Annotated in this window: 28 protein-coding genes and 1 other annotated feature; of the genes, 14 read left to right on the top strand and 14 right to left on the bottom strand. The window is 32.4% G+C overall.

Annotated elements, in window-relative coordinates:
- Positions 1–369: 369 nt before the first annotated feature.
- The 5 genes from glgP to fdhF form a co-directional block, all read right to left on the bottom strand.
- Positions 370–1992: an alpha-glucan family phosphorylase gene (gene glgP / locus BUB63_RS05525; RefSeq protein WP_027308754.1), complete on the bottom strand. Its 1623-nt coding sequence runs from the start codon at positions 1990–1992 to the stop codon at positions 370–372.
- A 130-nt stretch (positions 1993–2122) separates the two neighbouring features.
- Positions 2123–2887, bottom strand: coding sequence for a formate dehydrogenase accessory sulfurtransferase FdhD (gene fdhD / locus BUB63_RS05530; protein ID WP_027308755.1), 765 nt, complete (start codon positions 2885–2887; stop codon positions 2123–2125).
- Positions 2868–3482, bottom strand: coding sequence for a molybdenum cofactor guanylyltransferase (gene mobA / locus BUB63_RS05535; RefSeq protein WP_073248360.1), 615 nt, complete (start codon positions 3480–3482; stop codon positions 2868–2870). Before mobA ends, fdhD begins: the two co-directional genes overlap by 20 nt.
- 75 nt (positions 3483–3557) lie before the next feature.
- Positions 3558–4412 (bottom strand): formate/nitrite transporter family protein, encoded by an 855-nt coding sequence (locus BUB63_RS05540; RefSeq protein ID WP_073248328.1) that lies wholly within the window; start codon positions 4410–4412, stop codon positions 3558–3560.
- Positions 4413–4465: 53 nt separating this feature from the next.
- Positions 4466–7132: a formate dehydrogenase subunit alpha gene (gene fdhF / locus BUB63_RS05545; protein WP_073248330.1), complete on the bottom strand. Its 2667-nt coding sequence runs from the start codon at positions 7130–7132 to the stop codon at positions 4466–4468.
- 363 nt (positions 7133–7495) lie between these two features.
- Between fdhF and pulA the strand changes: the two genes are divergently transcribed.
- Both pulA and BUB63_RS05555 read left to right on the top strand, forming a co-directional pair.
- Entirely contained in the window at positions 7496–9622 is a 2127-nt protein-coding gene (pulA, locus tag BUB63_RS05550) for a type I pullulanase (RefSeq protein WP_084106545.1), read from the top strand.
- A gap of 151 nt (positions 9623–9773) precedes the next feature.
- Positions 9774–10283 carry a ferritin gene (locus BUB63_RS05555; protein ID WP_027308760.1) on the top strand — a complete coding sequence of 170 codons (510 nt, stop codon included), beginning with the start codon at positions 9774–9776 and terminating at the stop codon, positions 10281–10283.
- Between the two features lie 332 nt (positions 10284–10615).
- Here the strand turns inward: BUB63_RS05555 and BUB63_RS05560 are convergent, their stop codons facing one another.
- Positions 10616–11338 carry a gamma-glutamyl-gamma-aminobutyrate hydrolase family protein gene (locus BUB63_RS05560; protein ID WP_027308761.1) on the bottom strand — a complete coding sequence of 241 codons (723 nt, stop codon included), beginning with the start codon at positions 11336–11338 and terminating at the stop codon, positions 10616–10618.
- A gap of 110 nt (positions 11339–11448) precedes the next feature.
- Between BUB63_RS05560 and BUB63_RS05565 the strand changes: the two genes are divergently transcribed.
- Positions 11449–12600, top strand: coding sequence for an aminotransferase class V-fold PLP-dependent enzyme (locus tag BUB63_RS05565; protein WP_073248332.1), 1152 nt, complete (start codon positions 11449–11451; stop codon positions 12598–12600).
- 401 nt (positions 12601–13001) lie between these two features.
- Here the strand turns inward: BUB63_RS05565 and BUB63_RS05570 are convergent, their stop codons facing one another.
- The 3 genes from BUB63_RS05570 to iadA form a co-directional block, all read right to left on the bottom strand.
- Positions 13002–13553, bottom strand: a complete 552-nt coding sequence (locus BUB63_RS05570) for a hypothetical protein (RefSeq protein ID WP_027308763.1) — start codon at positions 13551–13553, stop codon at positions 13002–13004.
- Positions 13554–14375, bottom strand: a complete 822-nt coding sequence (locus BUB63_RS05575; protein WP_073248334.1) for a hypothetical protein — start codon at positions 14373–14375, stop codon at positions 13554–13556.
- 445 nt (positions 14376–14820) lie between these two features.
- Complete coding sequence (iadA, locus tag BUB63_RS05580; protein WP_027308765.1) at positions 14821–15993, bottom strand: beta-aspartyl-peptidase; 1173 nt, start codon at positions 15991–15993, stop codon at positions 14821–14823.
- Positions 15994–16246: 253 nt separating this feature from the next.
- Here iadA and plsY point away from each other — a divergent pair, with 253 nt between their 5' ends.
- The 3 genes from plsY (at position 16247) to BUB63_RS05595 (ending at position 20969) form a co-directional block, all read left to right on the top strand.
- The gene (gene plsY, locus BUB63_RS05585; RefSeq protein WP_027308766.1) at positions 16247–16834 is read left to right on the top strand and encodes a glycerol-3-phosphate 1-O-acyltransferase PlsY; all 588 of its coding nucleotides are present in this window, start codon (positions 16247–16249) and stop codon (positions 16832–16834) included.
- A 52-nt stretch (positions 16835–16886) separates the two neighbouring features.
- Positions 16887–17090 (top strand) — a binding site (T-box leader).
- Between the two features lie 75 nt (positions 17091–17165).
- Entirely contained in the window at positions 17166–18863 is a 1698-nt protein-coding gene (argS, locus tag BUB63_RS05590) for an arginine--tRNA ligase (RefSeq protein WP_073248336.1), read from the top strand.
- A gap of 153 nt (positions 18864–19016) precedes the next feature.
- A complete protein-coding gene (locus BUB63_RS05595; RefSeq protein WP_073248338.1) occupies positions 19017–20969 on the top strand; it encodes a sigma-54 interaction domain-containing protein in 1953 nt (650 codons plus the stop codon).
- Between the two features lie 59 nt (positions 20970–21028).
- Here BUB63_RS05595 and yjbM read toward each other — a convergent pair whose 3' ends face one another.
- Positions 21029–21847 carry a GTP diphosphokinase gene (gene yjbM / locus BUB63_RS05600; RefSeq protein ID WP_027308769.1) on the bottom strand — a complete coding sequence of 273 codons (819 nt, stop codon included), beginning with the start codon at positions 21845–21847 and terminating at the stop codon, positions 21029–21031.
- 366 nt (positions 21848–22213) lie between these two features.
- On the opposite strand from yjbM, the gene BUB63_RS05605 reads away from it, so the two are divergent.
- Both BUB63_RS05605 and perR read left to right on the top strand, forming a co-directional pair.
- Positions 22214–23623 carry a zinc-binding metallopeptidase family protein gene (locus tag BUB63_RS05605; protein WP_073248339.1) on the top strand — a complete coding sequence of 470 codons (1410 nt, stop codon included), beginning with the start codon at positions 22214–22216 and terminating at the stop codon, positions 23621–23623.
- 60 nt (positions 23624–23683) lie between these two features.
- Positions 23684–24100 carry a transcriptional regulator PerR gene (perR, locus tag BUB63_RS05610; protein ID WP_073248340.1) on the top strand — a complete coding sequence of 139 codons (417 nt, stop codon included), beginning with the start codon at positions 23684–23686 and terminating at the stop codon, positions 24098–24100.
- A 10-nt stretch (positions 24101–24110) separates the two neighbouring features.
- Here the strand turns inward: perR and BUB63_RS05615 are convergent, their stop codons facing one another.
- Positions 24111–25370, bottom strand: coding sequence for an ABC transporter substrate-binding protein (locus BUB63_RS05615; RefSeq protein WP_073248341.1), 1260 nt, complete (start codon positions 25368–25370; stop codon positions 24111–24113).
- A 161-nt stretch (positions 25371–25531) separates the two neighbouring features.
- On the opposite strand from BUB63_RS05615, the gene BUB63_RS05620 reads away from it, so the two are divergent.
- The gene (locus tag BUB63_RS05620; RefSeq protein ID WP_073248342.1) at positions 25532–26431 is read left to right on the top strand and encodes an FG-GAP repeat domain-containing protein; all 900 of its coding nucleotides are present in this window, start codon (positions 25532–25534) and stop codon (positions 26429–26431) included.
- A 42-nt stretch (positions 26432–26473) separates the two neighbouring features.
- Positions 26474–27136 (top strand): hypothetical protein, encoded by a 663-nt coding sequence (locus BUB63_RS05625; protein ID WP_073248344.1) that lies wholly within the window; start codon positions 26474–26476, stop codon positions 27134–27136.
- A 463-nt stretch (positions 27137–27599) separates the two neighbouring features.
- Here the strand turns inward: BUB63_RS05625 and BUB63_RS05630 are convergent, their stop codons facing one another.
- The 3 genes from BUB63_RS05630 to pepF all read right to left on the bottom strand — a co-directional run bounded on the left by BUB63_RS05630 (position 27600) and on the right by pepF (position 33587).
- Positions 27600–28763, bottom strand: coding sequence for an ROK family transcriptional regulator (locus tag BUB63_RS05630; RefSeq protein WP_073248346.1), 1164 nt, complete (start codon positions 28761–28763; stop codon positions 27600–27602).
- 148 nt (positions 28764–28911) lie between these two features.
- On the bottom strand, positions 28912–31218 hold the full coding sequence (locus tag BUB63_RS05635) for a peptidoglycan-binding protein (RefSeq protein ID WP_159431457.1): 2307 nt from the start codon (positions 31216–31218) through the stop codon (positions 28912–28914).
- 575 nt (positions 31219–31793) lie between these two features.
- The gene (pepF, locus tag BUB63_RS05640) at positions 31794–33587 is read right to left on the bottom strand and encodes an oligoendopeptidase F (protein ID WP_073248350.1); all 1794 of its coding nucleotides are present in this window, start codon (positions 33585–33587) and stop codon (positions 31794–31796) included.
- A gap of 138 nt (positions 33588–33725) precedes the next feature.
- On the opposite strand from pepF, the gene BUB63_RS05645 reads away from it, so the two are divergent.
- The 4 genes from BUB63_RS05645 to pdaA are packed head-to-tail and all read left to right on the top strand — an operon-like array spanning position 33726 to position 41778.
- Positions 33726–38546, top strand: a complete 4821-nt coding sequence (locus tag BUB63_RS05645; RefSeq protein ID WP_073248352.1) for a nicotinate-nicotinamide nucleotide adenylyltransferase — start codon at positions 33726–33728, stop codon at positions 38544–38546.
- Between the two features lie 10 nt (positions 38547–38556).
- Positions 38557–39753 carry a Rossmann-fold NAD(P)-binding domain-containing protein gene (locus tag BUB63_RS05650; protein ID WP_073248354.1) on the top strand — a complete coding sequence of 399 codons (1197 nt, stop codon included), beginning with the start codon at positions 38557–38559 and terminating at the stop codon, positions 39751–39753.
- A complete protein-coding gene (locus BUB63_RS05655) occupies positions 39746–40789 on the top strand; it encodes a flavodoxin family protein (RefSeq protein WP_073248356.1) in 1044 nt (347 codons plus the stop codon). Before BUB63_RS05650 ends, BUB63_RS05655 begins: the two co-directional genes overlap by 8 nt.
- 26 nt (positions 40790–40815) lie before the next feature.
- Complete coding sequence (gene pdaA / locus BUB63_RS05660; RefSeq protein WP_073248358.1) at positions 40816–41778, top strand: delta-lactam-biosynthetic de-N-acetylase; 963 nt, start codon at positions 40816–40818, stop codon at positions 41776–41778.
- The last annotated feature ends 72 nt before the right edge of the window (positions 41779–41850 follow it).

The raw sequence follows: 41850 nt of genomic DNA on the forward strand, positions 1-41850 counted from the left end.
AAATATTTTAACAGTTCTTCTAATACATCATCATAGTACAATTTTTGTACATAAATATATTCCATTTTTTGTGCAAAAATATATTGACATTTACAGCTAAAGTATGAAAAAGCCCCATGAAAGGATTTCAATAGGCTCTTTCATGAGCATTAGCAATTCTTAGCTTTTCGACTTTGAAAAAGTCCGTAATTCGGCACAGGACGTGCCGAGCCGAGCGGTCATCAGGACGATGGCATCGCGAGGGTAGGACTTTTTCAAACAAAGAAAAGCTTAGAATTGCTTTGCGAAATGAACGAATGCCAAAGAAATCCTTTATGGGGCTAATCATTATATAACTTTTTCAACAAAAAGAAATAAGGCCTATTGGCCTTATTTCTTTATATACATTAAATCATAGTATTCCTTAACCATTCTTGCAGCTGAGAACTTTTCTTGAGTTGACTTAATGCTTTCTCTCATCATTTCTGCCCACTTAGCCTTGTTTTCATAGTAAGTTGGAACAACTTCATTTAGAAGAACATTGTATAGGCACTTAGCATCATGTGCATCTAATTCTTCAAGTGTTTCGAAGTCGTCAACTCCCTTACCATCACCAAATTGCCATCCGTTTACTCCATGGTTGCAAGCTTCTGGCCACCATCCATCTAATATACTGCAGTTTAGAACACCGTTCATAGCAGCCTTCATACCTGATGTACCTGATGCTTCTTGTGGTCTTCTTGGGTTATTTAGCCATATGTCGCATCCTCTTGTTAGCATTGCACCTATTTCCATATCATAGTTTTCTAAGAATACAACGCTGTTTGGATACTTCTTAGCATACTTAACTATATCAGCTATAATACCCTTTCCTGTGTAGTCGTTTGGATGTGCCTTACCAGCAAATATTATTTGTATCTTTCCACTTTCTAAATATGGAGCAATTAATGTTTCATCAGTGAATATAAGGTTGCTTCTCTTATATGGAGCAGCTCTTCTTGAGAAACCAATTAATAACTTATCTGCATCAAGCTTAACACCTGTTCTCTTTTCAACAAATGCAATAAGTTCCTTTTTAATTTCTTGGTGAACCTTAAGTAGATCTTCACCTTCTTCATATGCCCTTCTTATTCTTGCATCTTGCCATGTACCATTGTGTACTCCGTTTGTGATACCAAGTATCTCTGGTCTTCCTTCAACAAATGACCACATTTCATTTGCTGTTTCCTTATGAAGTTGAGCAACACCATTTGCTATTCTTGCCATTCTAAGTGCTGCAACTGTCATATTGAATGGGTCTCCACCAAGCTTCTTCATTTGCCAATAATCTAAATGTAGATAAGCTCCCATATATTCAAGTAATCTATGTGGATGAACTTCGTTTCCTGCTGGAACAGGAGTATGAGTTGTAAATACTATTTCTTCTCTTGTTGCTTCTAATGCTTCATTGAAGCTCATTCCTTCTTCCATCTTTTCTCTTATAAGCTCAAGTCCTGCAAATACTGGGTGGTTGTCGTTGAAGTGATATACATCAACGTCTATTCCAAGCTCTCTTAATGCTCTAACTCCACCTACACCAAGTATTATTTCTTGAGCAACTCTTTCTTCTGCAAACCATCCATATAGTTGTGCAGTAAGTAGTCTATCTGAGTTTTCATCTAAATCTGCATCAAGTAGGTATAATGGAATGTTTCCAAACTTTTCACACTTCCAAACCTTTAGCCATACCTTTCTATCTCTTATTTCAACTGGCACTTTAACTCCTGTATCTTCTAAGAAGTCGTATTCATAAACACGATAAGTGTCAACAGTCTTTCCGTCTTCTCCTATGTATTGATCAACATAACCTTGCTTCCACTTAATACCTATAGCAACCATAGGAACTTCTAAGTCCTTTGCTGCCTTTATAATATCTCCTGCTAATATCCCAAGTCCGCCTGAGTAAATCTTAAAGTTTGTATCAAGACCGTATTCCATACAGAAATATGCTGCAGTTGGTAACTTCTTGCTCATTTCTTATCCTCCTTAAACGTTTAATTAATCTTACATTGGTTATTATACAACATACTTTTAAAAAATGCAATCGATTGCATACAAAAAAATTTTAAAATACAAGAAATTTATACAAGATACATAAAATTCATTACACAATTCTTTCAAATCCAGTATAAACATTTAATCTATTTCCCCTTGCAAAACCTATAAGTGTTATATTACACATCTTAGCCAAATCAACTGCCAAAGATGTTGGTGCAGAATGTGAAACAATTAATGGAAGGTTTATTCTTGATGCCTTAATTACCATATCCGATGATATCCTTCCAGATGTGATTATATATTTATCATAAAACTCAATTCCCTTTTCAAGTCCATAGCCTATAACTTTATCAACAGCATTATGACGACCTATATCGTCCATTCTAACAATTATATTATTCCCACATAAAGCGGCACTATGTACTCCACCTGTCTCTAAAAACAAGCTGCTCTCTTTATTAAATTTATTAACATTACTTAATATATCCCCTGATAAAAACTTTTTATTGCTCTCTACTTTTTTTAAATTTTCACTATGCATTAAACTTATATGAACACTTCCCCTTCCACATCCTGAAGTTAATGCACTCTCTTTTCTTTTTATTTCTCTATTTTTATCTGCAAGATTTATATAAACACCTTCATTTAATACACTTATACTTTCTATTTCATCAAACTTCTCAATGACTCCATCAGTCTTTATAAATCCTACAGAAAGCTCCTTAAGATTTTGAGGTAGACACATAAGTGTAACATAATAATAGTTATTTATATATAAATTTATAGGCTTTTCAACAATTATGCCATCTTCCTTTTCAATTTTTTCTCCGTCTTTAAAAATACATATTTTTTTATAGCTTATAACATCCATCAAAAATTCCCCCGCTTTTTAGTTTTTCTAAATCCTCCCTGTAGTTTAAGTTGGTAAACATATCCTCATTAGATATATATTTTTCAACCTCTTCATCGGTTGTATATAAAACACTACAATCCTTTACTACATCCATTATCTTAAACCTTCCTCTATCTATTGCCTCCCTTAATCTTTCCTTAATATCAATAGAGTAAAAGGAGTATAAAGGTTCAAAGTATCCACCCTTTTGAGTTATTAAACATTCAACCTCCCTTGTATTTATAACCTCAATCAAATATTTTATATAATCTAAGTTAACATAGGGCATATCACATCCAATAACAAAAACATACTGTGACTTAGAGTTTAAAAGAGCTGTATAAATTGCACCAATTGGGCCACAATCCATTATAACATCCTCAACAACTCTAAATTTTGTATTAAATTTATTTTTATCATTTGTTACTAAAACAATATCATCAAATACTGTATTTAGCCTTTCTGCAATATGTTCTATTAATAACTTATCATTAATTACTATTTTACTTTTATCAAAACCCATTCTTGAACTTTTGCCACCACAGAGAATAGCTGCTGTAGAAACCTTTTTCAAAAAACCACCCCTTAACCAAAGTGCCATGAAAAACACCTATTTTTTCATGGCACTCATTAAAAATTTAAATTATCATTACATTTTTAATCCTTTACTTACTTCAACTTTTGCTGGTATTCTCTTTAATGCTAAATAATACATAAGACCAATACATACTGCCCCGCCAACAATGTTACCTAAAGTTGCAGGAATTAAATTTTGTATCATTGAACCAATTGATATATGGGATAATTTTTCAGCTGTAAAATGCCCTGCTTCTGCATAGGCTGGGTTAGTCTTTGCAAATAGGCCTATTGAAAAATAATACATATTGGCAACACAGTGTTCATATCCTGCAACAACAAAGGCCATAATAGGAAACCACACAGCAAATATCTTATGTATAATATCCTTTGCACCATAAGACATCCATACTGCTATGCACACTAATATATTACATAGTATACCACTTGTAAAGGCTCTATAAAAGGGTAAACTTCCCTTATAGGCTGCAACCTTTAATGCATAGGCCCCAAGTTTTCCTCCGTTTACATCAAGTCCACCTGAAGCAAATATCAAATATGCTATTATTATTGAACCTATTAGATTGGCAAAATAAACAAAAAACCAATTCTTAAACATCTTTTTAAGCTCTACTTTACCATCAACAACACCAATTAACATCATTGTGTTGCTTGTAAAAAGTTCTCCTCCCCCAAGTAGTATCATCATAAGTCCAACTGGGAAAACCGTACCTGCTACCAGCTTTGCTACACCAAAGTTTTCTATTGAATGGCTGGCAACAGCAGAAGAATAACCACCAAGTGCAATAAAAGCACCACCAATAATTCCTAAAATAATCATTTGCAAAGTCTTAAGCTTTGATTTTTTTACACCAGCAGCAATTGTTTCATCAACAATTTCATTTGGTACTAACATTCTTTTTTCCATACAGCATCTCCTTTCTATTGATAAAATTATAACAAGGGAGAGAACCTCCCTTATTATAACCTATTTATTCTTACAGTGCAAACCTTTAATTCCGGTTCCTTTGTAACTTCATCCAATGCTGTATTAGTTAAAGTATTTGCTTCCTTAAAGTGGAATGGCATAAATACTACATCCTCTTCTATTCTCTCTGTAACCTTTGCTCTAACCTTTACACTTCCTCTTCTTGATGTTACCTCAACCATCTCTCCATCTTTAATTCCAAGCTTTGAGGCGTTCATTGGGTTTATTTCCACAAATGGCTCACCAACTATATTCATTAAACCTTCATTCTTGCCTGTCATTGTCATAGTATGATAATGATATAGAACTCTACCAGTTGTAAGTATCAAAGGATATTCAGAATCTGGTGTTTCTGCCGCCGCTTTATAATGGGCTGGTTTAAACAATCCCTTACCCCTTGCAAATTTTTCTACGTGAAGTATTGGTGTTCCACTATGATTCTTATCTAAAACAGGCCACTGTAGTCCCTTTTCCTCAATTCTTTCATAGTCTATACCTCTATATTGTGGAGTAAGCTTTGAAATCTCCTCCATTACATCCTTAGATGAATTTAGGCTGCATTCATACCCTAATCTTATCATCAATTCCTTAATAATTCTCCAGTCCTCTCTTGCTTCTCCTACGCTATTTATTGCCCTTCTAACCCTTTGCACTCTTCTTTCTGAATTTGTAAATGTTCCATCCTTTTCAGCAAAGCTTGCAGCAGGTAGAACAACATCAGCAAGTTTTGCAGTATCTGTTAAAAATATATCCTGAACAACAAGGAATTCTAAGGAATTTAATGCTTCCTCTACGTGCTTTATATCTGGGTCTGAAACCATTGGATTTTCTCCCATAATATAAAGAGCCTTTACTTTTCCATCGTGTGCAGCTTTGAATACTTCAGGAACAGTCAATCCAACCTTATCTGAAAGTTTAACTCCCCAAGCCCCTTCGAATTTTTCAAGGTTTTCCTTTACAAATACTTTTTGGTAACCAGGGAAGACATCTGGTAGACATCCCATATCACAAGCTCCCTGAACATTATTTTGTCCACGAAGAGGATTTACTCCACAGCCTTCCTTACCAATCTTACCACAAAGCATTGCAAGGTTTGCAACTGAATAAACGTGTTCTACTCCTGATGAATGTTGAGTTATTCCCATTGAATATACTATACTTGATTTTTCGCTCATTGCATAAAGTCGTGCTGCTTCTTTTATAAGCTCTGCCTTCACTCCTGTTATCTCTTCTACCTTCTCTGGAGTATATTGCTTTACTATCTCTACAAGTTCTTCAAAATTTTCACATCTTTCTTCAATAAACTTCTTATCTTCAAGGCCTTCTTCAATTATTACATTCATCATAGCATTAAGCAATGCAACATTAGTTCCAGGTTTTAACTGCATAAACACATCTGCACCCTTTGTTAATTCTATTTCTCTTGGGTCTGCTACAATTATCTTTGCTCCATTTAATTTTGCTCTTTTTATATAGGTTGCTGTAACAGGATGTGTTTCAGTAGTATTTGAACCTATTATAAATATACAGTCTGCCTTCTCAAGTTCTCCTATACTGTTTGTCATAGCACCGCTTCCAAAGGTTGTCGCAAGACCTGTAACCGTTGTAGCGTGGCAAAGTCTTGCACAGTGGTCTACATTATTCGTTCCAATCACAGCCCTCATAAACTTTTGAAACATATAGTTATCTTCATTTGTACATCTTGCAGAAGCAAATCCTGCAATACTATCTGAACCATACTCATCCTTAATCTTTTTAAGCCTTGATGCAACATAATCTAATGCCTCATCCCACTCAACTTCAACAAATTCTCCATTTTTCTTTATAAGTGGCTTCTTCAATCTATCCCTATGGTTTATGAAATTGTATGCAAATCTTCCCTTTACACACATAAGCCCTTTATTAGGCTCTGAAAAACAAGGTTCTACTCCCACAACCTTGTCATCCTTTACAAGTAGATACATCTGACATCCAACACCACAGTAGGAACAGGTTGTTCTAACCTTTTTAACCTCCCAAGCTCTATACTTGTCCCTCTTTTTAACAGTTAGAGCTCCAACTGGACATACTGCAACGCAGTTACCACAGGATACACAGTCAGACTCATATAATTTTCTATCAAATGGAACTGCTATATGAGTATAAAATCCACGTTTTGCAAAACCTATGGCACCAGTACATTGAAGTTCATTACATACCCTAACACACTTTCCACAAAGTATACATTTATTTTGATCACAAATATAAAATTCATTGCTATCATCCAATTCATATTTTATTTTTTCTCCACCATACTTGTCCTCTTTTATGTCATATCTATAGCAGTAATCCTGTAATTTGCAGTCTCCAGCCTTTTCACAGGTTAAACAATCTAATGGATGGTTTGAAATTAAAAGTTCCAACACAGTTTTTCTTGCCTCAATAACACTCTTTGACTCAGTATGTACTACCATCCCCTCCTGAACAGGAGTTGAACAGGATGCCAAAAGGCTTTTTGCTCCTTCAACCTCAACAACACATATTCTGCAAGCACCGTGGGGCTTTAATCTTTCATCGTGACATAGAGTTGGAATATCTTTCCCAAGCAATCTTGCAGCTTCAAGTATGGTCGTTCCTTCTTCAACTGAAATTTTAACTCCATCAATGGTTAGGTTTATCATATAATCCCCCCTAAATACTTGTTAAATAGTTAACACACCATAAATATTTTACCTCTAATTTTAATTTTTCGCAATATTTTTTATTGTATTTATATTTTATATTAATTTAATTTAACAAATATTTGTTGATATTAGTATAAAAAATAGGGGGGGGAGACATTGACACTGCAATATAGAACTATTTCTAACAAAAAAGCTTAGAATTGCTAAAGCCGCAGAATGGATGCCCAAGAAGTCCTTTATGGGGTTAATCAATATATAACTTTTTAAACAGCCAAAAAGTTATTAACTTTGTATATTCCTTTTTTTATAAAAAAAATATAAAATAGTAAAAGACACTATATTTTGAAGGGAGAAATAAATATGTTATTTTCATACCTAAAGAGCTTTAGCCAAATAGTAGTACACGGAATCAAAGAAAATAAAATAAGAATAAACAAGAATACCAGAATAAAAATATTTCAAAAGGACATAAACCACGAAATACAAAGAATTAACCTTTGTGGAGACGACATATGTATAAACATAAAAGGTCATATTGATATTAAAAAGCAATGCCATATTTTAATAGAAGGATATTTGCTTAACGTAAATTACTCTCCTCTATTTAAAACAGATGAATTTAATCTTATTTATGCCTATGATGGTCCGCTGGGATATATTTATAATAAAGAATTTACAGAGTTTTATGTTTGGTCACCTGTGGCAGAAAAAATAAACCTTCTACTTTATAAAAATTTTGACCCAACTATAGATGAAGAACCCGAAGTATATGAAATGAAAAAATTAGATAAGGGGGTTTATTACACAAAAGTCAACGGTGATTTGGATGGAATTTTTTATAATTATGAAGCCTTTGTATTTGGGAAAAGAAACGTTGTAGTTGACCCATATGCCTATGCAGTTGGAGTAAATGGACTAAGAGGTGCAGTAGTTGATTTAAAATCAACAAATCCTGAAGGGTTTGAGGAAGATAGGTATATTAAATTAAATGGAAACGTTGACGCAATAGTTTATGAGCTCAGTATAAGGGATTTTACAATTGATTCTACAAGTAGTATAAATCTTAAAGGAAAGTTTTTAGGCCTAACAGAAGAAAATACAGCCTTTGAGGGAGTACAAACAGCCCTTTCCCATATAAAGGATTTTGGTATAACCCACGTACAAATAATGCCTATGTATGATTTTAGCTATAAAAGTGTTGATGAAAAATACCCTCTTGATAAATATAATTGGGGGTATGATCCTCAAAACTACAACTGTCCAGAAGGTTCCTATTCAATAAACCCATTTTCACCAAAGAGTAGGATAATAGAACTAAAAAAATTAATTCAAAAACTACATAGCATTGGAATTGGAATTAATATGGACGTTGTATATAACCATATGTATGAAGCACAGCAGACACATTTTGAAGGATTAGTACCAGGTTATTATTTCAGAAAAAATCTTGATGGAAGCTTTATAAATGGAAGCGGTTGTGGAAATGACACAGCATCTGAAAATTATATGATGCGAAGATTTATAGTAGACTCTGTAAAATATTGGACTAAAGAATATCATATAGATGGATATAGATTTGACTTAATGGGGCTTCACGATGTAGAAACGATGAACCGTGTAAGAGATGAAGTATTAAAAATAAATCCATATGCAATGATATATGGAGAGGGCTGGAATATACCAACAGGAATAGAAGAAGAAAAAAGAGCTATACAGAAAAACTCAAGTAAACTTTTAGGAATAGGATTCTTCAATGATACAATAAGAAATTCCGTTCGTGGTAGTGTATTTGAATATAAGGAAAAGGGGTTTGTAAGCGGAGCCTCAGATCTTGAAGATACAATAAAGGAATGTGTAAAGGGACTTCCTAATCTTTATGTAACACCTTGCCAAAACATAAACTACATATCCTGCCACGACAACCATACTTTATGGGATAAACTTAATATATCTAATGCAAAGGATAGTTTTGAAGATTTAAAAAGTATGCATAAATTGGCCTACTCCATTGTTTTAACATCACAGGGTGTACCCTTTATTCATTCTGGAGATGAATTTTTAAGAACCAAAAAAGGTGTTGAAAATAGCTACAACGCAAAGGATGAAATAAATAAGGTGGATTGGAGTCTTAAGGTTAAAAACATTGATGTTTACAATTATCTAAAGGGACTTGTTAATTTTAGAAAAAAACACCCTGCCATAAGAATGAAGGATAGAGAACTTATAGAAAAACACATTGAATTTTTTGAAACACCTAAAAATACTGTTATGTTTATGCTAAAGGACTATGCTAATTATGATAGTTTTAAGGATATAATTATAATTTACAATGCAAACAATAATACAGTAAAGCTTAATCTTCCTGAAGGCAATTGGTACTTATATGTAGATAAAAACAATATATACGATACTCCACAGAAAAGCTTCCAATCATCAATAGAAGTTCAGCCAATTTCATTAATAATACTTTCAAACACAATTTTATAATTAAACTAAAACCTCTACCCTCTGTGCTTACAATAATATGTAATATTAGTCTAATCTTTAATTTTATTAACTAATCAACTGTACTTTTTAGAAAATTAATGTTATTATATAATTATTATCCATAAATTATTTTTACAAAGGAGGTACTATTATGGTATCACAAAGATTATTCGAAAAACTAAACGACCAAATGAACTTTGAATTCTATTCATCACATATTTATCTTGCTATGTCAGCATATTTTGAATCAATTGATTTACCTGGATTTGCAAACTTCTTTAGAGTTCAAGCAGAAGAAGAAAAGTTCCACGCAATGAAGTTCTATTCTTACATAAACGAAATGGAGGGAAGAATTTTCTTCAAAGGAATACCAGATGTAGAAAATGAATATAGTTCTGCCCTTGATGCTCTAAAGGCAGCCCTTGAACACGAAAAGAAGGTAACTAAGAGAATATATGAACTAATGGATATTGCACTTGAAGAGAGAGAACACGCAACAATGAGCCTCTTAAAGTGGTTTATTGACGAACAGGTTGAGGAAGAAGCTACCGTTAATTCACTAATTAAAAAGCTTGAAAGAATAGGAAATGATGTAAGTGCTCTTTATTCTGTCGACGAGCAACTTTCCACAAGAGTATTTACTCCTCCAACTAACGCATAATAAGGTGCCCATCACCTTGTGAGATTGTTGACAAACCCACTTGTTAGCTAAAGTATGAAGAAGCCCCATGAAAGGATTTTATTGGGCTCTTTCATGAGCTTTAGCAATTCTTAGCTTTTCGACTTTAAAAAAGTCCTAAATTCGGCACAGGACGTGCCGAGCCGAGCGGCCATCAGGACGATGGCATCGCGAAGGTAGGACTTTTTTAAACAAAGAAAAGTTTAGAATTGCTTAAGCTGTAGAACGAATGCCTTAAAATCCTTCATGGGGCTAATCAATAAATAACTTTTTCAACAGATTGACAAGGCACGTATCGCCTTGTGTCTTCTTTTTTATACACACTGCTTTACAAAATACTCAAATAACCTTGTCATAACTGGATGCTTCTTTGCCATAAGCTCTGGATGCCATTGGACTGCCATAATAGGTTTACTTTCATGCTCTATAGCCTCAATTACCCCATCTGATGAATAGGCAGATACTATAAAATTCTTCGGCACTACCTTTGCAGATTGATGGTGGAAACTATTTACTAATATCCTCTCAGTATCAAACACCTCATAAAGCTTTGTACCCTTCTTTATATCAACATAATGGCCTATATCGTGTATCCCTGCCCTTTGAAAGTGATTAATATATGTTCCCTCAACATCACTTATATCTTGATATAGCTTTCCTCCAAAGGCAACAGTTATTATCTGTTGACCTCTGCTAATTCCAAGTATAGGCATATCCTTCTCTATTGCCGCCTTTACTATAAAAAGTTCACACAAATCCCTTGGAGTATATGTAAAACCAACATGAAGGGATGGCTCTTCTCCATAGTATATTGGATTTACATCTGAACCACCAGATAATATAATTCCATCTAATGTATCCATTATCTTTAATAAATCCTCTTCACTGTTTATAATAGGAATTAAAACTGGTACTCCTCCAGCCTCCATAACTACATCAATAAAGTCCTTTGCAACATAATTTCTCTCCTGCCCTAAAGATAAATCCTTATCTGAAATCATATAGTCACAAGTTATCCCTATTAGCGGCTTGCTCATCTTATCAACCCCTTTTTATTTTTATTTTATAACATTATATAAAAAATTACAAATTAATATTAATAATATGTTAAAATATAATTGACACATTTACCTAAAGGAGTGATACAGTGAAAAGAGTATACTTAGATAATGCTGCTACCACATACCCAAAACCAGAATGTGTTTCAAAAGCTGTATGTTATTTTATAGAAAATATAGGAAGTAACGTTGGACGTGGAAGCTATCAAAATTCCTACTCTGCGGCACAGATAGTATATGAAACAAGGGAACTTCTATGCAACCTATTTAAATTTAACAATCCTCTATCCACAGTCTTTACTATGAACATAACCCAAAGTTTAAATATGCTTTTAAAGGGATTTTTAAAACCTGGTGACCATATTCTGGTATCTTCTATGGAACACAACGCAGTAATGAGGCCACTTAATAGCCTTAAAAAATTAGGAATTGAATTCACGAAAATACCCTGTGATGTATTTGGTCAAATAGACTATGATGTGGTTGAAGGCTTAATCAAGCCAAATACAAAGATGGCAGTAATATCCCACGCCTCAAATGTTTGTGGTACAATGCAGGATATAGAAAAACTTGGCTCTATTTTTAAAAAATATAATATTCATTTTGTTTTAGATAGTGCTCAAACTGCAGGAGTATTTGACATAGACTTTAAAAAAGCAAATCTAAGTGCATTATGTTTTACAGGTCACAAGGGACTTCTTGGACCTCAAGGAATAGGAGGTTTTATTATAACAAACGAATTTGCATCAAAAATAACCCCATTAATTGAAGGTGGAACAGGAAGCCTCTCTGAATCCGAAGAGCAACCTGAATATCTTCCCGATAAATTTGAGGCAGGAACCCTTTGCCTTCCTGCAATATATGGACTTAATGCATCATTAAAATACATACAGAAGGAAACAACAAAGGCAATTAGAGAAAAGGAACTTTATTTAACTAAATTATTTATAGATGGGGTAAAGAACATAGATGGAATAAAGCTAATTGGATACGAAGATATTAAAAATAGGGCTCCTGTTGTCTCACTCTGCTTTGAAGATATAGACAATTCAGAGGTTGCCTTTTTATTAGATAGAGATTATGGAATTATGACAAGGGTTGGGCTACACTGTGCACCATCTGCCCATAAGACACTAAACACATTCCCAAAGGGAACAGTAAGGTTTAGCTTTGGCCATATGAATACAGAAGAAGAGGTAAAATATACCCTTGATGCAATATATAAAATTATGGGTAAATAGATATGCTATAATTTATATATAAATTATAGATTGTTGAAAAAGTTATATATTGATTAGCCCCATGAAGGATTTTAAGGCATTCATTCATTTCGCTAAGCAATTCTAAGCTTTTCTTTGTTTGAAAAAGTCCTACCCTCGCGATGCCATCGTCCTGATGGCCGCTCGGCTCGGCACGTCCTGTGCCGAATTACGGACTTTTCAAAGCCGAAAAGCTAAGAATTGCTAAAGCTCATGAAAAAGCCTATTGAAATCCTTTCATGGGGCTTTTTTAAAATCAAACCACCTATATATTTAATAATAGACTAAATAAATTTTATGTTACTTACTAATTATAGTTTAACAATCACTTACTAAAGTTAAGAAACATCTATCACTAATTATTTTAAAATTTCAATTTATTCTTATATCGCATCTCCAATCTTTTTAAAAAGATACCCTAAATACAGCCCTATAATACAACATACAATTGCAGAAATAATGGCAATATACCCAAATTCCAAAGGAAGATTTAAGGAAAATGGATCAAAAAATATAACTAAAACTGAAAATATAAAAAATGTTCTAAATGCATTATTTATGGATTTTTCTATTTTTAAAAGTCCTCTATCCCTTAAAACAGAAGAAATTCCTTGACATAAAATATAAAGAACATATAAAAATAAGACCACTTCTAAAGAATTTAAGAACTTCAAAATAATTATACTATACTGCGTTTCAAGTAATTTGTATAAATAATTCTGCTCAAGAATGTCCTTTATTCCTATTGGAATTAACACTATTGTTGGTAATTTTGCCTTGTTTAAAATTTCTATTTCACCAGATAACAAGTTTAGTGAATAAAGAATAAATATATATCCAACAAAATTAGGAAGTATATTTAAATATCCTATATGAATATTCAAAAATATATACATCATACCCCAAAAAAGATATTTATATGCTCCTTTATTCATCTATTTATTCACCCCACTTTTTGAATATTTAAGTGCATTAAAGATATCCTTGCCTATAAACTGATTATTTACTGCAAAGGAGTTAACACCCATTTTACCATCTAAAGTTTCAAATTCTACATTCACAAAAAAGTTATATACATTGTATTTCATACTACTTTCTTTATTAAATTCAAAGTTTGCTTCTACCGTTAACTCTTCATCCTTTGCTATTATTGTTGAAGGCTCATCACCATTAACCACTTTACCATTAACCTTTAGTCCTAATAGACCATCCATATCCATAAACTCATAGTTCAATTTTTTTATCTTTAAGTTATCATTGGCTCTAAATGTAGCTATCGTTCTACCACCTGAAATACTACTTATTGATCTAAAGCTTAAAATATCGCTGTTTATTTTATTTTCTGTATATATATAAATTCTTCCTATGTCAATAACTCTTTTTTCTCCATTTTTATATTCAACTTCAATCTTAGTAACGAGAGTATTTTTAATTTTATCTAAAATTTCCTTGTCATCTCCCTGCAATAGATTTAATTCTATACTCTTTAAATCATAATTTCCTGAATGTATACTAATTGTTTTATTTAATATAACTGGTTTATAATCAATTTCAGGGAAATATATAGAAGTTATCTTATCCTCCCTATTAGCCATATCTATATAATAAAGACTAATAGTTTGCATTCCCTCTCTTACCTCATAATAATGTTTTAAAAAGAAAGGTTCCTTTAAAACTTTAAAATAATATACGTTACCAATCCACGCTGCAATCCATAGAAAAAGTCCAAATATCATATAATTTCTTTTTATTCTCATAATACCCCCCCCAATAAACATACCATAATTATACATTAATATAGATTTAATTACAATATTTACATTAACTTGTTAATCAGGCTGTTGAAAAAGTTATATATTTATTTGCCCCATGAAGGATTTTAAGGCATTCATTCATTTCGCTAAGCAATTCTAAGCTTTTCTTTGTTTGAAAAAGTCCTACCCTCGCGATGCCATCGTCCTGATGGCCGCTCGGCTCGGCACGTCCTGTGCCGAATTTAGGACTTTTTCAAAGTCGAAAAGCAATAATTGCTAGAGCTCATGAAAGAGCCAATAGAAATCCTTTCATGGGGCTTTTTCATACTTTAGCTAACAAGTTGGTTTGTCAACAATCTGATTAACTTGTTAATCAATTCTTTTCAAAAAATAAAACCCCATCAATTTATAACTCTTTTTTGATGAGGTTGTCATTTACTCTAAAATTTTATTCAAATGTTCCCCTAAATAAAATATTTTTATCCTCCATTAAAATTTTTCCCATTGCAATAACTGTTTCTATTTCTAAACTATCCTTATCCACTAAAACTAAATCTGCATCCATATTAACATCTACTCTTCCCTTGTTATTTAGCTTTAATATCCTTGCTGGATTTTTTGTTATACATTTTAAAGCCTTATCTATAGGAACCTTATCTTCAAGTACTGCATCCCTAACCTCTTTATACAGCGAAGTAACCCTTCCTATACCAAGCTTTACAAACTCACCCTTCTCATTAAATTGAGGAAGGCTTCCCTGACCGTCCGAAGTTAATGTTATATTCTCCTCCCCTACGCCCTCTTCAAGACAAATTCTAATGGCCCTACTTGCCTTTACTTCTCCCTCTTCCCAAAACACTGGATCTGAACTTGTTGTAAAATCAATAAATCCACCCTTCTTTGCATATTCAATCCCCTCTTTAAAGAGGCTTGGATTTCTGTTTATGTGTGTTGGCCAAAATTGTGTTATTGGTATTTCAGTTGTATCTACTATCTCCTTTAAATAACCTAACATCCTATCTCCATCACCTAAATGAATATTTACAACTCCAGCCTTTTTAGAGAGAATTCCTCCAACCCTTGCATCTGCAGTAAGCCTTTTTATTTCATCTATGCTTGGCTGTGACGACCTGTGGTCGGATAGTGCAACCTCTCCAACTCCAATAACCTTATCTATCATCATAATATCCTTCATAACACTTCCTGTTAAAGTAGTTGTAGGAACCCTATAGGAACCTGTGTAGATATATGTGCTTACTCCCTCCTCCTCAAGTGCCTTTGCCTTTGCATAAAGGTTTTCCATACTTCTTGTAACACCATCAGTTCCAAGGCAACCTACTATTGTTGTAATACCTCCTTTTATAATGTCCGATAAAACTATCTCAGGAGTTCTTGTTGCAAATCCTCCCTCTCCTCCACCACCTGTTATATGTACGTGGCCATCAATAAATCCAGGAAAGGCATAATACTTTGAGCCATCAATCACCTTTACAGGAAAAGGTAGTTTTAAATCAATATCGTCATCTCCAATATAGGCAATTTTATCATCCAATATCAATATATTTTTCTTACCTTTATATTCTGGAGAATAAACCTCTATATTTTTTATAAATATAAGCATCTCAACCTCTCCTTTTTAAATAAATTTAAAATATATTAAGCAACAACTATGCCAATCTCATTTTTTCTTTTTTAAAAATACATATATAACAAAATAACTCTTCTATTCTCTTTTTATTACCCTACAATAGACTCTATTTGGTTAAATTTTTAATTATATTTTCGCCAATAACAACCAAAAAAACATCCTTGTCATATCTGTTAAATATAATATAAAATATATATATCATAATTTAAAACAAATGGAGGTAAAAATGAAGAACTTATTATTTTTTATTACAGCCTACCTCTGCGGCTCTTTCCCAACAGGTGTGGTAATTGGCAAAACCTTTTATAATATTGATATAAGAGAACACGGTTCTAAGAATATGGGTGGAACAAATGCAGGAAGAGTTCTTGGAAAAAAGGCAGGATTTGTAGTCTCCTTTATTGATGTAATTAAGGTCTTCCTACCTGTACTTATAGCAAAGCAATATCTATCTATGGAGGCTGCTGCATTCGTTGGGATATGTGCCCTACTTGGACATTGTTACCCTATATTTGCAAAATTCAAGGGAGGCAAAGGTGTTTCATCCTTCTTTGGAATAATATTTGCACTCGACTTTTTACTTGGTATTGTACTTTTAGTTATTTGGAAAATATTAAAGCACGCCACCAACTATGTATCAGTTGCATCAATGCTCTCCTGTTTTATAATTACTCTAATTTTCTTCTACAAATACAAAAATGTAAAACTTTTAATCGTTCTTTTAGCACTTTCACTTTTTATAGTATATCTACATAGAAGTAATATCAAAAGACTTTTAAATGGTAATGAAAATAAGGTAAATCCCAACAGATAAACCTTGAATTATTGCAATTAATATTTTATAATAATGTTTAAAACTCAATATTTAAAAGTCTATGAAGAGGAGGAGTACCTTAAGACATCTGTCTTAGCGAGTAGAGGACGGTGGAAGCTCTACACAGACCTTTTGGGAAAAGAGCCTTGGAGACTCTGCCAGAAAGCATCTGCAAGTATGGTAAGACCCCTGTGGGTTATCTAAATAAGTGGGCTTTTAGCCAATTAGAGTGGTACCGCGGACAACCGCCTCTATTATAGAGGCGGTTTTTTTTATTTCCATTTTTATTAGACAATGTAAACAATATTCTACATATATCGGAGGTGTAAAAATGAACTATAAGTTAATAATTGCAGAAAAGATTGCAAAGGCTGCAGAACTTAATGTTGATGATGTACAAAAACTTATTGAAATCCCACCAAAACCTGAAATGGGGGATTTTGCATTTCCTTGTTTCCAACTTGCAAAGGTATTTAGAAAGGCTCCAAATTTAATTGCACAGGAACTATCCGAAAAAATAGATAAAGATGGATTGGAAAAGGTTGAAACAGTTGGAGGATATCTAAACTTTTTCGTGGATAAGGCCTCCTTCTCAAAGGGTGTTATAGAAAAAATATTAACTGAAGGGGAAAACTATGGTCATTCTAAAATAGGTGAAGGCAAAACTGTTACAATAGACTTCTCATCACCAAACATTGCAAAACCCTTCCACGTTGGACACCTATGTTCAACAGCAATAGGAAATTCTCTATACAAAATACTTTCTTCACAGGGATACAACTGTGTAGGTATAAACCATCTTGGAGACTGGGGAACACAATTTGGAAAGCTAATTGCAGCATACGAACGCTGGGTGGATGAAGAGGCACTACAAAAGGAACCTATTAAGGAACTTCTTAGAATATATGTTAAGTTCCACGATGAGGCAGAAAAAGATCCATCCCTTGAGGATATTGCAAGACAACACTTTAAAAATCTTGAAGATGGCCACGAAAAAGAAGTTAAACTATGGCAGAAGATAAAAGATGTAAGCCTTATGGAATTCAATAGAATATATGATATGTTAAATATAAAGTTTGACTCCTATGCAGGTGAGAGCTTCTACAACGATAAAATGGATGCAGTTGTTGAGGAGTTAAAGCAAAAAAATCTTCTTGTAGAAAGTAAGGGAGCACAGGTTGTTAATCTTGATGAATACAATATGCCTCCTTGTATAATATTGAAGGCTGATGGTGCTTCAATTTATGCAACACGTGACCTTGCTGCAGCAATCTATAGAAAAAAGACCTACGACTTTTATAAGAATATCTATGTAGTTGGTATGGATCAGTCTCTACACTTTAAACAAGTATTCACTACTCTAAAGCTTATGGGATATGATTGGGCAGATAACTGTGTTCACGTTGGATTTGGTCTTGTTAAATTTGCCGATAAAAAACTTTCAACAAGAAAGGGAGATGTAATATTCCTTGAAGACCTTCTAAACGAAGGAATAGCACGTGCAAAACAGGCTATTGAAGAAAAGAACCCATCACTTGAAAATAAAGATGAGGTTGCAAAGAAGGTTGGACTTGGTGCTGTAATATTTACTTACCTAAAGAACAACAGAGAAAGAGAAATAATATTCAACTTTGATGATATATTAAGCTTTGATGGTGAAACAGGACCATACGTTCAATACTCCTATGCAAGGGCAAAGAGCATACTTCGTCGTGCAGAGGAGGAAAAATCCACTGCATCAGCTGATTTTACAAAGCTTTCTTCTCAAGAGGAATTTGAACTTGTAAAATTACTTGCATCCTTTAACGAGGCTATTTTACTATCAATTGAAAAATACGAACCATCAATAGTTACAAGATATATAATAGATGTTGCAAAAGCCTTCAACAAATTCTACAACCTATGTCCAATACTATCCTGTGAAGATGAGGGGCTAAAGGCTGCAAGATTAAAATTAGTTGAAGCTTCAACATATGTTATTAAAAACGGACTTGCACTACTTGGAATTGATGTAGTTGAAAAGATGTAATATTGTTTTATAAATCCCTTTTTAAAATCAAATAAAACCAAAGTATAAATAGCAACATTCACCATCCTACTTTAAAGGATGATGAATGTTGCTTAACTTATAGTAAACTATCTATGCTTCTATACCTTAGCACTTTTAATTTGGGGGTGGGTTATGAATAAGCTTGTTATATTTTCTGGAACCTCATCAACTAAAAAGGAAATTGTAGACCAAATCTCAACTCTTTTGGGGGATAATCTTGAAATTTCAGCCTATGCAACAGATGATGATATTCTTTACCCTATTTCAAATTCACTTGTACTTGTAACATCCCCTCTTATACTCGACTCAGTCAAACCTTTAATTAGGGAAAACTGTAAAATAATTGTTGCAAGAAGAACCCTAAACCTATCAAATCTTGATAAAATACTATATATAAACCCAAATGAAAACGTACTTTTAGTAAACGACACCTATGATACAGCAATTGAATCAATTGAACTATTAAAAAACTTTGGATTTGACTTTATAAACTACACTCCCTACTATCCTAATTCACATATTGATACATCAAACTTTAAATATGCAATAACACCAGGAGAACCACATCTTGTGCCCCATAACATAGAAAATGTAATTGACATTGGACCAAGAATAATAGATATAACAACAATCGTAGAAATACTCTCAAACCTTTCAATGCTCAACAAAAAATCCCATAACATATCAGCCCGATATATAAACAAAATAATCTCCCTAAGTAGAGAACTCTATACAAAAAACAAAAACATTAAGGAATTAAATGAACTACTTACCCGCCTTATAAACCATATTGATGATGCAATAATATGTTTTGATGGAAATTTAGATATGAAATTCATAAATAACTCTGCAAGGAAGCTTATGCAGACAGAGGATTATGATGATAATCTATATAAAATTAAATCATTTATATCTAATCAAAAATTAATCGAATCTATACTCTACTTAAACGGATGTGAATATATAGCAATAAAGGAATTAAGCTATGAGCCCGAACTTAGCATTTGTATTTTAAAGAACGCAAGAGAAAGAATTAATATAGAAAATAAACTTAGAAAAGAAATCAAAAATAGAGGGTATGTTGCAAAATACTCCTTTGAAAACATAATACATAAAAGCCCTGTTATGAAAGATCTAATAAACATAAGTAAAAAATTGTCCCAGAGTGATTTTAGTATTCTAATTACCGGTGAGAGTGGTACAGGAAAGGAACTGTTTGCAAGTTCTATCCACAACTACTCCAAGCGTAAAAATGCCCCATTTTTAGCAATAAATTTTGCATCACTTCCTGAAGAAATAATAGAGAGTGAATTATTTGGATACGAGGAAGGTGCCTTCACAGGTGCTAAAAAGGGTGGAAAAATAGGGCTATTTGAAATAGCAAATGGAGGAACTATATTTTTAGATGAGATAGGCGATATAACTCCCAAAATACAGTTAAGGCTATTGAGGGTTCTTCAAGAAAAGGAGATTTTAAAGGTTGGCGGAAGTATGCCTATACCTATTGATGTTAGAATAATTGCTGCAACAAATAAGGATCTTTTTACACTTGTGAGGGAGGGGAAATTTCGAGAGGATCTCTACTACAGGCTAAAAAAGCTCTATATAAAATTACCTCCATTAAGAGATAGAAGGGATGATATCCTTCATCTATTCAACTACTTTTTGGATAAAAAATCAGAATACCCACTTGAAGTATCAAAGGAGGTAAAGGATATACTTTTATCCTACAACTGGCCTGGTAATGTTCGTGAACTGGAAAATACAGTTGAATACATACTTGCAATTATAGAAGATGATGTTATAAAGCCTCACCACCTCCCTGAAGATTTAATTTCTACAAAAAGACACTGTAGCCTTGACGATGTTGAAGTTTTTATCCTAAAAACTATAAAGGATTTTAACGCAAATAGAAAAATAATTGGAAGAAAAACTCTATCGGAGCTCTCCTTTGAATGCGGTTTAAACCTTTCAGAACAGCAGATAAGAAGCAAGCTAAATATATTACAACAAAACGGATATATAGAGACAAGCAGAGGAAAGGTTGGAATAAGGTTAACTTCAAAGGCAAATTCAATAATATAAAATAAATATAGGCATCAGAATAAATTTACTAAATGAATTTATTCTGATGCCTAACAAACCTACTCCTCAATTTGGAATTGTTCCAATCTATACTGTTGTACCTTCTTTTTAATCTCATCAAGAAGTTTTTTAAATTCAATTATATCCCCCGACTCAAGCAGCCTATTAAATCTATCTTGGTAATCTGTTGACTCTGATATCTTACCAAGTGAGTAAAGTGTAATTATATTATCAAGTATATCAGATATAATACTTGACTTTTCCTCAAACATCTTTTGAGCCTCAATTATTTCCTCTTTTATCTCAGACATTTCTTCATCTAAAAGAAATGCAAGCTCTGCCGCCCTCTTTAACCTTTCCTTTACTTCAGTTGGAATGCTTTGCTTATATTTATAATTTAATGAATGTTCAACTGTAGCCCAAAAGTTCATTGCAAGAGTTCTTATCTGTATTTCTGCAAGTATTTCTACCTCTCCATCTGCCGTTTGAACTGGATATTTTATTATTACGTGGTAGCTTCTATATCCACTTTCCTTTTTGTTTTTTACGTAGTCCTTTTCATATACAATCTTTAAATCCTTTCCATCCCTCTGCCTAATCAGCTGAACTACCTTATATATATCCTCAACAAATTGACACATTATTCTAATACCAGCTATATCCTCCATTTCTTCTGCTATCTTATTAAGAGGGATGTCAAGTTTTTTTGCCTTCTCCAGTATACTTGATATCTCCTTAACTCTACCTGTAACAAATTCAATTGGAGAATATTCCTTTTTGCTCCTATATTGTTTTCTCATACTTTTAAACTTTATCTTTAGTTCCTCAACTGCCTGCTCGTAGGGAATCAAAAATTCTTTCCAGTCATTCACAAGCATTATCCCCACGCTCCTTTCCATAATAATTTTATCAAAAACTCAACATTTTTCAAACAAAATTTTATTACATTATTTATATTAATTGTTATATTTTTACCAAAATAATACCGCCTATTAGGCGGTTAAAGTAACTTGTACTACATATTATCCTGTATATTTCCTTTATCAATTCTTAAGACTGAAGAATAGTTTGACTTTAGTAGTGAATTTAATATAAAATGACAACATATAAGTATATTAAAACCCATTAAAATAAAAGTAAAAAGATAAATAAACATAAACATCACCACTTTCATTATCTTATTTTAATTGTATCATAAATTATTAATTTTATCAATTTTCAAAATATTTTAGGGAGGTTTTTTTATGGACGACCTTAGGGGTAAAAGGGTATACTTTTTGCTTATAACTATATTAGTATTGATTATACTTCTTTCAAATCTTGGTCAAAACTTTAAAACAGACGGTTTTTCTACGTCCTTTTGTCTTACAAATTACAACGCATTATATAGCAGGTATAAAAGCTCTAAAAATTATGAAGAGTACATTAAAGGTTCTTCATCTTATATAGAAAGGTTTTTAAGATCAAATGGACTAAAACCTTTTGAAAAATCCTATGTTCATAGATACAATACCCTTATGCCAAATAAGAAACATCAATCTACCCTTGAAGTAATATCAAAGTATGGAAAGGTTGTTAAAAAATACGAATATATAACTGAATACTTTGAAGATTATAGAGGTGCGATATCGCCAGGCATCTATATGGATATACCGCAAATAATAGAGACAGAGAACTTAAATAATGTAAAATATAAATCCTCAATTGCCTTAACTGATATATATAAAGAAAAAAACCTTTATGATATATTCAATATAGATATTAAACTTAAGAAAATTGGAATATCTGCAGTTATAAGCCCTGTCAAAGAAGGAGATTTAATGTTAACTTCTAATCTATATAATGGAACCTACTATAATTACAAAGACGGTTTAACTAAATTATTGGTATCACAGACTGTTTATGATGAATTAAAATATTTAACAAGTAAGGGATATGAAGTTAGGGTAAAATCTGGTGCAGAAATAAAGGAGACAACACTTCAAAACATATATGGTGTTATAGAGGGGAAAAATAAACTATATAATCCAATAATCTTTGCAGTTTTTTATGATGATGAATATAAAATAGACGATAAGATTTATAATTCAAACATTGGCAACTTCATAACCTCCAGCATAATGCTTGAAGTTATACGTGCAGTTCAATATCAAAAGCTTATAAAACCTGACAGAACAATAATATTTGCATTTTTATCAGGGTATAACCAAAATAAAATTGGATTAAATATGCTGCATGGAAGCTTTGAAAATTACGATTTAGTTCTTCTTGAGGATATAGGAAATTCATTAAACTCTGTAATAAACTATTCTAAAAATCAAAGAGATTTAACTTCAACAGCCGAATATTATCTTAAAAAAAATCAAATAAATATTTTGTCCAAAAATATTGACTTAAGCACTCTAAACAAATACACTAATATTACGGCTATTTCAAGCCAAGTTCAAATTAATACGCTTTATGTAACAAAGTGGGGAAAATTTGTATTAGATTTAATAGGAAACTCCTGTTACAATTTAGACTTTCTAACAGGGAACTTCTATAAACTACGACTATTTAAAAACCTTATACGTGAATATTCAGCAATTCTTTCATTAATTACTTTAATTTTACTAATTTACACAATATTTAAACGTCAAAAACCTTTGACGTAGAATGTTATTAGATGTAAAATATTAATAGATAATATTTTTCCTTAAAGAAGGATGGTGAAGATGGATAATTTAACTGCATTATTCAAAGAAAAAAACTTAAAATTGACACCACAAAGATATGCTATATACAAGTACCTTAAGTCAACCAAATCTCACCCATCAGCAGAAATGATATATGAAGCATTAAGACCAGATTTTCCTACAATGAGCCTTGCAACAGTTTATAAGACAGTAAAAACTCTAATAGAGCTTGGATTGGTACAAGAATTGAATGTAGGTGAAGATAATTTTAGATTTGATGCAAACGTAGATACTCATCCCCACATTGTATGCACAAGCTGTGGTAGGGTTGACGATATAGAGGATGCTGTATTTGAGCATTTAAATGAGGAAGTTGAAAATTACACCAACTACAAAGTAAATACTCATAAACTATATTTCTATGGTGTTTGTCCAAATTGTCAAGGGGAGCTATAATATAGCTCCCCTATTGTTGATATATAAGCTTTAGTATCTTATCCCACGCCTCTTTATATTTTACTCTTCCCTCAAGCATATCATATAAAACCTTAGACAACACATCAAGCATATTGGTTGGAATGTTATCCATAAACACAACACTATTTTTATCAGTAGCATTTAGATGATTTAAAAGCTTATCCTGAAGTTCATTATCATTGCTATTTGCACTTTTTAGTGGTGATATGTAGTTTGCCTCAACAAACTTCTTTTGGGCCTCCTCTGAAAGTAAAAATTCTATAAATGCCTGTGCCTCCTTAGCATTTTTGCTCTTTTGAGAGATTGCTATTGTTTGTCCTCCTGCACCTGCAAACATCGAAACTGGTTCATCAACAAATTTTAATGGTTCTGTAAAAACTGAATAATTGAAATTTGTAGGTTTTATTTCATCTATTAGCTTTGCTGCCCAAGCACCAGCTGGAAGAATAGCAACCTTCCCCTTTATAAAATCATCAACACTTTGCCTGTAGTTTATATCGACACTTCCTTTAGAAAGTGCATTTGTATTTAACTTTTCAAATATTTCAAAGGACTTATCTATTCCCTTTAATGTAAGGTATCCATTTTTATCTGAATTATATTTTGATGCTACCTCTATTGAGCCTGTAGTTTGGGCATTGATTTGGCTAAATAAAATAGCAAGTGTCCAATTATCAAGGGCACCAACCTCCATTGGTGTAAATCCAAGAGACTTTAATTTTCTACATACGTCAAATAGTTCCTTCAATGTCTTTGGTTCCTGCAATTTGTATTTTTTAAACATATCAACATTATAGAAAAACTCTATAGTAAGTGGCATATCATTATATCCATATATCTTGTCGTTATACAGCCCATATGCTAAAGATACATCATAAACCTTTTTATCTAATTCTTTTTCAGTAAAAAATTGTGTTAAATCTGTAAGCATTCCTGCCTTTGCATATTCTATAATCTGTTGCCTTTTTAATCCTATTAAATCAACTTCACCCTTTGATATATCGCTTTTTATTTTATTTTCATCTCCATAGTCTGTTATAAGCTCTATCTTTACCTTATCATTTTTCTTTTGGTATTCCTCTATTATTTTTTTATAAACCTCAATTATTTTTTCCTCACTCTTTGCACTATAAAATGTTGCAAATTTTATTGTAGTTTTATCCTCCTTTTTTTGCTTTCCCATAAGACCACAACCTGAGGTTGAAAATAACATTAAAATACCTAAAACAAACGATATTATTCTTTTCATCCTTTCGCCTCCTACTTATCTATGTTTAAATTTTAGTCAGCACAACATACATTATACAACTATTTGTATTAGATTTCCACAATAACAAAATTATTATTATTAGTATTTTACCACAAATATTTTTTTATATTACAACATATATATTAGTGGGAGGTGATTATATGAAATTAAGAATCTACGTAATAAAAAGAAAGCATTTAATCTGGGCTGCAATTATACTGGCTGTGATAATTATAGCGGCAATTATAATTGCATCAAGAGGTACAAATGAAACTATAAATAACATCGGTTCACAATATACAATTAAAGATGATATAAATAACGACGGAAAAATCGACAGCATAATAATTAATGTTGACAAAAAGACAAATGAATATAATGTAAGTGTTGCAATGAGCGATGGAAAAGGCTATATAATTGAAGCAGACAAAACTATAAAGACGCTCGGTTACTATTCTGAAGATTGGCCAATGCATATAACTGTAGACGATATCGATAATGACAAGATTAAAGAAATTGTAATCCAATCTAAGGATAAAACAGGCTCAATCTTAGGAATGTATAAATTTAATAATGACAAGTTTGAAAAGATGGCTTCAGGGAGATATTCAATATATGGATTAATTAAACACCCTGCTTCATCCAATAACTTCGTACTCTTAGGTACAAGAAATAATAATGGTATGAATTATAATTTATTTATTGCAAAGGAAGGAAAACTAGCTCCTGTACTTAGCACTCTAAATAATCTAACACTCGGAAAAGACACTATAGCATCCTTTATAGAATATGTAGAAAAGAAGGAGGTAGAAGCATTCAATCAAATTATAGACAACAAATTAACTTCAACTATTCAAAGCGGAAACTTTGAAGATGCAAAGCTATCAGAAGTTAAATACAACAAAGATGGTATGCCAACAGAAATAACTTATCTTGTAAGAACAAGTGTACAATCAAAGTCTGGAAATGAAGCTCTTGTTTATAAAGTTAGATTATCCCTATCTAAGGTAGAGGAAAAACTACCAAAATATACTATTACAGATTTAAATATAGTTAAATAATATTTGTAAAGACTGCAAATACTATCTATGGAGGTAAGATATATGAAAAAAGTATTTGCAGTCCTTTTAATTTTCCTTTTTTTATCTTCCTGTTCAATACAAACATTTAAGAAAAATAAGATTAACACCGACAACATACTATACTCCTGCATTGGAGATTTTGACGGCGACTCAAGATTTGACACAATTTATCTTAAAAAAGAAGATAACACAATAAAAATTGTATTAAAAAGCAAAAGAACAACTAAAACTCAAGATATAAAACTCAATATCGATAATTTTTATTGCAGCGTAGAAGACATAAATGACGACAAATGCGATGATTTTATAATTAATTCAATTGAGGATAACGTAGAAAACATATATATATTTACTTTTAAAGATGCTATTAAAGAGATTCTATCGCCTAATATAATAAGAGACCAAATAAACCTCATAAGAAAAGGCAGCATTTACACAGTATCCTTTGGGGATTACAAAAAACAAATTAACTCCAACGAGGAATTAAACCTTAAACTGCTCTATTCAGAGACCGAATACACAGAACACGGAAAAGCAATTATAACAGAGGGCGTACTTGTAAATAAAAACAATGAACCACGCTACACAATTTCCATCACCTACAAAATAAAAAGCCTCGGAAGTGCCACCCAGGTGAAATGTGACATTTTCCACTTAGAACCATATAAAGTGCCACCCAAGTGAAATGTGACATTTCACACTTAGTTATATAAAAACACTTATTTCTAAATCAAATGACATTCTAATTATAAACAAACCTACTTGTCAGCTGTAACTCAAAAAACCTTTAAGGAATTTTATTTAGCTTCTTCATAGGCTATAACTAATCTTATCTTTTCAACTTCTAAATAGTGCTTTTTAAAATCGTGTAGGAGCTGAATAATTATTTTATTCAGCATCCTCTCACACTGGACTTTGTTTTGTTATGCAAACTCGTCCGCCTCAAGTCAGCCTCATATGTGGTTCTTGTTCATCGAGTCGGAACTTTGCCTCCGGCTTCCTTTAAATTCCACCTCACGATGGACACCCTTGCCATTGGCTAATGGTTCCCACTACCAAGCCCATAGCGGACTTTCACCGCCAAGCTGTCGCCCATGCCGGGCACACATATCAAAAGTCACCCCCATAAAAGCAGGTGACTTTATATTTATATATTATCAAATAAATTATCAAGTACTAAAACTGCAGCACCCTTTATAATTGCATCGCCTTTGGTATCTGCCCTCTTTATCTCGCAGCTTTCAAAAAGGTCTGGTAGTGCATACTTCTTTGCATTTTCAATTGTACCATTTAAATAGTAATCATTAACATCAATTAAATCTCCACCTAATACAATAAGTTGTGGATTAAATGTATTAATTAAATTAGCAACTGCAAGACCTAAATATTCCGATGCTCTATTTATTGCAGAAATAGCCCTTTCATCGCCCTTTAAGGATAACTCGTGTATAGCCATACAATCCTTCTCAAGTCCTAACTCTGCCGCATATCTCTCTACTGCCTTTTCTGAACTAAATGTCTCAATACAACCTCTATTTCCACAGCTACAAAGCGGGCCATCAAAACAAACCTTAGTATGCCCAAATTCTCCAAAGCCATCAGTATATCCCCTCATCTGCTGCTTATTATTAATTAAGGACATACCTACTCCATAACCAATCTTAACACTTATAAATTGATCTACATATTTACCTGCACCATACCAGCTCTCACTAAGTGCCATTGCTCTTACGTCTCTATCCAAAAATGCTGGTACATCAAATATTTTTTCTATATCTGTTCTTATATCTTTATTTTTCCACCCATAATTGGGAGAATATACAATTTTACCCTTTTCAGCATCTACTATACCGTGGGCTGCTATTCCAATTCCAAGTAATTTTTCCTTATTAATTTCGTTTTCTTTAACTAATTCTTCTATACCATCCTTAATGATATTCAATGCCTCTTCATAGGTTGTGTTTGGAGTTGTTTTAACCGTTATCTTATCAATTATCTTTGACTCCATATTTAAAACTGCAGTTCTAATTCTTGTAGAACCTATATGTACCGATAAAATATAATATGAATCAGCATTTATTTTAAGAAGAATTGGTTTTCTCCCACCTGTAGATTGTCCAAGGTCACTTTCTACAATTATATTTTTATTAATTAATTCTGCCGTTATATTTGTGACTGTTGCTGGTGTTAAATTCAATATCTTTGCTATTTCTGCCCTTGATATAGGTCCCTTTAGCCTTATTACATCTATAATGAGACCAGTATTTATTTTTTTCATAAGCTGAAAGCTTCCTGGTACAATATTATCCATAGATACTCCCCCCCTTTTACCATTATAGAAAGAATTTTAACAATTTTCAATGTTAATTTATTTAATAAACCATAACAACTTGCACAAAAACCCAGGTGAAATTTTACACTTTATAGAAAATGTCACAATTCACCTGGGTGGCACTTTTTTATTTTAACTTTTGATTAATAACCTTAATTGTGTTTGGTCCTGCTATTCCATCTACTGTTAATTTATTTGCACTTTGAAAAGCCCTTAATGCAGTTTCAGTAGAAGGCCCAAAAAATGTTGTAGTTGTTGTAATCTTCAAATATCCTAATCTCTTTAATGCCTCCTGCAAATTCTTTACATCTTGTCCACTTGTTCCTAATCTTAACGGCCTTGTATAGACCAACTGTATTTTATTATTTACTAAAGTCTGTGATGTATTTCCCCTACTTGGCGTTGTTGTACCTTTTGTGTCTACCTTATTTGCCGTGTTTTGTGTAGCCTGCTTTTTCAACAATTCATTTATCTTGTTTATCGTTGATTTATCTACCATTCCATCAGCAACAGGCAATTTATTGGCCTTTTGAAATGCAACTACTGCTGCTTTTGTTGACGATCCGAAATAAGTTGTAGTTGCTGTTATCTTTAAATATCCTAATTTCTTTAGTGCATCCTGAAGCTTCTTTACGTCTTGTCCACTTACTCCATACTTTAGTATTCTTGTATATGTCAACTGCTGACTACTATTATTAAAAACACCTATATTTGTTCCTGAATTGGTTGTATTTGTCTGATTAGATGTATTTTTAACTTCTAAATTCATTAATAACTCGTTTATTTTATTAATTGTTTGTCTATCAACTGTTCCATTATCTTTTAAAGCATTAGCCTTTTGAAATTCTGTGACTGCTGCATATGTGGCATTATCAAATACTAATGATGTCGTATTTGCTTTATAGTAGCCTAACTTTTTTAATGCTAATTGTAAGGCTGTCACATCTGTTCCCTGTGATCCCATACTTAAATCTCTACTATATAAAAGTCTTTTTATATCATTATCATTTATAGAAGCTCCTCTTGATGTTTCCTGCTGTCTTTCTACTTTAAATTTTATTTCCTTCTTATCATCAAATTGACTACTACTTAACTTATCCTTTACATAGCATATTACTCTATATTCACCTTCAGCTTTTGGTACATATTGTAATATGCCATCGCTATTTGATACTGTTGTAACTAACTTTTGTCCTAAATAAACATCAAACTTGTAGCTCATAACATCATAACTGCCATTTTCAACATCTGCCTTTATTTTTATTGGCTTATCAACATAAACTTTTTCACTATCAGCAGATATTGATTTTATTGAAGGTAACTTAAAAACTATAAAGTTTGCACCAATCTTGTCATCATATTCATTTTCAGAATCCTTCTTTTTAATAAAATAATTTACATCATAGAAACCTTCAGAGTCTGGATTGAAGTTTATGCTAAAATCATTCCCATAGTCCTTTTCATATATAACTTGTCCATCTTTTTTAATCTGCACTTTATAAACAAACTCATCAAAATTTTCAATACCATCAAGTTTTAAAGTTACAACTTGTCCAACAAAAATATATCGACTTGATATATTTAATTTTAAATTCTTTATAAAACCATTCATTAACCTATTACTTTTTTCAACATCTTCATAATATCTATACACCGCATCTGCTATTTTAAATGCTATTTTTTGTTGCATCTCTGAATTAGTCAACTTTTTCAATTCCTCTGGATTTGACATAAAACCAGCCTCTATCAATATTGAAGGCATAGTAGTATATCTGGTTACATAATATTCTGACTGTTTTGCCCCTCTATTTTTAAAACCTAAGGAGGCTATACTGTCAACCACTAACTTGGCTAAATTTCTCCTATCTTCTTCTAAAATTTTAACTTTAGTCTTTTCAACCTTTAACTTGTTCCCTTCAACATCTTGAATATTTACATAAACTATATTACCCTCTTTAACTTCACCTTTATAAATATAATGTTTACCATTATATTCAACATATTTTGTATAAAAAACCTCAGTTCCACTAACTTCTGTATTTAAAACATCCTTCCCATTTTCTTTTTTAATTGCTTTGTTATTGTGTATACTTATAAACATATCAGCCAAATTAGAATTTGCGATTTTTACCCTCTCCTCAAGAGTAACAGCAACATCATTATTTGGTTCACGTGTATAAATAATATCCGCTCCAAAATTCTTAAGAATATTTGACAGTTTTTCTACTATTGCTATATTTATATTTTTTTCATATATATTATTAACACTGGCACCTACATCTCCATATTTACCATTTTCATAACGTATTTTGGGATCTCCACCGTGCCCAGCATCCAATACAATCTTTTTTCCATCAAGCATACCTGCAAACACTATGTTGGAAGACATTAACATAGCAATAAGCAGACATGTAACCTTTCTATAAAATTTCAACATGTCCACCCCCAAGATATAATTTAATTTAATTAAATTATACATTAAACGACTGCATTCTTCAATAATTTAACAACAATTATTTTAATAATACAATTTTTTCTAAATGATAAAATTATTGATTTATATTTTTGTTGTTATTGAACTTTTTTTTGTAAAAATATAAAAATATTAATTTAAACTTTTTATTTATTGATTTAAAAAGATAAATATTTGAACTAATAAATACAATTATTTCGATAAGAAAATATGAAATAAAAAAATGGGCCGTTTCTCGGCCCTAAGGGGGATGGGGGGTTCTGTTTATGGAAACTACTGTTTCCATCTCAAGGTGGTTTCCTTGAGCTTTCATTATTAATTTTAACCATTCTGCATCTTTTTATACATTAAACAAGAAACTTTTTTAAAATAATTAACGACAAAAATCGCTTATCTTTAGTAAGTGGAAATGAATGTAATTTAACCAAATCAAATATAAAATAACTATATATCAAACACAAATTTAAAATCAACAACATATATGTATTCCTGAAGGCGGAATATCACTTTTAACGTGAAGTAGTTTGCTACAGATGTCACATTTCACCTATGTGGCACTCTTTAATGAGGTACTTAAGCACCTCTGCTGTATCCCTAATTGGCTTTCCTGAGAGCATATCAACACCTGCATCCTTTAGTAAGTCAAGCGAATACTTGCTTCCTCCAGATTTTAAGAAATTCAAGTATCTATCCACATTTTTTCTATCCTCTAATATGGATTTTGCAATGCTAATTCCAGCACTTAATCCTGTTGCATACTTGTATACATAGTATCCATCATAAAAATGTGGTATTCTTGCCCACTCTATACTTATTTCATCATCAATAACACATTCTTTTCCATAATATTTGTTATATAGGTTTCTCCAAATTTCTGAAAGCCTCTCACCATTTAGTGGTTCTCCCTTTTCTGACATAGTGTGGGTTATAAGTTCAAACTCAGCAAATAAAACCTGTCTAAAGTAGGTTGTTCTAATAAGTTCCATAAATTCACTTATAATATATCTTCTTGCCTCTCCCTTTAATTTATCCATAAGATAGAAGTACATAAGCACTTCATTTGTTGTTGACGCAACCTCTGCACAGAAAATTGTATAGTTTGAATAAACATAGGGCTGAGTTTTTCTTGAGAAATATGAATGTATAGAATGTCCAAGCTCGTGGGATAAGGTTAAAACATCATCTAACCTTTCATTGTAGTTAAGAAGAATATATGGTTTTGTATCAAAGGCTCCCCAAGAATATGCTCCAGAATACTTACCCTTGTTGCTATAGACATCTATCCATTTGTTATTGAAGGCCTCATCAAGAATTTTTAAATACTCATCTCCAAGAACCTTTAGGCCCTCCTTAACCATTTGCTTACCTTCATCATATTTAACCTCCATATCAACACTCTCTACAATTGGTACATAAAGGTCATATAGATGAAGTTCATCCACCTTAAGCTCCCTCTTTTTTAACCTCATAAGTTCATCAAGGGAAGGAATATTTTCAGATACTATTTCTATTAGCCTATTGTATAAGGAAACATCAATGTTGTCTGAAAACAAAGCTCCCTCTAATGCAGATTTAAAACCTCTAACAGTTGCATAAAATACATCCGACTTTACCTTAGATGAGAGCATTGCACCATATGTATTCTTATACTTCATAAATCCATTATGAAGGCTCTTAAAGGCATTTTTTCTAAGTTCCCTATCCTTAGATACAATATATTGTGAATAATTATTATTGGTTAACTCATACTCTTTACCATTTGAATCAACAATTTTATCGAACTTCAAATCAGCGAAGCTCAACATCTTAAATATATTTTCAAATCCCTGTGCCATTTCGGCTGTCTTTGAAAGAAGCTCCTCCTCTTTATCTGATAAAACGTGCTTTTTTTGTCTTATCAAATCCTCAAGTTCGTGCTCATAGAGCTTTAATTCCTGTACTTCTTTAAAATATCTATCTATCGTTCCATCCTCAAGCTCTAAAATTTCAGGATATATAAAGGCTGTTGCACTATTATACTCTACAGACACCCTCTCTCCTAAATCTGCAAGCTCCTGCCCCTTTGTATTGTTGTTGTCCTCGTCCCTCTTCATAAAACAATATACAGTTATTTTATCACATAACCTTCCAGCATCATCCCTTAAGGATAAACATTCATATAAAAACTTTGCACCATTTTTAAAACTTCCCTTAAACTTTTTAATCTCCTCAATCATTCCCCTTAATACTTCAACATCCTTTAAAAGACTCTCTTCATTTCCATAAATCGTATCTATATCCCATTTATATTCATTAGGGATATCCTTTCTTTCAATTAAACTGTAATCCATACCAACACCTCCTAACTTAATTATTGCACATTTTATAAATTATTTCCATATACAATTCATAATGGAAAGATTGATTTGACTATATAACCTTATTTTTTGTAATATTAAGATATATACTCTATGATTTAGGAGGATTTTATGTTTGGAGAATTTATAGATCTAATACTTAAATCAAAATTAATAACATCATCAAACATATATAAAAAATTAATAGACTTGCTAAATACACAGGATTTTAAAAACAGCCTGAATGAGGCATCAGTAAACAGGGACTACAGCTGTAAAAGATGCTATAAGTGTCTTGAGGAGATTATAAACATCTTCTACAAAAAAGACGACGACTTTCTATTTGCAGTCTATCAATATGCCCTTTCAAAATCCTTCAGCGAAGCTGTCACTTTAAGTCTTGATAACGAGGATTTTCCAATATTTGAGACATACCTGTTACTGCTCAAAGTTTTTTCAAAATTCCAAAAACTATCCAATGACGGAAGTTTTCAAAGCAGGTATCCTCTATTTTTCTTAGGACTTGATGAGGAGAGAGGTCTTGAGGACCCTTCTGAATACAAAAAATTTGTTGAGGCCTTTGAAGGCGATTATGTTTATGAAATGATGAAACTAAACCAAGAAATAATCGGCTACAACACCCTCGACCACGTATGCGGAGTACACTATCTATCCCTATATATTGCAAGGCAGGCAAAGAGCAAAAATCTACCTATTGACCTTGGAAGAATTTCAGGTGCTGCTGCAGGCCACGACATAGGTAAATTTGGCTGTAAAGGAGTTGAGCTAAAACGTGTTCCCTATCTACACTACTACTACACAGATGTTTGGTTTAAAAAGCACAACATAAACTACATAAGAAATATTGCTATAAACCATTCTACTTGGGATTTAGAGCTTGAAAATCTATCTATAGAGTCACTTATTCTAATATACAGCGACTTTAGAGTTAAAAATAAAAAAATAGACAATAAGGAACAAATGTACATATACACCCTTGATAAATCCTTCGATGTTATTTTAAATAAACTCGACAACGTTGATGAGAAGAAGATTTTAAGATATAAGAAGGTGTATTCTAAGCTTAAGGATTTTGAAAACTATCTTTTAGATTTAGGAATAAACGTATCCTTAGATGACAACAAAATAACTCCATATAAAGATAAGTGCTATTCCCTTATGTTTGGTGATGATATTGTAGAGAATATAAAATACCAAGCAATAAGCCACAATATAGAGCTTATGCATAAATTAAGAAGTGAATTTTCACTTAATGAGATACTTGAAAATGCAAGAAATGCACAGGATTCTCAATCCCTCCGTGCATATCTTGATATAATTGAAGAATATTCAACATACCTTACCCAAAAACAAAAAATTATTACCCTTAGCTTTTTATATGAACAGCTAATGCACAATGAAGAGGATATAAGAAGACAGGCTGCTGAACTTTTAGGGCTTCTTATTGCCTCCTTTGATGAAGAATATAGAAAGGAGCTTCCTGAGAACGCAAGGATAGATAAAGATGATATAGATTCAATCTATCTATTTAAAAGGTATGTTTCACTTATGCTTACCCCAGACCATAAGATAATAGATACATACAAGGAATGGATAGGATATAGCCTTTCTGTTTTTATAAAATCTATATTCAACAAAATAAGTGAAGCTCAAAAATTAGAATACAAATTTGCTCTACAGGAATTCTACTTAAAAGATAATCTATCAAAGGAAATGGAATTATACCTATTAGATGCTGCAAAATATATTCCTCTTAAGAGTGAGGACAGTCTGTTTTATGATTTTTTAATAAAAAGACTTTTATCCGATAGGCACCATATTAGAATAATGGCCCTTGATACCCTATATGTTCAATTGAATAAGAATACTCCATCACCAGATACATTAGGAAAGATAAAGAGGATATTTTTAAATGAAATAAAATACAGTGCAACTGCACCTGAGAACTTCCTTAAGCTTAATATAGCAGAAAAATTAGGAATTGAGAGTATTGTGCTAAATGAATATTTATCCTACTACATAAAAAATCTTGAAAACATAACAGATATATTTTTGAGCAACCTTAAAACCGCAACAAGCTGGATAACCAAAAAAATACAAATAGATATTCTTTTAGATTATGCACTTAAAAACCCTAAGGAGAGGGGGCTTCAAACAGCACTCCACTTCTGCAATCTTCTTAAGGTAAGTGCAGTTGAAGCTGTAAGAAATAAAGCAGGTGAATCAATTTTAAATATAATTAAGTTTTTACCAATGGAACAGAGAAATGAAATTGCAGTAGAGCTTGTTCGTGCCCTTGAGATGGAGGGTTATAGATTTACAAAATATATTCCAAACTACCTTGGTAAAATAATACTCTATCTTCCTGTAGTTGAGCTTAATGAGTTTTTAGATGACTCCTATGAAAAGATAAAGACCTCAAACAACAGGGTTTCATCACTTATATTAAAAACCTCCTCTGTTGCACTTTCAAATATAAACATATATAAAGCACAAATAAACAGCGATGATGAATATAAAAGGATTTTAAATAAATTAATTTCAATAATATTAAGCGGTCTTATAAACTACAGTAGCCAAATAAAACAATTTGCACTAAATTGTATTGGTGTTCAGATTTTTGGCTCAAAAACCCTATCCTTAGAGAATAAAAAGGAAATTTTTAATATAATTGCAAAAAAGTTTTTATCTATAATTGGCCAGTTTGAGGAGGATGAACTTTTATTCTTAGTAAATTCTGCTGCATTAAACCATATTTACAGGTTTATATCTGAACAAAATACAATATCAAAAATAAATTTAAATATACCAAAACGAATTGCCTTTATGCCTGGAACCTTCGACCCATTCTCCCTAAGCCACAAGGAGATAGCAAAGGCAATAAGGGATTTAGGATTTGAGGTATATATTGCAATAGATGAGTTTTCTTGGTCTAAAAAGACATTGCCAAACCTAATACGAAGGACTATTGCTGCCCTCTCTATTGCAGATGAAAACAATATATTCCTATTCCCTGAAACACAGCCAATAAATATTTCAAATCCAAAGGATATAAGAAGGTTAAAGGACATATTTAAGAATTTTGAAGTATACATTGTAGTTGGAAGTGATGTTGTAATAAACGCCTCTGCATATAAAAAACCAAAGGAACAAGACTCCATTCACACATTAAACCATCTAATATTCGAAAGAAGGAGTATAAATGAATACAGCCAAGAGATGTTTGAAGAGGCAGTAAAAAATATAGAGGGGGACGTTATAAAATTAAACCTTCCACCCCAATACGAGGACATAAGTTCAACTCAAATAAGAGATAGCATAGATGAAAATAGGGATATTTCTAATTTAGTTGATCCTCTTGTACAGAGGTATATATATGAAAATGGTTTCTATAGAAGAGAACCTCAGTATAAATCCCTTTTAACAGATTGGCCCTTTGAATTTGAAATTGTTGAGGAATATAAGGAGGCTGTAGTTGAAAAACTTTCACATCTTTTAAGGCTAAATTTCTATGTAGTAAAAGAAAAAATGATGAGGTTTTTTGCAAAGCCCTCTGCAAGGCTTCTTATTGCAATAGATAAAGAAAACGACAGCATAGCAGGTTTTTCTGCCTTCCACTGGCTACGTTCAAACTCCTTCTATATAGAGCTAAATGACACAACCATTTCTAATTTTTTAAGGGAAAATGCAGTAGGAAGAGTTATATTAATTGATGGTATGTATATAGATAAAAACTCAACAATAAAGGAACTACCTCAACTTATCTTAACTGAAACACTATCCTTCTGCATCAGCAAAGACTACGACTATGCTATATATAAAAACTTGCTTGATATAAAGGAAAATTTTGAAATACAAAATCTACTACTTTCAAACGGTTTTATTGAGGTTAAAACCGAAGACATCCATCATAGGTGCTATGCTGTAAATATGAACTATCCGATATCTCTTCTTCTTGATATAGAAACAATTATAAAGGAGCCCTACAGAAATACTGAAACTGTAAAAAATGCAATTATTAAAACAAGGGAAAATTTAAAGAGGGCTCTAACAAAGCTCTATCCTGGACATCTTGTATTAATTTTTGAAAGGGACGTTATATACAAGAGGCTTGTACAAAAAATTTGCAGAGAAAATGGAGTTCCACCCTGCCAAATGGTTCCAAGAACCCTTGGTCCTTTAATGTGCGTTCCCTATGGAAACATATTAAGAAGAAATATTGTACCAAATACAGTAACAAAGGCACTCCATACAGAAAAGCTATTTAATCCTAACCTAAAGACCTTTAAAATAGGACCATACCCTAATTACCTAAGCCTTGAGCTTCAGATAAAAACAATTGCAAGCTTTGACAGACCTATTATTCTTGTTGATGACATACTCCATAAGGGGTACAGAATAAAGGCCCTCGACCCAATTTTAAAGGATGAAAAGGTGGATGTTCATAAGATAATTGTGGGAATATTATCTGGTCAAGGAAAAGAGATTATGGATATTCAAAAAAGAGAGGTTGACTGTGCTTACTTTATACCAAAACTTAGAGCTTGGTTCTATGAAGATGCCCTCTACCCCTTCATAGGTGGAGATAGTTTATTTAGAGGCAGCTACCCCCAAAGAAACCTAATACCATCAGTTAACCTAATACTTCCATATGCTGTTCCAACCTTCCTAAAGGGAGCATCTACTAAGGATATATTTAATCTTTCAAGGGTTTGTATAGAAAATGCAAAAATACTTCTTGAGGCAATAGAACAGGAATATGAAGCCATAAATGAGAGGAGCCTAACCCTTCAAAATATAGGCGACGCACTTGTTTATCCAAGATATCCAGAACACGGAAAGTTTATGTACTACGACCTTACACTTTCACCTTCTGTTTATCTAAAAAATGACCTAGAACAACTGGAAAAACTTGAACCAATTTTGACATAGGAGGAATAAGATGAATATATACAAAAAAAATGGAGACATATTTATATCAAACCATAAATTTAAACTTGATGAAGCCACTGAAAAGGATTTAAAGAATGCAGAGCACATATACCTATTAAAAAAGTCAGGAACAAGTTGTAGGTTTAGACAGGTTGTAAATTCCTTAACGCAAATTGAAGATAGAGAGACCTTAAATTATATAATAAAAAAAGAAGGAAGTTCAGTAGATGATTTAATAAATGGTGGTAAACTATCCTACATCAATACATCCTTTGAAGAATGGGAGGAAATGTATAAAGTTAATCCACTTAAGAAAAAGTACAAAGTTACAGTTGCAGGACTTGGAGACGTTGGAGGAACTCTATCTATTGGACTTAGGCTTTTAGGTTATGATGTGATATCCGAAATTGGAGTTTTTGACCTTGATGAAAATAAGATAAAAAGATGGGAATATGAACTAAACCAAATAAACTATCCAAATAATACTTCCCTGCCTAAAGTTAAACCTGTGTCCTTTGATGAAGTTTTTGATTGCGATGTATTTATATTCTGTATAACAAGACAGGTTCCTGATGTATCTATACAGGATGTTGATGTTAGAATTGTTCAGTATAAAAGCAATGCAGAGATAATATCAATGTATACAGAGGCAGCAAAAAAGGCAAAATATAAAGGGTATTTCTTTGTGGTTTCAGACCCTGTTGACCATCTTTGCAAAAGGGCCTATTTTGAGCTAAATAAAGATTATATTTTTCCTGCTGATAATGTTAAGGGATTTGGTCTTGGAGTTATGTATGCAAGGGCACTATACTATGCTCAAAATATGAATATAGACTATTTTAAGGATATGGGAAGAGCCTTTGGTCCCCACGGTAAAGATTTAATAGTTGCAGATAATATAGAAGACTACAACCACGAACTATCACTTAAACTAACAGAGCTTACTACAAATGCTAATATAGAGGTTAGAAAAACTGGATTTAAGCCCTACATAGCACCCGCCCTGTCCTCTGGTGCCCTATCCATTTTATCCTGCCTTAAGGGAGAATGGCACTACAGTACTGTATCAATTGGAAATGCCTTTTTAGGTATAAAAAACAGAATCACAGAATATGGCGTTGAGATAGAGACATATAAAAATTTAGACGAGAGGCTTTTTGAAAGAATTAAAAAGAGCTATGAAAGGCTGGTAGAGTTTGATGTGTGATACCATACTTATTGCATCAAAAAACAGGTCTGATATTTTAAATAATATGATAAAGGCTTTTATGAAGGACAATGCCTTTGAGGAATACTCACCTCAAAGGCATATAAACCTTAAAAACAAAAAGATTGTATTTGCAGTCGAACTAAACAGCATAGGTGTATGTCCTTATATACTTGATGTGTTAAATACTATAACCCTAAGGGGAAAGGATGCACTTTTAGGCTCAATTGCCTGTGTGCTTATAAAAAGTCCTACACTTCATTATACAAAGAGCTTTTCGCAGCAGATTATATTTATAGCAAATAGCCTTGGCTGTACCTTTATAGGACATCCTGTAGTTGAAGCTATAGAAGGTTTTTTAAACTTTAGAACCTGGCAAAAGAATCTAAATATGCCTCTTGAGGAAATATGTTACTATTTATGCAGAGGGTTATCTGATAGATTCTTTAGTTTTAAATTTTTAAAAAAACAAAACCCTAAAGTATCTGTACTTCACGCAAGCTATAGAGATACATCTAATACCTTAACCCTTTGGTATATGATAAAAAAATATATAGATGGGGTAAGTATATTAGAACACCACGTTGAAAACGGGACTATACAGGATTGTATTGGCTGTCCCTTTAAAACCTGCCTCTATTTTGCAAAACAAAAAAGCTGCTTCTATGGCGGTTCTATTGTAAAGGAAATATTCCCTGCAATAGAAGAGGCAGATGCTGCTATTTTTATATGCCCCAACTACAACGATGCTATTTCTGCCAATTTAAGTGCAGTTATAAATAGAATAACTGCACTCTATAGAAGAAATCCCTTCTATGACAAAATGCTCTTTTCAGTAATTGTATCTGGTAACTCTGGTGGAGATTCTGTTGCAAAGCAGCTAATAGGTGCACTAAATATAAATAAAGGGTTTATACTGCCTCCTTACTTTGCTATAATGGAGATAGCAAATGATATGGGTGAGATAAAAAAAGTTGAAAATATAGAAAATAAAGCACAGGAATTTGCACAAAATATAGTTAGAAGCTTGTGTTGAACTTATAATATTTTAAGGAGGCTCAAATAATGAAAAAAATAGTTCCAATTTTACTTGCTGTAGTATTACTTTTTTCCTCCTGCGGTAAAAAACAAACAGACAACAACGATAATATAAATACAAAACCAACTACAAATGAAACGCAAAACACAAATCAGCAAAAGCCTTCTGAAAATAACTCTTCAAAAACAGAAGATGAAAATAAAGAGGAAGACAATAAAGAGACAACCGGAAAAGATGAAAATATAAAAAATGACGATGTTTTGATAATAGACGCTGATGTTTCATCCCTGAGCAACAAGGAGTTGGACTTTGGTCCCCCTCCTGTAAAAAATAATGAATCACAGTATATGCCAAAACAGACAGTTGAGCTATTTAAAAAATACGACGCCTACTATTTAGGTGATAGGACAAAAAAGGAAATATATTTAACCTTCGACGAGGGATATGAAAACGGATATACAGCAAAGATACTTGATGTTTTGAAGGAGAAAAACGTAAAGGCTGCGTTTTTCGTAACAAGGCCATATATAAATCAAAACAAAGAATTAATAAAGAGAATGGTTGAGGAAGGCCATATTGTAGCAAACCACAGCTCAACACATCCATCAATGCCACAGAAGGCTATAGACTTTGAAAAATTTAAAAAGGAATTTGAAGATACAGAGGCTGCCTTTAAGGATGTTACAGGGCAGGATATGCCTAAATTCTTTAGACCTCCAATGGGAAAATACAGTGAGCTGTCACTATACTATACACAAAAACTTGGATATAAGACCATCTTTTGGAGCTTTGCCCATAAGGACTGGCTTGTAGATGACCAGCCTCCTGTTGAAACAACTATACAGAGGGTTATAGACAGAAGCCATAGTGGAGAAATAATGCTTCTACACGCAGTATCAAAGAGCAACACCGAAGCCCTACCAACAATAATAGATAAGCTTCGTGAAATGGGGTACGAGTTTAAACCTCTGACAGAACTAAAATAGGGTGCAAATGCACCCTTCAGGCTGTTGAAAAAGTTATATATTGATTAGCCCCATGAAGGATTTCTTGGGCAT

The sequence above is a fragment of the Caloramator proteoclasticus DSM 10124 genome (assembly GCF_900129265.1).
Lineage (GTDB): Bacteria > Bacillota > Clostridia > Clostridiales > Caloramatoraceae > Thermobrachium > Thermobrachium proteoclasticum.

Excerpts from the sequence above, each read along its gene's own strand:
- BUB63_RS05625 (WP_073248344.1), top strand. The coding sequence starts at position 26,474 with ATGAAAAAAGTATTTGCAGTCCTTTTAATTTTCCTTTTTTTATCTTCC.
- BUB63_RS05560 (WP_027308761.1), bottom strand. The coding sequence starts at position 11,338 with ATGAGCAAGCCGCTAATAGGGATAACTTGTGACTATATGATTTCAGAT.
- pepF (WP_073248350.1), bottom strand. The coding sequence starts at position 33,587 with ATGGATTACAGTTTAATTGAAAGAAAGGATATCCCTAATGAATATAAA.
- BUB63_RS05595 (WP_073248338.1), top strand. The coding sequence starts at position 19,017 with ATGAATAAGCTTGTTATATTTTCTGGAACCTCATCAACTAAAAAGGAA.
- glgP (WP_027308754.1), bottom strand. The coding sequence starts at position 1,992 with ATGAGCAAGAAGTTACCAACTGCAGCATATTTCTGTATGGAATACGGT.
- BUB63_RS05575 (WP_073248334.1), bottom strand. The coding sequence starts at position 14,375 with ATGAGAATAAAAAGAAATTATATGATATTTGGACTTTTTCTATGGATT.
- BUB63_RS05615 (WP_073248341.1), bottom strand. The coding sequence starts at position 25,370 with ATGAAAAGAATAATATCGTTTGTTTTAGGTATTTTAATGTTATTTTCA.
- iadA (WP_027308765.1), bottom strand. The coding sequence starts at position 15,993 with ATGCTTATATTTATAAAAAATATAGAGGTTTATTCTCCAGAATATAAA.
- BUB63_RS05555 (WP_027308760.1), top strand. The coding sequence starts at position 9,774 with ATGGTATCACAAAGATTATTCGAAAAACTAAACGACCAAATGAACTTT.
- BUB63_RS05620 (WP_073248342.1), top strand. The coding sequence starts at position 25,532 with ATGAAATTAAGAATCTACGTAATAAAAAGAAAGCATTTAATCTGGGCT.
- perR (WP_073248340.1), top strand. The coding sequence starts at position 23,684 with ATGGATAATTTAACTGCATTATTCAAAGAAAAAAACTTAAAATTGACA.
- pulA (WP_084106545.1), top strand. The coding sequence starts at position 7,496 with ATGTTATTTTCATACCTAAAGAGCTTTAGCCAAATAGTAGTACACGGA.
- argS (WP_073248336.1), top strand. The coding sequence starts at position 17,166 with ATGAACTATAAGTTAATAATTGCAGAAAAGATTGCAAAGGCTGCAGAA.
- BUB63_RS05645 (WP_073248352.1), top strand. The coding sequence starts at position 33,726 with ATGTTTGGAGAATTTATAGATCTAATACTTAAATCAAAATTAATAACA.
- BUB63_RS05540 (WP_073248328.1), bottom strand. The coding sequence starts at position 4,412 with ATGGAAAAAAGAATGTTAGTACCAAATGAAATTGTTGATGAAACAATT.
- BUB63_RS05630 (WP_073248346.1), bottom strand. The coding sequence starts at position 28,763 with ATGGATAATATTGTACCAGGAAGCTTTCAGCTTATGAAAAAAATAAAT.
- plsY (WP_027308766.1), top strand. The coding sequence starts at position 16,247 with ATGAAGAACTTATTATTTTTTATTACAGCCTACCTCTGCGGCTCTTTC.
- fdhF (WP_073248330.1), bottom strand. The coding sequence starts at position 7,132 with ATGATAAACCTAACCATTGATGGAGTTAAAATTTCAGTTGAAGAAGGA.
- yjbM (WP_027308769.1), bottom strand. The coding sequence starts at position 21,847 with ATGCTTGTGAATGACTGGAAAGAATTTTTGATTCCCTACGAGCAGGCA.
- BUB63_RS05650 (WP_073248354.1), top strand. The coding sequence starts at position 38,557 with ATGAATATATACAAAAAAAATGGAGACATATTTATATCAAACCATAAA.
- BUB63_RS05605 (WP_073248339.1), top strand. The coding sequence starts at position 22,214 with ATGGACGACCTTAGGGGTAAAAGGGTATACTTTTTGCTTATAACTATA.
- BUB63_RS05655 (WP_073248356.1), top strand. The coding sequence starts at position 39,746 with ATGTGTGATACCATACTTATTGCATCAAAAAACAGGTCTGATATTTTA.
- fdhD (WP_027308755.1), bottom strand. The coding sequence starts at position 2,887 with ATGGATGTTATAAGCTATAAAAAAATATGTATTTTTAAAGACGGAGAA.
- BUB63_RS05570 (WP_027308763.1), bottom strand. The coding sequence starts at position 13,553 with ATGAATAAAGGAGCATATAAATATCTTTTTTGGGGTATGATGTATATA.